The following is a 52228-nucleotide window of genomic DNA, read 5'->3' as shown; positions in this document are numbered from 1 at the left end:
GTCAAAGGCCTTATGTGGATAACTTTGTAAAATCCGAACCAATAATTAAAAATGCCGCCTAAATATCCTTGCAAAAGAATTGATTTATTGTTTGGAATAACCATAACAATCCGTGCGGTTCTTTTAAATAAGGGTCGCTCTGAATCGTGTTTTGAATATCTTGACGGTTCGCCGCTGCGATTGACCTTTTTAATATCTTTATCAAGCGCTTGCATCGTACTTTGACAGGCTTTTTTTGCCTCGCTAAGGTCTTTTTTGGAAATAAAATCTTTACAATCTGTCAAGGGGGATTGCATCATTTTCCCAACTTTGATGAGCCTATTGCGAGGTGCTGTGAGTCTATCAAGTTTTTGGATGATATCGTGTTTTGGTACCCATAAACGCACCTCATCGCGGCCGCGTCGGCGCTCCGATTTTGTAGGCATAAGTAGCAATTCTTTGGGCATCAACTTTATCGTTCTTGCCCCGAACCATACCCAAGCTGTCTTTGATGTGAATGGGGTGCTCAAGCCGCAGCGGCGGACCGTCAAATCTTTGCCTGTTTTGAATGTAAAAAGTTCAAAAGATGATTGTTGTAAATACCTCGGGGCCGCCCGTGCGGTATGCTCCATGCAGTACAAGCTATTGGTAAAATTCGCATCAGGGCATTGAGTCTTTAATTGTTTGATAAATGTTTCAATCCCTTTTTTATCATTGCTTGATTGAAAATGAAACAGCAATTTGTTAGCGACAACAACGGCAAAATCAAGCGTAGCTTTTGAAATGTCAATACCAATAAAAAATGACCGCGGCGGCGGACCGCAATGTTTCCATAATTTTGAATGAGTTTATTTTTACTCAAGCCAGCAAGCTGTCGCACACTCAATACCTTGCTCATGGCGGGGCCGCCCGTGCGGTCTTGAACCCGAATTTCTATGGCTCGGGCCACCCCGCTGAGTACTGTGTTACAGTAAACCAACAGGGACTTAAATCGATCCATGAGTCTTGCTCAGCCGAAGGCGGTAAGGCAACCCTGTTGGTGCTGACTTACTCTCATTTTGAGAGTGTTCCAAGTTATGATTTTCTTGGAATTTTTACATCGCACAAATCTAAAGGCCGATGCGGAGGCTAAATTAGCCTTTGTCGAATATGACAATACGATTGATTTCTTTGCCAAACCACGTAATAATGCAAAGAAAAAATCGGTCAAAGAAATTCCTTTACAAGCCCAAAAGATGGCTAAAAAAAGACCCATTATTGAAACCGTAATCGGTATTCAAAAAAATGTAATGGAGCTTGAACACACAAGGCATCGAAAAGCTACTAATGCTTTTACGCATTCATTGGCAGCTATCTGTGCCTATTCTTTTTACCAAAGAAAACCCAAAGTTAAGATTACAGCACCATTGGAATTGAGGCAGTACTGCCCCCCAATGGCTGCGTAGGTATTGAAAAGTTCACGTTAAGTTAATTTTTTAAGATTTTTAAGGTAGTTTCTGCTTTTGATAAGCGGATTGGTTCCATCCAACCAAACCCAATCCGGTTTCAGGGATAGGGCAGGGGCAAGTGCCTCATATTCTAAAGTCACAATGGAGATATTGATGTTCGGAATATTGGAAATAAGCTGACATAACATACTGCGCAATAGCGGAATAGATTCAACAACCAATATCGTATTCATTTTTTTCGGTTTTAAGGGTTGTCACACGTTTTAACGTTGAAGTAAGCAGAGCAACAGTATGTTTTTTTGAAGATGGTTGTATACGAAACTTATCAAACGGTAAAAAATCTGAAGACTGTCAAAAACGGCTTTGTCCTTATTTAGAATATTTTTAAGATATTTGTACCCCGATTAGAACAGAAGGTTCCTGATTTTTGTTGAAAATATAGAATTAACCGCACACATAGCGATGAGCAAAGAGGTAGAATTATTAGAAGAAATTACCAACTCTGAATATAAGTACGGCTTCGTAACCGACATTGAGGCCGATGAAGCTGCACCGGGTGTGACCGAGGATACTGTCCGGTGGATTTCGGCAAAGAAAAATGAACCTGAATGGATGACGGAGTGGCGTTTGAAGGCTTTCCGTATGTGGCAGGGGATGACCGAACCAAAATGGCCAAACGTTCATTATCCACCGATTGATTACCAAGGCATTAAATACTATTCTGCTCCTAAACAGAAAATAGAAGTAGGTTCTTTGGATGAAATTGACCCCGAATTGCGCCGTACTTTTGAACGTTTGGGTATCTCATTGAACGAACAAAAAAGATTATCCGGAGTAGCCGTAGATGCTGTTATTGACTCAGTTTCGGTGACTACTACCTTTAAAACAGAACTTAAAAAACAGGGAATCATTTTTTGTGCCATCAGCGAAGCCATTCAGGAACACCCGGAATTGGTGAAAAAATACCTCGGTTCGGTAGTTCCTCCCAAAGACAATTTCTTTTCAGCACTCAATGCTGCCGTATTTTCCGACGGCTCGTTTTGTTATATTCCCAAAGGCGTACGTTGCCCAATGGAACTTTCGACTTATTTTCGTATCAATGCAGCCGGTACAGGGCAATTTGAGCGGACGCTTATTATTGCCGACGAAGGTTCGTACGTAAGTTATCTGGAAGGGTGTACGGCTCCAATGCGTGACGAAAATCAATTGCATGCAGCCGTAGTGGAAATCATAGCCCACGAACGCGCCGAAGTAAAATACAGCACCGTTCAAAACTGGTATCCAGGCGATAAAGACGGAAAAGGCGGGATTTATAACTTCGTTACTAAACGTGGTATCTGCGAAGGAGCCTATTCAAAAATCTCGTGGACACAGGTAGAAACCGGTTCGGCTATTACCTGGAAGTATCCTTCGGTGATTCTGAAAGGCGATCACTCCATCGGGGAATTTTATTCGGTGGCCGTTACCAACAATATGCAACAGGCTGATACAGGTACGAAAATGATTCACATTGGTAAAAACACCAAGAGTCGTATCGTATCAAAAGGTATTTCCGTAGGGAAAAGCCAGAACTCGTACCGTGGATTGGTGCAGGTATTCAAACGTGCCGAAAATGCCCGTAATTTCTCGCAATGCGATTCGCTATTGATTGGTGATACCTGCGGAGCACATACATTTCCTTATATTGAAGTAAACAACACAAGCGCAACGGTAGAACACGAAGCTACGACGTCAAAAATCGGAGAAGATCAATTGTTTTATTGTAATCAGCGCGGTATTCCGACCGAACAGGCGGTGGCATTGATTGTGAATGGCTACGTGAAAGAAGTCTTGAATCAATTGCCTATGGAGTTTGCAGTGGAAGCCCAAAAACTGCTTGAAATAAGCTTGGAAGGGTCGGTAGGGTAAAAAGAGGTTAGAAATAGTAATAACAGAGGGTGGTATGACTTTTTAAGCAAATAGTCGTACCACCTTTTTTTTGTTTAACATAGGATGAAAAAAGAAACTGCCGATACGGAGTTGACTCCCGAAAATTTCACGGGATTAAAAGTCGAAGCTCCTCAAGAAGTAGCTGTTGGACTGTCCGCAGTGATAAGCTCAGCTAAGCATGTGTTTGGGGCAATGAACGTGGGGCGTGGAATGAAAGCTTTGCTGAATCTCAATCAAAAAGATGGATTTGACTGCCCCAGTTGTGCATGGCCCGACCCCGACGATGAGCGTTCTGCCATTGCTGAATACTGCGAAAATGGCGCAAAAGCGGTAGCCGAAGAAGCAACCACCAAACGCCTGACAGCGGAGTTTTTTGCTCAACATTCCATTAAACAGTTGGGTGCTTGGAGTGATTATGAGTTGAGTCAGGAGGGGAGAATTGCCCAGCCCATGTATAAGCCCAAAGAGGCAACACACTATCAGCTAATTGAGTGGGAAGAAGCGTTTGGAAAAATAGCACAACATCTGAATCGACTAAATTCGCCCAATGAGGCGATATTTTATACCTCCGGTCGAACAAGTAATGAAGCGGCTTTTCTGTATCAGCTTTTTGTTCGGGAATACGGGACAAATAATCTTCCCGATTGCTCCAATATGTGCCATGAGTCGAGTGGCGTAGCACTCAATGAAACGCTCGGCATTGGAAAAGGATCGGTTAAATTAGAGGATTTATACATTGCTGACTTGATAATTATTGCAGGACAAAATCCGGGAACTAATCACCCTCGAATGCTGACGGCTTTGGAAAAAGCGAAGAAAAATGGTGCTAAGATTTTGTCAGTCAATCCATTGCATGAGACAGGTTTGGTGGCCTACAGCAATCCTCAAACTGCTTTAGGATTGTTGGGTGGAAAAACATCACTTTCTGATTTATTTCTTCAAGTACGCCTCAACGGGGATGTGCCTCTTTTTAAAGCAATTCTGAAATTGATGTACGATACGGAACAGCAACGGGGAGGAGTGTTTGATTGGGAATTTATTCGGGAAAAAACCGAAGGAGTTGAAGAACTTTTGGAAGATTTAAAAACCTGTGATGTTGCACAGCTTTCAAAAGATTGCGGATTAACCATTGATGAAATGAACGAAGCGGCAGAATTGGTGATTTCCTCTCAAAAAATCATTGTATGCTGGGCAATGGGGTTGACACAGCACAAAAATGCGGTAGACAATATTCGGGAAGTCGTCAATCTTTTGTTACTCAAAGGCTCCATTGGAAAGCCGGGCGCAGGAACTTGTCCCGTACGCGGACACAGCAATGTGCAGGGTGACCGTACGATGGGGATTTGGGAAGAACCGCCCAAAGCTTTTTTGGACAGCCTGAAAAAACAGTTTGGTTTTGAACCGCCCCGCCAACATGGCTACAATACCGTAGATGCTATTAAGGCGATGCATGAAGGGAAAGCAACGGTCTTTTTTGCGATGGGCGGAAATTTTCTGTCGGCTACGCCCGATACCGTTTATACCGCAAAAGCGCTGCGAAATTGCAGTTTGACGGCACATGTTTCTACTAAGCTCAACCGAAGTCATTTGGTGACGGGACAAGAAGCCTTGATTTTGCCTTGTTTGGGACGTACGGATAAAGATATTCAAAACGGGAAAGTACAGTTTGTCAGTGTTGAAAATTCGATGGGGGTGGTTCATCAATCGAAAGGAAAGCTGCAGCCCGTCTCGGACCAACTTTTGAGCGAACCCGACATTGTCAGACGATTGGCAAATGCCACGTTGGGCACAAAATCGAAAGTGAACTGGGATAAGCTACTTCTCAATTACGACCATATTCGCGAAGCGATTGAAAAAACGATCCCCGGGTTTGAACGTTACAACGAACGCGTCCGTATTCTTGGAGGATTTTATTTGCCGAACGGAGCGCGGGATGGAAATTTTAAAACTTCCATTGGAAAAGCGCGATTTAGTGTGAATCACTACGTTCCTTTTAAATTGTCGGATAAGGAATACCTGATGATGACCATACGAAGCCATGACCAATTCAATACCACGATTTATGGTCTCAGTGACCGTTATCGGGGCATCTATAACGAAAGACGTGTCGTATTGATGAATGAAAAAGACATTGAGAAGGCAGGATTAAAAGCAGGGACGGTGGTTGATTTGTACAACTTTTACGGTGGAGTTGAGCGGGAAGCACCGAGATTTATTGTAGTACCATATTCAATTCCAGAACGTTGTATTGCCACTTATTTTCCCGAAACAAATACCTTGGTTCCTATTGACAGTTTTGCCGATAGAAGCATGACTCCTACTTCTAAAACAGTGGTTGTGGAAATCAAAAAGTCGGTAAAAAAAGAGTAATAAGAATTCCGCCTGCCGTTGTAGCAAAAATTGTGCCATTTGATTTTCTTTCTTTAAGTTCGGTGCTTAAGTACGTTTTTAGTATACACTGTTACCGATTAAATCATTATTAACATTCCGATTGGCAACCAAAAAATTTCAAAACGGCTATTTTAAGGCTATTTTAAAACTTTTTGGTTTTTTTGCACGGTTCTTGCTAATTTGAATGTGGAGATACCTCCTCATTCAAAAATATATCCAAATGATTAAACGTGTAGCAAGAATTTTGTGTGTGCTTGCATGGGTTGCTACTGTCAAAACCTATGCGAAAAACAGTCCTGATTTACCCATTGTTGCCTCAACTCATACTGTTGTTTTAGCCGAAGATAATCAACGTTATTTATGTGTGGCATTGCTCAATACTACCGAGGGGGCAGAGCAAGGCCTGGGTGTGATTCGTGAAGCGGCTAAACAGGGTTGTAATGCTGCCATGATAACTGTCAGATGGGATGTTGTGCATGAAAAGACAAGCACTTCAGCCAATTGGCAACAATTTGACAATCAAATTCAACTCTGTAAAGAGTTAGGACTTAAAATCTTTCTTCGGATTCATTTGGCCCGCTGTTGTAATCGTTCGGAAGGGTTTTGGCCCGAAAGCGAAGCGGCAAAAGATCAGCAGGGGCGTACTTTAAAGGATATTTTCAGTATGTCCTATCAGCCTGCGGTCGACAAAGCGCTGGGTTTTGTAAAAGAGGTTTGTGAGCGCTATCAGCCCTATCAGCAGGAAGGTCGTATCTTATGTTTGGCGGCAACAACAACAACAACACAGGAAGCCGGCTATCACTATGAAGGTTACGAACCAGACGGAGGCTTGGGTTTTGGAAATTCTTATGTATCACTTTATGATATTGCTCCTTCCATGTTAACGGGCTTTAGAGATTGGCTTCAAACACGTTATGGTAATCTCAAAACTATTAATGATACGTGGAAATCAGACTACAGTAAAATAAAGGATATTCAGCCTGTCACTACCGATTACCCTCACCCCGAAAACAAAAGATGGTCAGATTGGTATATTTATCGGCATACGATGTTGAAGAATTTTTTGGATGGAGTAAGCCGTACTGCCAAAGGTGTTAATAGTGAATACAAAGTAGTTAACGATTTTGGCTCGGTACACGATGGGTTGAGTTTTCGTCGCGGTACGTTTGCTTTTAAAGATTTAGCCCGTACTACTGACGGCACAAAAATCAATGATTCTCAATTTTATAATCACTTTTTCAGCGCTGATGTATTGAGAGGAAGCATGGGAGCAGATAAGTGGATTATGAACGAAGCTTTTCGTGAACCGGGTATGTCGCAGTATGGAATGGAAGTAATGCTCAATCAACATTTTGAAGGAGGATGCAAATTGGTCAATATTGTGGCTAACAGCACTGGTGACATTGACTGGTTTGCACCGAGTATTAAATCGGTGCTGAATAATTGGCTCAAAAAGCCCATGACACCCGTCGTGACTGTGCAAAAAATGGTGGTAAAGCTCTCAGAATTAGTGCGGACAAGCGGGTATTATCTTCCAGGATATGTGAGTCGATGGGAAGAGAAGAAAGCGTCTGGCCCCGTGGAAATCAAATTGATTGAAGATCTTTTGGGAGAGCCCGAGGTGAACCAACCCCCCATTATCAAAAATCCACTTAAAGATTACAGTGTAACTTCTGGTATTGATGCTTTGTATCCGATTCCCGATAATACGTTTCAGGATCCGGATGGCACCATTGAGTTTTATGAAGTGACAGGGCTTCCTGTCGGATTATTCCTGGATAAAAATACCATCAAAGGAAATACCGCGTTAATAGGAAATTATGTGGTAACGGTGAAAGCAACAGATTTATACGATGCCTCAACGAGTACAACTTTTACGCTCAAGGTAGTTCCTCAAAAGGAAGCAGGGCTTTCATTGTATAAAGCGGGTAATTTTTTGAGCCGAACGCTCATTCGTGCTCTTAAAAATAAGGATACCTTGAATATCGATGCACTTGGCTTCGCCGTTAATTTTTTCGCCACACCCGATGCTTCAGCTAAAGCCGTAGCAATGAAACTTTCAGGAGCAATCACTCAAACAAGAACTGAAACGGATGCTCCCTTTGCTCTATACGGAGATGATGGCGGGACTACTCTCAAGGTGGGTAGTTATGAGTTGGTACTTGAATCGTATAATTCCACTACAATTACCGTCACCAATATGATTGGGCGAACGGTGTTTAATTTTGTAGTTGTTAAACAACGCATCAATCAGGCTCCAGTAGTTGTTAGCCAAATAGCTGACCAACAGACTACAACGAGCAGTTCATATAATTATCAGGTTCCGGCTAATACATTTCAGGATAAAGATGGACAAATCGCACGTTTGGTATTTACGGGACTCCCGGCGGGGATAAAAGCAAATGGTTGGCAAATGAACGGAACTCCTACCCAAGCAGGGGATTTTACAGTTACGGTTGAGGCATTTGATAATGAAAATGCGTCTGTTAAAACACAATTTGTGTTAAAAGTAACGGCTGTAAATCAAAGCCCTGTTGCTACATTGGTTATACCGGACCAAACGATTATTGTGCAACAAGCTTATGAGTACAATATTCCCGTTAGTCTTTTTAAGGACGTTGATGGGTATGTAGTACGTATTGTTGCTCAGAATACACCTTCAGGAATAAGCCTTTTAAATGGAAAACTTACGGGAAAAGCTACCGTAGCAGGAGATTATCGAATTCTCATAAGGGCTGTTGACAATGAAGGTGCTTGGGGAGAAACGCCCTTCCGGTTAGTGGTAAAAGAAACATTGGCAAATTTACCGCCGGTGGTTGATACTGCTATTCCCAATCAATTAGGAAAGGTTGGAGTATCGTTTACGTATACGCTGCCTACAACTATATTTCGTGACCCTGAAGGAAGTGCTGTCCGGACTGAAGTATTAAATTTGCCAACAGGATTAAACATTAACAACGGAGTGATTTTTGGGATACCAACTGTTGCAGGAGAATTTAAAGTGACGGTACGCGGGTATGATGCTGTAGGAGCATTTACAGATACTGCTTTTCTGATAACGATAAGTTTACCCAACAATAACGTTCCACCGGTTGTAGTAAACCCTATTGCAGATCAAAATGCCACTGTGGGTCAACCCTTCAGCTTAGAGATTCCAATCAGTACATTTCGAGATAGGGACGGTTCATTGTATGGAATTTTTGTCAGAAATCTGCCACCCGGACTGGTATTTCAGGGAGGAAAAGTAACGGGTACACCAACTATGGTCGGGAATTATACGGTTACGGTTAGAGCCGTTGATAATCAGGGAGCATCCGTAGAAGATTATTTTGTTATTAAAGTAATAAATCCATCAGCCATAGCTACTGATTTTGCCTTTAGTTTATTCAAGGCAGGTGGGTCGTCTTCCCGTGCTTTTGTACGGACTGTGCGAAATAATGATAAAATACCTGTATCGTCCATTCCAACGTTTATTAACATTTTCGTCGAGGCGAGTCCTGCGGTTAATCGTATTGAATTTACAATGACCGGTCCTACAGTTGCCAATTATACGGATAATGGCTCTCCTTTTGGGTTATTTGATGACAATGGAGGCTTTAGTTCTGTGCCGGGTATCTATACGTTGAAAGTAAAGGGAATTAGAAATAACCAATCGGCGGGAGAAAGTACGATTCAGTTTGAACTGGTGAGTACAAACAGCAACCGGATTGGAGAAATAGAGACGACGGAAACAGGAGTATGGCTGCCGTATCCCAATCCTTTTGCAACTACATTGAAAATTGCAATCCCGAATGAGTATACACCGGCATCTACTACGTTCTCAGTAGTTAACCTTTCGGGGCAGAGTATGGTGGTAAGAGACGTAAATTGGGAAAAGCAGCAGGCGGATTTGAACTTAGAAGCACTTCAATTGTCGAAAGGGATGTATCTGTTACAGGTTCAAAACCCTGATTTCCCAAATAAAGTAATTAAGATTCTGAAGACGGAATAAATAAAATAAGTAGGGTTTACGGTTTAAAGTTTACGATTAGCACTATTAAATAATGCTGAACTGTAAACTTTTAAACGGTAAACCCTAAACTTTTAAACAGTAAACCGCAGGGGCGGCCCCGCCTAAACTTTAAAACGGCAATAAGCTATCTATACTACAATGGTCTTGCCCGGTACAGCTACGGGATAGTAGCCATCTGCGCCCGGTAATAACTTAGGAAGGGCATCCCAAGCTAATTTTTCGGGGAACAGACTGATATTTGAATTAAGAGCTTCTTCCCATTTAATGACTTTACCTGAGTAAGTAGCCATCCGTCCCATGATGGAAGTCAGCGTACTTTTAGCGCCGTTTTCAGCATCAGCAAATTTGTATTCGCCTTTGGCAATGGTTTCAAACAATTCGTCATGCTCTACTTGATAAGGGTTTCTGTCACCTTTTCCTTCGTGAGCGTATAATACCTTGCCGCCTTTATAGGCTTTTAATACTGTATTGTTACCGTTAAAGCTGTCGATACGGCCTTTGGTTCCCAAAAACTTCTCATCTACAATACTGTAGGTTCCTTCGTAGTGGCGGCATTGGCTATTGATGATGGCTCCGTCGCCGTAGGTGAAATCTACAATGTGGTGGTCAAAAATTTCGCCGAACTCTTTTCCGGTACGAACCTGGCGTCCGCCTGTGCCGCGGGCTTCGGTAGGATACCCCTGTTTTACCCAGTTGGCTACGTCGATGTTGTGAATGTGTTGTTCTGTAATATGGTCACCGCACAACCAGTTGAAATAGTACCAGTTACGCATTTGGTATTCCATTTCGGTTTGACCCGGTTTGCGTGGATTATTCCATACGCCACCGGAAACCCAGTATACACTTCCGCCCACAATATCACCGATTTTGCCGTCGTGGATGCGATCCATCGCTTCACGGTAATTGCGCTGATAGTGGCGTTGAAGACCTACTACTACGTTCAATTTTTTGCGTTTGGCTTCTTCGGCAACCTCCAATACTTTACGCACACCCGGTCCATCCGTCGCTACAGGTTTTTCCATGAATATGTGCTTGTTCTGTTTAACGGCTTCTTCAAAATGCCAAGGGCGGAAACCGGGAGGCGTAGCCAAAATAACGACATCGGCCAAAGCAATTGCCTGCTTGTAAGCTTCTAAACCTACAAACATTCTTTCCTTAGGAACGTCAATTTTAGACGCTACATTTACTTCTTCTCCCGCGTCATTTTTGTATTTACGTTTGGTCAGGGCCGTGTAGGCGCCCTCCAGGCGATCCGAAAAAGCATCGGCCATTGCAACGAGCTTTACATTTTGCTTGGTGCTTAATGCCTGAGCAGCAGCACCTGTGCCGCGTCCACCGCAACCAATGAGTGCGATTTTAATAACATCATCGTTGGAGTTGTGATACCCATACGATGAAAAAGGCAGACTGCTCAGCAGTGCTCCGCCCGTAAATAAGCTTGAGGTTTTGAGGAACTCTCGGCGATTGGTTTCCATATTTAGAAAAGGTTTATGTATTGGGAACTGTGGATTATTGGTAAAATTTATAACTATTAATAATCTTCAATTAAAGGTGGATTGTAGTACGCCTCTATCTCTTCTTTGGAAGGGATTTTGAGGGGTCTTACAATTCTGAATCCAACAAAGGAGGCGCTTGTCATCCACCATTCACTTTTGGGACTTTGGGGATCAATAATCTTCCAATCAGCCGCAGAGGGGATGCGAGAGGCACTGCGACACACCAAGGCATCGTCGTCCCATGAACCGCCGCGTACGGAAGTAGGATACAGTTCCGTTACTTTTAAGAAAGCTTCTTTTGCTTCGCCATTGGCTTTTTTTGCGTAATAGTCTTTGGCGTATTGGTCAAGGGTCCATTCCATAACATTGCCGTGCATGTCGTACAGTCCCCAAGGATTAGGCTTCTTTGTGCCGATTTTTTTGTACGCCGCTCCGCTGTTGCTTTTGTACCAGCCGTGCTCGTCCAACTGCTTCGCATCATCTCCAAAGGAATAGGCCGTGGTGGTACCTGCGCGGCAGGCATATTCCCATTCGGCTTCGGTAGGCAGGCGATAAAAAACACCCGTTTTTTGATAAAGCCATTTGCAAAAATAAATGGCCGCGTATTGGGTCATGTTAATGGCCGGGTAGCTCGCACGTCCCATCCCAAATGACATGTCTACATAAGCGGGACTTGGGCGAGTACTGCCGTCGGTCTTAGTAAGGCTGTTCTCGGGGTCCGGATGGCGTTTAGCCATCTCAATTTCGATGTTTTTGGTGGTAAACAGGTCGTACAAATCCCAAGTGATTTCGTACTTGCCCATCCAAAAAGGTTCGACTTTTGTTTTATGTTGGGGGCCTTCATCTTCTTTACGGCCTTTTTCTTTGGCGGGGCTGCCCATCGTAAATTCGCCGCCCTGAATCGCTACTAAATCGTACTTCACATCGCTGCCAGAGATGGACTGCGTATAATTTTCAAGCTTCTGCTGGGCTATTGTCGACCCGCAGATTACACAAAAAAAGAGGACTTTTTTGAAAAACTGCATTGATTTTAATAATGGAAATGATTAGAAAAGTAATTACAGTGCGAAATATACCGTAAACCAACCATTTTCTTGATTGGATAAGGCAAGAATCTGCAATTTGTTTGCCAAAAATAGGACTGTATCCTTTTGGAATGAGGATTTAGAAGGAAATTTTACTGTTTTGAGTTATCAATTGTCATTAAAGGTCAAATTTTTCCCAAGTCAATTTATCGTATCTTTGGTATAACATTCGGGCTAAAAAGAAGGCAAAAACGCAAGCCACCGGTAGGGCATAAGGGATAAAGGTAAGCCCCCAATGCCCGAAGCCACACAGGGGTAACAAAAGAAGAAAAACCAGAATTTGCATACTTTGGCCCGCTTCTTTTTGTTCGGCGGGGCTTTTGGCAAAAGGCAGTTTAAGATGGGAACTGCTGATGATTTCAAAGAAGGTCAGACACCACGACATCAGATAGGCCAAAACCAGATCATCCACGGCTTTTGGCCCCCAAATGAACAGGATAAAACCCGAAATTAAGAGATAAAAAGGCGTATAAAATTTCAATAAAACGGCCTTGATATTGCCCATCACAACATCGCGCGGGGAGTCGTTAGGGGTAGCAAAATAGACCCAGGCAGCTTTAAAATCTTCACTGAAAATAGTTTGACTGTGAAACGTGGCACTGATAATATGACCCATGTAAGCAATCAGTAAAAAGGAATAACCACCCGATAGATTTTGCCACTCAGAAGGGTCGAAGATGTTTTTGCCCAGAATAAATACCATAGGGATAAGCGAACCAAGGCTTGGGTACGTACGCATTTTAAAGCGCCGGTCGCGTGAGGTGACTTTCCAGGATAATTCAAAAGTTGCTTTTTCAAGCGGGGTTGAAGTGACTTTGGAAGCCAACCAACTTACAAATCCGTGCCGCTTTTGATTGACTGTTTTTTCTGCACCACCTCCGTCACCCGTACCCAATTGAGCAATTTTTTCATTGTAACCAGGCGCTAAAAATCGAACCAATACCCACAATGACGCTAACGGCACAAGTACGGCAAGTACGGCAAAGTACCCAAAAGAAAAGTTGTACTTAATGGCCATTTCCATGGCACCGCTCATCCACAATGGAGGTAAAGCATAATGCCAGGCCTGAACGGTCGTTTGTAAATTTTCCAAATCAAGCCAGTCAAAAACTCGCCCAACCAGTTGATAACCCACCGTAACCAGCATCGTAAAGGCGATTTGGAAATAACTGATAATATCCTTGAGGCGTTCTTCACTCGTAAATTTCATCAACAAGATATACAGCAAGGCAGTGAAGAATACCGATAAAATGGCTAACAAAATCACGGAAATGATGCAGGCTAAAAAAGCAATAATGCCGTATTTGAAAAGCGTAAAAACGATAGTGAAAAATGCAATCCCAAAGGACAAAATCAATACATAGGTGGTAATGTGTACCAACCTTGCCAGCAAAATAGTACGGCTATTGACGGGGCGGGGGAGGAGTATTGCGTTATCGGTTGTATCAAGTAATAACGTGGAAAAATCAGTCACCAAGGTCATCATCGACATAATCATGATGTAGGCAAACGGAAGGCTGTAGGCATAGTAGGGGACATCAACCACAAACAGTAAAATCCCCATGAATAGCCCGAAAAAGCTTAAAATTCCAACCATCCACCAAAATGAATTGTTGGGGTCTTGGTTGGCATTGCGAGAATTATAGTTTGAAAAAGCCGCCATAGGACGGCGGTTCTGCATAATAAATTTGAGTTCAACAATGTGTCGAAGAATCTCATAATCAGCCCCCAGCCAGCGGAAAAAGCCTTTAGTAGCGTCCAGAATACGTAAAACTGCTTTAATCATAAAGGAATGACGAATTATCGAATGACGAGTGACGAATGAATTGAATTACGACGGAGGGCGCACGTGCGATGACGAATTTACGGATAACCGTAAACGGATAACGGATACACGGTTAACAGATTACCGCAAGGCTTGTAAAAAGTCGGCGGCGCGGTGGTCGTTTTCGTGGTCGCCTGTGAGTCCTTGGAAAATACTCTCCAAAGAGCCCGTTTGGGCTTGTGCTTTGAGTTCTTCAAAAGTGCCGTTGGCGATAATCGTTCCCTGATTGATAATCACAATTCGGTCGGAGATTTTCTCGACGACGTCCATAATGTGCGAACTGTAAAAAATGGTTTTGCCCGCAGCTTTGAGTTTTGCCAATACTTCTTTGACTAAAATTACGGCGTTGGCATCTAAACCCGAGAGTGGCTCGTCGAGAAAGATGACATCGGGATTGTGAATCAGTCCCGCAATGAGCAATACTTTTTGGCGCATTCCTTTGGAGAAAGTATTCATGCGTACATCGGTATGAGCCTGTAAACCAAATATTTCCAGTAATTCCATAGCTCGGCGTTCGATGAGCGCATCCTCCATTTTGTGCAGACGTCCTATAAAAAGCAGGTACTCCATGGGCGTCAATACTTCGTATAGCATGGCATTTTCGGGAATGTAACCAATCCGTTTTTTGACCTCAAGGGCATCTTCCTTAATATCGTAGCCCAATACCCGAACTTCGCCCACAAAATCGGGAATCATTCCAATCAAAATTTTGATGGTGGTACTTTTTCCTGCGCCGTTGGGGCCGATATAGCCGATGATTTCGCCGGCATAGACGTCCAAATCAATTCCTTTTAAAATAAGGTCGCGGCCATAGTATTTTTTAACGCCCCGTAAACTCACAATTGGTTGTTTTTCCATCGAAATATGATTTTGAATGCAATAAACTTCTATGTCCTTTATTGTAGACTAAAATTTGGATGAATGGTTACGTAATCACTTTTCCATGTGTTTTGCTAATGACAAACCGCAACAAGGGTTTGGCTAAGGAAAAGCTGCTGAGTGCCAATTCGGAGAGCCACTCATCGCCAAACAATCGCTGTACGGTACGTCCAATCCACAGACGAACGGAAAATTCATCTTTCCAGAGTTGTTGGTAAGAATCTTCCAATTGTTGACGATTGATTTTTTGGTGGAGAAAATCGGCAGTTAATTCAGCGGCGATTTTCCCGCCGTGAATAGCAATGGCCATGCCGTTTCCGCACAAAGGCGTAATCAGCCCTGCGGCATCACCCACCATCAGGATATGGTTTTCAACTGTCTTTTTGGGAGAAAATGAAAACTCATTGATGACTTCGGGACGCTCGTACAAAAACTCTGACTTGTTGAAAATACGGTGGAGGTGAGGGTTTTTCCACAAAACATTTTTTTCCATTTCGGAGATGCTGCCGTGTTTTCGGACATTATCGCGCGTGGTAAGGTAGCATAAGCAATATTTATCTTCTTCAATGGCTGAGATGCCGCAGTAGCCATCTTTGAAATTGTGCAGAGCAATTAAATCTTGTGGAAAATCGGTACGAATATGATACTTAACCCCTACATACGGCGATTTTTTATGGGTAAAATCGCGGTCGAGTGCTTTGTCCATTTTGGAATTTTTGCCAAAGGAACCCAAAACGATTTTGGCTGAAAAATCAAGTTTGTTGCTTGTTTTAATTCGACACTCTTCACTTGCGAACTCGACACTTTCTACGGTTTCCCCCAACACAAACTTCACCCCGACTTTTTGGGCTAATTCGTACAGTGCATAATCCAGTTTGTAACGACTTATGCCAAAACCACCCAAATCTAAATCAGTTTCCAAGACACGACCCGAAGGTGAAGTAAAGCAAAAGCGCTGTATTTCTTTGACACCCAACTCGTTGATTTTTAATCCTAAACCTTCCAAATAAGGACGTACTTCATTAGAGACGTACTCTCCGCAAACGCGGTGGAAGGGATAGTGCTTTCGCTCGATTACGATGACTGAAAACCCCCGACGCGCCAGTTCAATGCTGCTGACGAGTCCCGCCAATCCTCCTCCGATAATCACTGCATCTGTCATGTGTATTTGGGTCAAAATTTGGGGTGCAATTTGAACAAATGAGGTGAATTATGGTTCTAAAATGTAAAAAATCAACAAGATTTTCGTTATAGCAGTGGCATACTATTTTTAAGTAAAAGATTTCCTACTTCATTTACTTTCTTCACACATTAAATTTAAGACCCATGAAAACTATCCTTCAGTTTTTGTTTGTGCTTTTGGTCAGTAGTGGAATTGGCGGGATTGTGTCGTGCGGGAACTCATCTTCCGATTCGCCGCCTACGACCACAATCAATCCCAATGCCACTTGGCAGCTTACCCCCGCTTTTTCTAATTTAAGTTTCAATAGCCCTGTCGAACTCAAGCCGGCGGGCGACGGCAGCAACCGATTGTTTGTGTTAGAACAACGCGGCCTCGTAAAAGTTTTCCGTAATGAGGCAGCCGTTACCCAAGCGGAGACATTTCTGGACATTAGCACGCGGGTGTCGGCCGGCGGCGAAACGGGCTTGTTGGGCATTGCTTTTCATCCCAATTTTAGTACAAACGGACAGTTTTTTGTTAACTATACCCGGCAATTTAGTGGTCAATTGCAATCGGTGATTTCTCGTTTTCAATCCAATAAAACCATTGGCTACCCAGCTTCGGAAGAAATTTTGCTGACTTTCAACCAGCCTTATGCTAATCATAACGGGGGTAGTATTTTGTTTGGAAAAGATGGCTTTTTGTACATTGCAACAGGCGACGGTGGCTCCAGTGGCGATCCGCAAAACTACTCCCAAAATTTGGGAAGTTTGTTGGGGAAAATGCTTCGGATTGATGTTAATTCAAAAGCAAATGGCCTTAATTACGCCATTCCCCCCGATAATCCCTTTAAAACAACTGCCAATGCCCGCCCCGAAATTTATGCCTACGGCCTTCGTAATCCTTGGAAAGTGACCGAAGACCGTTCGACGGGCAAGTTTTGGATAGCCGACGTGGGCCAGAATGCGCGGGAAGAAGTAGATATTTTGGAAAAAGGGGGTAATTATGGGTGGCGCGTAGCCGAAGGCAAGGTATGTTATAGCCCCAACAATAACTGTAATCGAACGGGTTTTGTGGAGCCGGTATTTGACTACGGTACTTCGGAAGGGCGTTCGATTACGGGCGGTTATGTGTACAACGGCACCCGCCTTTCGGCTATCAAGGGGCAGTACATTTATGGTGATTACGTCAGCGGCAATGTTTGGGCGCTAAAGTATGACGAAGCCTCGAAGCAGGCCACTAATACATTATTGACGCGTTTGGTGGGTTCTTTGTCATCGTTCGGTGAAGATGAAGCGGGTGAGCTTTACTTGCTCAATTACCAAACGGGAAAAATTCAGCAATTGGAGTTTAAGTAGCATGGAAAAATAGCTTGCTATAATAAATTGCAATGAGTTGATAATGAAGGTGAAATTTCTTTACACACTAACCCGCACAGGCGGCCCCGTTTAACCTTTGCACTTTACTAAGTAGACAACTTTATATCGGAACTTTGGAGGGTAAAATCTGTTTTAAAGAAAACCCTTACGACTTACAATGGTAGAGATTAGTATTGCCGAGGAAGCCCATTTGCCCGAAATCAATCGTATCGCTCACGAAACTTGGCCAATTACTTTTTGGGAAATTCTCTCCGAAAAACAAATCAATTACATGTTGGATTGGATGTACAGCATCCCTTCGTTGACGAGCCAAATTCAGGAAAAAGGACACGTTTTCTTGATTGCTAAAGACGAAAGCGGTTACTTGGGCTACGCTTCTTATGAGCTGAATTACAATGGTTTGCCAAAAACTAAAATTCATAAAATCTATTTGCTTCCTGCCAGTCAGGGAAAGGGAGTAGGAGCGGCACTTATCAATCGGGTGGGTGAAATAGCCGTCGAAAATAGGAATGAGTCACTTTTGCTTAACGTCAACCGTTACAACAAAGCCGTTGGATTTTACGAAAAAGTAGGCTTCAAAGTAGTTGGTAATGAGGATATTGACATCGGTGACGGTTTTCTGATGGAAGATTTTATTATGGAGAAGAAATTGTGATATTCTCATTTTTTACCTATTCGAATGTATTACAGAATTTTAATCTATTTCTGGTCGGCTTCATTGAGTGTTAGTGCCCAACAAAGTTTTCAGTGGAAAGGGCAAATAAAATCAGGTAAAGAGCCTGTCTCTTTTGCAACGGTGGTAGTTTCTCCTACCCTCAAGATTTACAATGCAGATGAAAATGGCGTTATTGAAATTGATTTGAACGAAAGTGATTCCGTCAGTTTTCTTTGTTTGAGTTATCGAAGTGCAAAATTTTCAGCTGCGCAACTTAAAAGTAAATCCGAGGTACAGTTGCAGGCAGTGGCACTTCAATTAGCGGAAGTAAAGGTCAAAAATGCCTTAAAACGCGAATGGTGGGGTGGGCAAAAAGGCAGTAAAATGGGATGGAGTTTTGCGCCCGGGATGCAGGCCGCTTTTCAGATTCAAAACCCTGATAAACAAGTAGGTAAAATTAAAAAAGTGCGTTATTACATTGATAATTTTGTGCTTGGATTTGATGGTGGACATCGCGTCCCTTTTCGAGTGAAATTATATGAAGTAATTGCTTCCGGCGCTCCCGGGCGAGAATTGCTTCCCGAAGTAGTAGTAGTACAATCTGACAAACGCAAGTGGTTTGAGGTAGATGTAAGCCAATATGACTTGCAACTTCCTGAAAATGGTTTCTTTGTTGGATTTCAATTGTTACCTACTGATGTATATGCTTATAAAAAAGAGACTGTTTCAGTAAAATATGCTGATGGAAAAACTAAGAAAGAAACGCACACGATTACGATGAGTATTGGAAGCAATAAAGAATTGGAAGGGTGTTATTCTTGGCAAAGTTTTAAAGATAAATGGGTTCGCTTAGACGAATTTAAAGCAGTTAAACCTGAATTTGAAGACCGGTATAAAAATGTCAATTTTTTGATGGCAGCCGAAATTGAATATTAACTAAGTATCTTACCATTCACCCATTGTTAGCCATGCCCAATCGCCTCATACACGAAACATCACCTTACTTACAGCAACACGCTCATAATCCCGTGGATTGGTATCCGTGGGGGGAAGAGGCTTTGACCAAAGCCCGTACCGAAAACAAGCCTATTTTGGTCAGTATCGGCTATTCGGCGTGCCATTGGTGCCACGTCATGGAGCGTGAAAGCTTTGAAAAAGAGCAAGTTGCGGAGGTGATGAATGCCGATTTTGTGTGCATCAAAGTGGATAGAGAAGAGCGTCCCGACGTGGATGCAATTTATATGGACTCTTTGCAGGCAATGGGTACGCGCGGCGGTTGGCCGCTGAATGTTTTTTTGATGCCCGATGCCAAGCCTTTTTATGGGGTCACCTATTTGCCGGCTCAAAATTGGGTTCAACTGTTGCGTAGTGTCAAAAATGCGTTTGAAAATCATCACGATGATCTTGTAAAATCAGCGGAAGGATTTACGAGCAATATGCTCATCAAAGAATCCGAAAAATACGATTTGTATCCGGGACAGGAGAGAGGAGAAGCCGTTCCTTCGATAGATGATTTGCACGAAATGTTTGAAAAAATGAAACAACATTTCGATACGGAAAAAGGAGGGATGGACCGAGCCCCCAAGTTTCCGATGCCTTCGATTTATAAGTTTTTACTGCGCTATTATGCCCTTACTCAAAACCCCGAAGCGTTACGCCATATCGAACTAAGCTTAAATCGGATTGCATTAGGCGGAATTTACGACCACGTAGGGGGTGGTTGGGCGCGCTATTCGGTAGATGACGAGTGGTTTATTCCTCACTTTGAGAAAATGCTGTACGACAACGGGCAATTGTTGAGTATTTATTCGGAAGCTTACACCCTGACAAAAAACGAACTCTACAAAAGCCGCGTATACGAAACGATTGATTGGCTCGAACGCGAAATGGCAAGTGCCGAAGGAGGCTTTTATTCTGCTTTAGACGCTGACAGTGAGGGCGTAGAAGGGAAATTCTATATTTGGACACAGTCAGAATTGAAGTTAATATTGGGGGACGATTTTGAGTGGTTTTCTAAATTATATAATATCAGAGCCTCCGGAAACTGGGAGCATGGGTATAATCATTTGCATTTGGTAACCCTCTTCCCGCGCGGCATACCGTCCAACCCTTCACCCTCTGAGGGGAAGGGAGTTACTTTGTCCCCCTCCCTTATAGGGTCGGACCGTCGCACGGAGGGTTGGGGAGGGATTCAATATAAAAATGCCCTCCAAAAACTCTTCATCGCCCGCGAAAGCAGAATACGTCCGGGATTGGATGATAAAATACTGGCTTCATGGAATGGATTGATGCTGAAAGGCTTAACGGACGCTTACCGTGCTTTTGGAGAAGAAAAATTCAAAACGCTGGCGTTGAATAATGCCCGTTTTCTGAAAGAGAAAATGACGTCTAACCAACAGCTTTGGCACAATTATAAAAACGGCAAAGCAACGATTGTGGGCTTTTTGGAAGACTATGCGACCGTAGTGGATGCCTACATTGGGTTGTATCAAGCTACTTTTCAAGAAGAATGGCTGGACGAAGCCTTAAAATTGACCGCCTACGTGGTGGAAAATTTTTACGATGCTGAAGATGAACTGTTTTACTTTACAGATAGTAATGCCGAAGACTTGATTGCTCGAAAAAAAGAGGTGTTTGATAATGTGATTCCTGCTTCCAACTCACTTATGGCGCAAAATCTGTATTGGCTGGGCACTATTTTTGACCATGGAGACTACGTAAAACTGGCCGATTGGATGCTTTTGAAGATGAAACGTGCGCTTTTGACTGATGTGCAATGGGTGACCAATTGGGCGGCTTTGTACGCGTTGCGTACGCAGCCGACCGCTGAGATTGCCATCGTGGGCAAAGAAGCTGATGCCCTCCGAAAAGAACTGGAATCCCGTTTTGTCCCTAATAAAATAGTGGTAGGAACTCAGACAAGGTCTGACTTACCTCTGTTGCAGGAACGCACTGCGAAGAATGATTTGACAACAATTTACGTATGTTTTAACAAAACCTGTAATTTGCCGGTTCATACCATAAATGATGTTTGGACGCAATTAAATACCCTCAACGGATAGAAATTAACGTATACAACCCACTTTATGTCTTCTACTGCTACCTTTGAACAGAAAAAACAATTCTTGTTTTTGTTTTTGTGCGGTCTTTTTTTGACCAACGCGCTCATTGCCGAAATCATTGGAGTGAAAATTTTCTCGGTCGAAGCCCTTCTGGGAGTTGCCCCGGCTCAATTGCCTTTATTTGGCACAAAACTGGATTTCAATATGTCGGCGGGGGTGGTCAATTGGCCCATTGTTTTTATTACTTCCGACATCATCAACGAATATTTTGGCAAAAAAGGCGTTCGTCGTATTTCGTACCTGACGGCGGGGTTTATTGCCTACATGTACATCGTGATTTACTCAACCACTTCGCTGCCTCCTGCGCAATTTTGGTTGGAAGTAAACAGCAAAGACAGCCTTGGTAATACCATGAATATAGACGGCGCATTTAATGCCATATTTCGACAAGGTTTGGGTATCATGATTGGCTCCATTGTCGCGTTTTTGATTGGACAGTTATTGGACGTGACTGTTTTTTCCTGGCTGCGCCGTCGTACGGGAAGTAAATACATTTGGTTGCGAGCCACGGGCTCCACGCTGTTTTCGCAATTGGTGGATAGCTTCGTCGTCATTTTTATTGCCTTCTATTTATTCGGCAATTGGTCGGTGACGCAAATCGTGCAAGTCGGTAGCATCAATTACATTTATAAAGGGTGCATCGCTTTATTAACAACTCCGGTTTTGTACATAGCTCATTATTTAATTGACAACTACTTGGGCAAAGAAAATGCCCGTCAGTTGGCCGATGAAGCCGCAGGAATCAGTTTTACGGCGGTGTAGTATAGCATCGGTTACCGTTTAATCAATTAATTGCCTTTCTTTTGAAAATCAGGGGCTTTTGGTCTATTTTTAAAAAATAGACCCCGCCTTACCATGGTTCAAATTTTACCGCCACATCCGGCCTTGCGGCCTTTTGTAAAAGCATATTGGTATTTGTATGTATCTCATTCAAATCCTGTACCACGCTCGAATACACCTACGCCCGAGCAGGCAATTTATTTCTACCCAAAAAGCCCTCCCATTGCCTTATCAAAAGAGGGGACAGTTGTTCAATCCCCGCCTGATAATATTATCATTGGGCAATCGATCAGCCGCATAGATATGATGGTACCTAACAACTATTTGATGTTTAAAATCATCTTTCAGACAGGTGGCTTTTATCGCTTATTCGGCATTCCAATGACCGTATTTGAGAATAGTTGGGTTGAATCTACGTTGGTTTTGGGTAGCCCCATCAAAGAATTAAGAGAGCAGATACTCAACGCCAAAAGTTTTGAGGAAATGGTTAAGTTTTCTGAGCTATTTTTATTGAAGAAAGTCGTTAATTACAGATTTGATAAATTGCCAATTGACTCAGTTATGCAACAAATGGGTAAGCAAATTGGCGGTTTTTCCTTAGATAAGTTAGCAGATGAGGCTTGTTTAAGCGGCAGACAATTTGAACGAAAATTTCTGGAACGCACAGGTGTAACACCAAAATTGTTCAGCAGAATTATTCGTTTCAACCAAATTATGAAAATGAGAAACCAAAATACCAAAGACAGTTGGCTGAAAATTGCCTACGATTGTGGCTATTTTGACCAAAATCACTTGCTTCGAGATTTTAAAATGTTTACAGGGCTCGTTCCGACCCATTTTGATTTTGAAAATGCGATTATTTACTAAATCATGTCGTTTTTTTACTATGCTTCGCCCGTAACTTCTCCTCATTTTTGCAAAAAATAATCGCAAAAATGATAGTAATCTTCAAAACTGTTCAAAAACTATTCCTTTACTTGATTCTGGTACTTGTTGGTTTTTACGCAGGCATGCTTTTCAACCACAAAATTTGCCCTGTCGAAACACAGCTCACACCCATTGAATATGCCAGATATTGGAAAATAGTGGATGGGACTTTTATGCACACTCGAATGGCTATTATGGGTCCTGCCATGATGATACTATTTGCCATAACGATTTTATTGTTCGTGAAAAACTGGAAAAGTTTGACCTTCCTTTTTCTAGTCTTGGCTTTTGCTGCTTTTGCCCTTGACATAAATTTTACGTTTCGCGAACAATTGCCCATCAACGCATTTATCAACGAATTGGATTTGCAGACCATAACCGAACAGTAAACCAAACAACTGGCTGAATTTCAAAAGAAGGCAATTGCAAATTTTGATGAACGATTTATTCATAGCACTATCAGTTTCCTTTCTCTTTGCCTTACACCCTTTTTCTTGACCCGAATCAACAAATCTAAATTATAAACACAAAATGACAAACGAAACAAAAATTCAGTATATGCAGCGAGCAGCGGTCGGCTTCATGGGCATGGGCGTAGGGTTTATATATTTTGGCATTCCTTTTTGGTTTTTAAATGCCGTTGATGAGCCTTTAAAAGGGAAGACGATACTTCCTTTTCTCTATTTGATTGATGATAAACTGCCATTAACTCTAAAATTCTGGGTGCTAACTATTTCCACCATTTTTCTGTTTATTGGGGCTTACTCACTTTGGAAAGTAGGCGAACCAACGGGCTTTGGCACAAAACGAAATTTTCTTTTTGTATCAATGGCAGGTGCAGTATCTTATTTTTTAGGTGGTTGGATGCCCTTGCCATTTGCCCCATTAGGAGCATTTTTGAGTGGATTAGGCATGATACTCGTAGGAATTGCCAGCTTGAAAACCAAAATTTGGAGTGGCTGGAAACGCTATATTCCTTTAATTGCAGGTTGTTTTCCTTTTCTTTTTATGTTTCCGTTAGTTATTCTAACTGGTGCAAGACCTGCTCCTGTCATTGGGCTTTGGGGTATTCCGTGGATAGCATTGGGCATAGCGGTTTGGCAAAGAAGTAAAGAACTTTCTTCAATCCAATTTACTACACAATGATACTACTTATCAACTCCATCCGCCTCGTTGCGCTGTATTTGCTCATTCTTATTTCGGGCATTTACGCAGGGTTACATTTTTCGGGCATGATAAACCCGTTGGTTTTTGGGATTATCAATGCCAAAGGCGATTTGATGAATTCGGTAGATTGGGCCAAATCTTGGCAAATTACCGACGGATTTATGCGAGTGCGCATGGGAGTATTCGGCCCCATTATCTTGTGGGGCTATGTGTTGACCATTTTGTTGTTTATCAAAAAATGGCGAACACCGTCATTTTGGTTAATTTTAGGTGCGTTGGGACTATTTATAGCCGATGTACTCCTGACTGGCAATCAACAGATCCCCATCAATCGCTACATCGAAACCTTAGATTTTCAGCACCTTACCGCCGAGCAAGTGGCAAAAGTCAATGAAATGCACCCGCAAGTAATCAAGAATTTTCAGAGCAGGGAGTGGTTTTCTATTTTGGGTTTTGTGTTGGTAACTTTGGCAGCCTTTGTTCCAAAGTCAATTTCAAAAATTACCGTTTAATCAATTGTTTTTCAAATGATTGATAAATAGCATTTTAGGCTGTACTTTTAAAATCATCAGTCGTTATTTGATGCTATGGTTTTTGAACATATCTTACCTTCGCCTTACTTAAAACCGTTTGTCAAAAGATACCTATTGCTGCATTTTAAAGTGGGGCAGAGTGAGGCTTCGTTTATGAAACCCTACCCGCCATGCCCGGAACAATGCCTGACCTTTAATCCCCGAACTACACTCACGAGTGTGAATCAGCATACGGACGAGATAGTTAACCGTACTGCCTGCTACTTATCGGGGCAGCAAGTATCGCGACTGAATCTACACATTACTAACGATTATATGATGCTCAAAGTGGTATTTCATCCGGGGGCAATGTATCGGATTTTCGGCGTTCCGTTGGCGTTGATTACGGATCAATATGTAGATGCGCAAAGCGTGATCGGCAACGAAATTAAGACTGTCAATGAACAGATGGCTAATGCAGGGGCCTACCAACAGATTATCAACATTGCCGAAGCGTACCTTTGGAAGAAAGTCCAAAAAAGTAAAATAGTCACCAATCCGGTGAGTACAATAGGGCAGTTGTTGGTCGAAAATCCAACCCGTTTTTCATTGGACTGGCTGGCGAGCCAAGCTTGTTGGAGTCCACGGCAATTGGAAAGGCAATTTATGGAAAGAATGGGTGTCAGTCCTAAATTTTTGGCGCGTATCAGTCGTTTTGACAAGGCATTTTCGCTCAAACAAATCAATCCATCGCTTGATTGGCTAAGTATTGCGCTTCAAACAGGGTATAACGATTACCAACATTTGGTCAAAGATTTCAAACAGTTTGCAGGCGTCACGCCCAATGTAATGATGCAGGCGGAGAAAAATTCACCCGAGCGTGTATTGGGAATCGTCACCGACCACATCCCTACTCGATAAATTGGTCGTTTTTTTACCACCAATATCCTCCTAAAAGGCAAGATTTTTGAAGAAAAAATGGCCTTATGGAAAAAACCTACCGCTTTCTGCCTTATTACTTTGCATTTTTACGGTATTGGTTATTTATTGCTTTTACCAAAGCTATTTCGGTGAATTCCCCGACTTTGAGGGCGTTGTTAGCCCAATCGGTAATGTGCCGATTACCATTACGTGGGTTACTCACTTTCATGCTTTAATGATCATGGCATGGTTGCTGATGCTCATTGTGCAGCCGATTTTGATTCTTAAAAAACAACTCAATTGGCACCGCCTGTTGGGCAAAATTTCGTACGGATTGGTGGCCCTGATGATACTGTCCTTTGTATTGATTGTTCGTCAGGAACAACTCAGAGAAAAAAGCCTCCCGGTTTTTGCCTCCAATCTGCTTGACCCTATTGTGTTTGTGGTCATGTATGGTTTAGCAATTTATTATCGCAAAAAGCCCGCTTACCACGCTCGATTTATGGTCATGACGATTATAGGTTTCGTTGGCCCGGCGTTTGCCCGTATTCAGGGCCCGGCCTTAGAAACCATTTTTGCCTTGTTTGCCCTATTCCTTCTCCTCGAATGGCGTACTCGAAAAATCTATACACCTTACCTTATCAGCCTTGGGTATTACGTCACTCATTTGGGCAGCGTTGCGTATTTATTTTTTGGGAATCAAGCGTTGTTAGACAGCATTTGGCATTTTTTCTTTGGGAAAGGGTAATTTCAACGATTTTTAACAACTTCACCAAAAAGTTGCCTTGCGGTGAGAACGCCAATAAGGCCTAAGAAGACCGAAAAGCTTTTTTTGGATATTTTTTTAAGAAAATGTCCTTATTTTAGAAGTAACACCAACTTCATAAGCTGCTGATTGCGAAGAACTTCAAGGTCTATTTTGCCATGCCAGTTGATTTCCTGATAAATATCCAGCAATTCGTTTATGTTTTTGACTGCCTTTCTGTCAGCCGTTCGAATGACATCTTTTTCCTGTAAGCTTGACTTTTTCAGTAATCCATTACCCGTAGAGAGAACAATAATTCCCGTTTCATCGGGCAATCCGTAAGCTGAACGATCGCCCAATCCCTCCACGTTTTTGAGGGTTCCGTCTAAAAAGGAGACCGTTGAGGTTTTTCCGGAAAGGGATTGGGCGTTGAGTAGGGTTGGAATTGGAGGATGCAAAGCCAACTTTTTCAAAGCTGGCTTTTGTACGCCAAACTCATTCATCGGAAAGTTTTTGAAACCGATTATAAAAGCAGGGGAAGTGGAAGCTACAGTGTAATCACCTGTTGAAGTATTGACAAACAAAGGATTACCGATGACGCTATTTTCATCCGTATTGTTTTTGCGGGCCAATGTCAAAGCGGAAGAATCCGGGAACAGATTTTGGTCAATGGCAGGACCCCACTCTTTGATTTGTATCGGGTAATATTTTTTCATGACAATGTTATTCCTGAATTCGTCCCCGCTGTTTTTAAACCAAACGTGCGGGTGAAAGGAATTATTGACCATGATGTTATTCTCTACTTTTCGGTAAAAACCTTCGCGAAGTTTGAGGCCGCCGTTGAGGCAAACGTTGTTGTAGATGTGGTAATTGGAGGAGCCGTCGTCCAAATCAATGTCCCAGCCGTGGTCGCAACGAAAGCGGTTGTTACGGATAATGGTCTGTTTTTGAGCATCTAACAATATTAACTCAGGATGCACAGCGACGAGGCTGTCCATGTAGTGACGATTGGCGTACCAAAATCGGTCGCGCCCCCAGGAGTTGAACGCGCCGTGGTCGCCCGTTTCCAAAACAGTGTTAAATACGTCGTTGAACTCTAAGATATGTCCTCCCCAAGCCCCGTCGCCGATGTTGATACCCGCCCTCGGCGTGTTGTAAATGCTGTTATGACTCACCAAAATCGAAGCCGACAGTTCAATTTGTACCCCCGTAGCCTGTTTTTCCATTTGCCCCACGTCGTGGATTAGGTTATCCGATACCGTGCATTCCTGCGGGAAATTGTTGGTTTGCGGTCCCGGCGTTTTGTCCAGTTTTTCGTAAAGAATCGAAAGTTCATAGCGAAAAGAAGGAGAGCGTACTGCTTTGGAATCTCCCACAAACGCTACCGCACTCGCCCCAATGTGGTGAATGTAGCAACCGCTGATGGTATCATTTTTATTGTAATTGCTTAACACAATGGCATTTCCTCCTAAATTTGAGAATTCACAATCGGTGATTTTGCAGTTTTCGGTACCGTCAAAAAGCACGGCTCCGCCTCGGTAAAACGTCCAATCACTGCGAACCAAGGGTTCTTTGGTGTCCATAAAACTGCGCTCAGTATGGACAAAATGAAGATTTTTTAGATGAACATTGCGCAAAGGTTGTTCGGGCGTTCCGTGCAATTCAATGACATTTTTAAGCGTAGAAACTTCCACCAAAGCCGTTGGAAGATGGAGGTTGGTAGGCGGAAAAAAGTAAAGAGTTCGGCTTGATTTGTCAAAATACCATTCCCCGGGAACGTCCAATTCTTCGAAAATATTTTCTACAAAACGATGCTGTTTGTGCATGGGAGCAGGGCGATTGTTTTGCCAACCGCCTTCCAATTTCAACTCTCCTTTTTCATCTTTCCCCGTAATCAAATAATGAAAGCCGCCCCATTCCCCCGAATGGAGTGCATGTACGTAACCGCCTGTAGGATTTTTCCACGTTTTGACTCTTTCAGGCGAAATGACATCAGCGGCTGTGCCGTGAAATACGCGGGCGTTGGCGTCGTAGTTGGGATAACGCGCTAAGTGCTGTAGTTGACCGTTGATGAATAGCTGTTCAAAGGAAATAGTTGGTGGGACAACTGCCTGATAAATACCTTTTTCAAAAGGCTTCCACGAGAGGTTTAACTTTTGGCCTCCGTCAATGATTGCATTTTCGTTTTGGTAGTTGGTGATTTCCAAAGAAGAAAATAAACCCTCTTTCGCATTTAATACAAGGGTTTTGCTTTCATAATACGTCCCATCTCTCAATTGTATTTTTACGTTTTTTTCTTTGGCCTGTTTGGCCCGAACGAGTGCTTGGGCTATCGTTTTGAAAGGCTTTTGCAGAGTGCCGATGTTGCTATCATTGCCGGTAGGAGAGACGAAAAAGGTTATTTGCCCGGCAGAAGTGAAAGCAATACATACAAAACTGAGTAGGAAAACTATTTTGAATACATTCATGGGCAGTTTTTAAAAGCAGAATAAGGGATAGTGGTAAGTAAAAAAGCATCAATCGTTAATAATTTACCAATGTTAGTATAAATCAGGCAGAAGCGTCAAAAAATGTCCATTTTTTCCCACCAAGGCCTGCGTTTGATTTTGGAATTTTGTCGAACAAACAACCCAAAATCATGCAACGCAGAAGCTTCTTATTTGCAGCTCCGTTAATGCTGCCATTGACTAAGTTTCCATCTTTGTCAATGTTAAACTCAAAACCTTTTGTCGTCAAAGCCGGTGATGCCCGCTTTGGCATTCATACGCCCTATAAAGGTGTCAATCCGAATGATGTTAAAATTTCGGGTAAAGATACGAATGGTCAATTGGCTGTTTTTGAGTATATTGGCAACGAGAAAGTAGGGCCGTCTTTGCACGTACACCACGATCAGGATGAGATTTTTTCTATCATTGAAGGAGATTTTTTGTTTCAGGTAGGCGATGAAAAATTTACCGTGAAGGCAGGAGATACGGTTTTCGCCCCTCGAAAAGTACCTCATACCTGGATACAGCTTTCGGAAAAAAGTAAAATCATTTATTACGTACAGCCTGCCGGCAAAATGGAAGAGTTTTTCCTGAAAATGAACGAATTAAAAGGGCCTCCGACCAAAGAACAAGCCGAAAAAATTCACGAAGTGCACGGTATGACAGTTTTAGGCCCGGGATTATCCTTAAAATAAACTTAAACTGCTCGAACAATGGTAGCCATTTATGATTATCGACTTCCCGGCCCGGCCTTGCGCGAATACGTGAGGTTATTGCAGATTGTCGGTTGTGAGTTTCCGACTTCCATGAAGGTGTTGCCTGTTAAATCCTATTGGCCACGTGCCGAAAACTGCCTGTCGTTTTTTCCAAAAGATTCCGAAAAGGTAGAATACGGGTTTGATGGAAAATTGATAGAAAGTGCACGCTCGCGTTTATATGGACAACATTCGATTGCTACTAACCGTCACGTGGGGCGTGATTTTATGGTTTTTCAGGTGCAATTTCAACCGGGTGCCTTGTTTCGCCTAACCGGCATTCCTGCGCACGAGTTGACTAACCGATTTGTGGATGCGGAAGATGTATTTTCTAACGAAATCAAGTTGGTTAACGAGCGCCTGAGCTACACCCGTCATTATACGGAGATGATTGATGTCGTAGAAAACTTTCTCCTTTATTTAATCCGAAAATCCAAAAAAGAAGAACGCCCCATTGACAAAGTAAGTCGGTTAATTCTGCGAAATCCTTCTTCGGTTTCATTGGATTGGTTAGCCGATCAGGCCTGTTTGTGTCAGCGGCAATTTTATCGCCAATTTGTTGAACGCGAGGGCGTAAGTCCAAAGTTATACACTCGTATTGCGCGTTTTGAAAATGCGATGAAAATCAAAAATGCTCAACCTGACAAAGATTGGTTGAGCGTTGCCATTGATTTGGGTTATTATGATTATCAACACTTGGTGCGAGACTTTAAAGAATTTACCAATCTGACACCCAATGCCTTCTTTTTGAAAGAAAGCCAGTCTCCGGAACGGGCTTTTGGGAAGGTGGAGACGTAATCAGTACTTGCAACCTTCCTATCGCCCACAGCAAACATTCAAATTTCAAATCCCAAGGTAAGGGCGTACCTTTACCGAATGGAAAATAATCAACAACCTTCACAAATTCTTTCAAACCTGGGCATCGAGGCCCTGAATCCGATGCAGGAAGCGGCTCAGAAAGCCATTTCGCACGACACTAATTTGCTTTTATTGGCACCAACGGGGTCCGGCAAGACCTTGGCGTTTCTTTTGCCTGTTTTGCAATTGCTTCAACCCGGGAAAACGTCGGTGCAGTGTTTGATTTTGACCCCTTCGCGCGAATTGGCCATTCAAATCGAACAGGTTTGGAAAAAAATGGGAACGGGTTTTAAAGTAAATGTGTGCTACGGCGGACACGCCATGGGAACCGAAATTCATAATTTGAGCCACCCGCCTGCGGTATTGATAGGTACACCCGGTCGAATTGCCGATCATATTTCCCGAAATTCGTTTGCTTTAGACGGTATCCAAACGTTGATTTTGGATGAGTTTGACAAATCGCTGGAAATGGGCTTTCAGGAGCAAATGTCTTTTATCATCGGGGGTTTAAGTAATCTTACCAAAAGAGTGTTGGTCTCGGCTACTTCAGGCATTGAAATTCCTGGGTTTGTAGGGATGACTTCTCCCAAAATTTTAAATTTTATTCCTGAAAACGAAGAAAAAACCGCCTTAGAAATGAAGGTGGTGATTTCAGAAGAAAAGGATAAAGTGTATACGCTGTTTGACTTGATTTGCTCACTGAATTCGGAATCCGCTTTGATTTTTTGTAATCACCGCGAGGCCGCCGAACGTACCAGCGATTTCTTGAATCACGAAGGTATTTTTGCCACGTTTTACCACGGCGGTATGAATCAGGACGACCGCGAAAAAGCGTTGATTCAGTTTAGGAACGGCAGTGTCAATTACTTGATTACGACCGATTTGGCAGCACGTGGCTTGGATATTCCCGAAATGAAACACGTCATTCATTATCATTTACCTTTGCATGAGCACGAATTTGTGCACAGAAATGGCCGTACTGCCCGAATGCACGCTTCTGGTACTTCCTATTTGATTGTTCATCAGGACGAACCTCGACCCGGCTACTTGGAAGAATCGTTGGAAGTTATCGAACTTCCGAAAAATAACCCCTTACCCAACCCACCCGAATTTGTAACAATTTATATCAGCGGTGGCAAGAAAAACAAGATCAATAAAGTGGATATTGTGGGCTTCTTTTCTCAAAAAGGCGAACTTGAAAAAGGAGACTTAGGGTTGATCGAAGTCAAGGATTTTATCTCTTTTGCCGCCGTCAAACGTTCAAAAATTAAGTCATTGCTGGGGAAAATCAGGGATGAGAAAATGAAAGGGAAGAAGTATAAGATTGAAGTGGCACGGTAAGGTATAACTGTTACGGATTGTAAGAGCGGCCTAACCTTAAATTTTCAAACATTTTCCTTGTTTCTACGTTTATAGTTACGTGAATTTAAAGCAGTTACTTCCAGTTTATCATGTTTTCTGCCAATCGATTCAAACCCAATTTGTCCATGCTTTTTAAATCGGTCAGTAACCATTATTATCTCTGTGTACTTTTTTAGCAGAGGAATTAGTAAGAATTTTGACGACAGTACTTTATATAGCTTTAACCACCCGTAACACAACATGAACCGTAGAGATGCTATCCAGCACGTTGCGCTCCTCTTGGGGGGCATGATTTCAGTTCCTGCCATGGCAGGAGTGAATGGCCAAATACTTAACTTTGGAGAAAGCGTACCCGTTACTGCCGAACAGGAGGCGTTGTTGGCTGATTTAGCCGACGTCATCATTCCAACTACTTCCACTCCCGGAGCAAAAGCCGCTGGGGTTGAGAAGTTTATCGTCCGCGTTATGCGCGATTGTTATCCCAAAGACGATCAGGAAAAATTCTATTCGGGCCTCACTCAACTCAACACAGATAGTCGTTCTTCTTTCGGTAAAAGTTTTGTGGAATTGGATGCCAAACAAAAAAATGACGCTGTAAAAGCCCTGACTGCGAGCAATAAGCCTTTCTTTCTTCGGATGAAAGAATTGACGGTAACCGGCTATTTTACTTCCGAAATCGGAGCCACCAAGGCGTTGGAATACCTGCCTATTCCAGGCCGTTTTGAAGGCTGTGTTCCATTGAAGCCAGGACAAAAAGCGTGGGCACTTTAGCCCCCTGCCCCAATGGGGAGTAATTATTTTTTACCTTACAATCAGCAAAAGAAATGTACCTTAATATAGATGCACAAAAAGAAATGACTTACGATGCCATCGTCATTGGCTCAGGAGTTAGCGGTGGCTGGGCAGCTAAAGAATTGACAGAAAAAGGATTGCGTGTATTGATGCTTGAAAAAGGGCACAAGTTGGAGCACGTAACGGGCTACGAAAACGCCATGAAAGATCCTTGGCAATCCAATTACAACGGTCGGTTGACCACGGACCAAAAAGAATCCCATCCAAAATTGAGCCGTGACTATCCCTACAATGAGATGTCGGAAAAATATTGGATGAATGATTCGGATTCATTGTACAAAGAAGTAAAACGTTTTGACTGGTTTCGTCCCAATATTGTCGGAGGGAAATCCATCATGTGGGGTCGTCAGTCGTATCGGTTGAGTGACATTGATTTTGAAGCCAACCTTAAAGACGGAATTGCTGTTGACTGGCCGATTCGTTACAAAGACATTGCGCCTTGGTACAGCTACGTAGAAAAAATTGCAGGTATCTCGGGCGAAAAATTGGGTTTGCCCCAATTGCCAGACAGCGAATTTTTGCCGCCAATGGACATGTATTGCGTGGAAAAAGAAGTACGTAAACGTATTGAGAAAGAATTTCCGGGTCGTACGATGACGATTGGGCGGGTGGCCAACTTGTCGAAACCTACTCAGGTTCAAATCAATAACGGTCGTGCTGCCTGTCAATACCGTAACAAATGTGCTTTGGGTTGCCCGTTTGGTGCCTATTTCAGTACGCAGTCGTGTACATTGCCACCGGCAGTAAAAACGGGCTTGTTGACATTGCGTCCTGAATCAGTAGTAACCAATTTGATTTATGACGAAAACAAAAAGAAGGCCACGGGCGTACGCATCATTGATGCCGTGACCATGGAAGAAAAAATATACAATGCAGGATTAATCTTTGTGTGCGGTTCGGCATTGGGTTCAACGGCTGTATTGCTTAATTCAACTTCCAATCGCTTCCCTAACGGTTTTGGAAATGACAGTGGTGAGTTAGGACATAACCTAATGGATCACCACTTCCGCATAGGAGCAAGCGGAACATGGGAAGGTGACGATGATAAATACTATTTCGGTCGTCGTGCCAACGGTATCTATGTGCCTCGTTACCGCAACATCGGCAGTGATAAACGCGATTATCTGCGCGGATTTGGTTACCAAGGTGGCGGAAGCCGTGCCAGCTGGCAGCGCAACGTGGCCGAATTAAGTTTCGGGGCAGACTTTAAGGATGAACTCACTAAACCGGGGCCATGGTCCATGGGCTTGGGCGGTTTTGGCGAAACCTTGCCACACCACGACAATAAAATGTATCTCGACCCCAAAGACAAAGACAAATGGGGAATGCCATTGGTCGTATTTGATGCTGAGTTGAGAGAAAACGAGAAGAAAATGCGCGTTGATATGGCCAATGACGCCGTTGAAATGCTCGAAAAAGCAGGTGTGAAGAACGTAAAAGCCAACGATCGCGGTTCTTGGTTAGGTATGGCGATTCACGAAATGGGAACCGCCCGGATGGGTCGTGACCCTAAAACGTCGGTTTTGAACGGTAACAACCAAGTTCATGCCTGTAAAAACGTATTCGTAACAGACGGTGCTTTTATGGTTTCCTCATCCTGCGTGAACCCATCGCTGACGTACATGGCGCTAACGGCACGTGCTGCTGACTTTGCCGTAAAAGAGAAGAAGAAAGGGAATATCTAAGAAAGTAAATAATAGCAAAAGGGTTGACAATCATCTGGTTGTCAGCCCTTTTTTGTCTATTTATTGATTAGTTTCAAACTTTCACAGTCTGCTCAGAACTTCCCTTCCGTGACCACTATTTTTGTGCCATTGGGAGCGATGCAGGTGGCCTTAAAAGTACCGCTGGGTACGGTCTTGCCACCTGCCGTTTTGATGGCCGTTACGGTCACTTCGCCATCTTCGATGCCCGAATAGGTAATGGCTTTACTCGAAAAAATAAACGCATTCCCCGTTCTACCTTTCACTTTGTATGTGCCTGTTTGGGTAACTTTTCCCACAACAATACCCACCGTTTCTTGATTGCTAACCGTAGGATTGACGGCATTTACTACCAAGCTTTCATTGTCAATCATAATTGCAATCACTTGCCCTGTCCAGTTTGCACCATTTACCTTCATCGAAACAGCTCCTAATGTGGGGATTACATCTTCTACTTTTTTGCCACAAGTGGCCGCAATGAAATTCAAGCTGATAAATACAACAAATAGTTTTTTCATTTTTATGGTTTTAAAATTACATTTTGATAAACTCTACTCTTCGGTTGTTGGCCTTACCTTCGGGGGTAGTATTGGGGGTTATAGGCTGAGTTTCTCCCTTTCCGTCGGTTTGGAGGCGGTCGGATTCGATGCCGAATTCACCGGTCAAATTTGCTTTGACAGAAGCGGCACGACGTTTGGAGAGGTCTAAATTTTCGGCTTCTTCTCCTTCAGAATCGGTATGCCCGATAATGCGTACTTTCAGGGTTGGATTTTCCTGCAATACAGCGGCTATCTGTTTGAGTATACCGTAAGACTCCGGTTTGATTTTGTCCGAATTGCTGTCAAACAAAATGCCCGTAGTGATGAACTTCCCTTCGGTCATTAGCTTGTTGCGGGTGTCTGGTGCACCTTCTGCCAAACGTATTTCTGAAAGATAATACGGCCCTTTTCCAAAAGACTGAACCGCAAATACTACTTTTTTGTAAGCAGCTCCTTCTTCAAATGCCCTCGGAATATCCCACAGTTTTTGTTCATCAAAATACACTCGCAAACGCGTTTTCTGGCGCCAAATCGAAATTTTAACAGTCGGTTTTAGCGACAAAGAGAATTTGTCTGTATCGGTAGTGTTTCTAATAACGGGCTTACGACTGGCATCAAAAGTATTGAGAGAAGAATACCCCTTGCTTTTGTTGGGGTAAAGCATTAAAACCACATTGGAGGCACCAAAGCTTGAATTGTTTAGCCTGAAAATTTTAGCAGGGTCGTTCTCAGGTGTAAACACGACATTAAGTTGGTGCAACGTATATTTGTAAGTAGGGTCGGGATTGGCTGCTAAGTTAAATTCCATCGTAAAGTTTTCGGGCAAGTTTTTTATAAAATCAGGGAAAGAGATTGTCGAATCATTGAGCTGCAACCATTTACCTTCTTTTCCTTCGATTTTCACAATTTCGCCACTTCCATTTGAATTCCACTTTACAGGAAAATCGCCGATGGCCGCTTGGGCAAAATCCTCAAAAGCCACTACTTTCTCGCCCGAGATAAAATCAAATTTGCTGTAGGTTTTGAAGTCCTGTGCAAAGCTTAAAGAGGCTACAAAGCTTAATAAAGTAAAAAGAGAATAATATTTCATGAGTTATAGTTTAATTTAAGATTTTGATAAGTTTCACCTCGGCACCAATGTGCCACAACCGCCTATTTGCGCCTCAAAACTGCCCTTTCCTGCTGGCGCGTACATATCAGCTGGAGATAGCCCAGCTTGAAATCCTGGCAAAAACGTAACCGACTGCCCTGCGCGATACAGCACCGTAGCGTTGGTTATTTTGTTGGTGGCTGTGATGGTCGTATTGCTCAGGTAGTGGATTTCGCGCTTCGATTCTTCCGTATTAAGCTCGCTATTGTAGCGGTCTTCGTCATAAGAAGCCAAGGTGAGGGCGTTGGTACAGCGGTCGGGGTTATAAACCCACATCTCTATGCCACGTGACTTGTCGGCGTCTTGGCCCAAGAAGAAGATTTTTTTGCCTACTCGATGAAGCGTTTGCCAAGGGTTGGATTTTCTATTTATTACTCTTACCCAAGCACTACCTATAGCCGTGAGTGCACTGGCTCCCGATGTTGTGAGGGTAGTTTTGTACAAAAAGTAGCTGGAAGTGCTAGTAGGGGCCATTGCCAAATAAAATATAGGGGCAGCCGGGTTGGTATCGTCAATGGCAGGAGAAGGGTTGAGATTATAGAAAGCACCTGTTCCCAGTACGCTGGAAGTATTGTTGCTGAGATTGTATTGAACCAAATTACGGCTACTCGTCCCAACTGCTCCGAGCAAAATGCCATTGGCACCACCAATCAATGTCAAATTGGCAATGCTGGTAAAATGTTCTGTAAAATTGGTGCCATCGGTACTGCTTCTGATATTCCAGTTGCCTGTTGCTATGCTTTTTACAGCTACTACCATCCGATTGCCAACAAGCTTTATTTGTACATCCTCATAACCATAGGTTGCCACTGCAACGGTGCTAATGGTGGTTCCATCTGTTTTTTTCAAGGCACCAAAACCAGACCCGGTAGAGGTCTTTAAATACAAGCTACTCGCAAACTCAGTAAACTCTGAGACAAATACACCGCCTGTGCTGATGGTACTGGCAGCGTTGGTAGTAGGATTATAACGATAAAAACCACCGCCCCCACCACCATTATTTTTAGTATAAAAAAGGCCGCCATTCCACGCATAAGTACCTGTATAGCTGGTATTTTCGGTGTCTATAGTGGAGGTGCCAGCGGCTGTGCCATCGCTGCGCCAGAGCCTTCTGAACGAGCTACCTGGGGCTCTTGGTAAAGACAAGAAATAGAGGGTATTGCCAATGGAAGAACTATTGTCAAGGTCTCTTATATCTGCTGTTGGAGGCGGTGAAATAGAGGAAGCATTAGTGGCTAAGTCCACACTTTGAATACTGGTACCAAATAGCTCCATTCTTGTGGCAAACATACGCGAACCCGCCATTTTGAGTGAAGTGATATCGGGAAATACAAATAGCCTTGAAAAATTTTCTACATTTTGAGTGCCAAGCGTTTTTTGGTTGGATTCATTAAAGTAAACAATCCCATTATTGCGTAAACCTGCCTCTGAGATACTTTCTGCGTTGTAATATAAATAATTGCCATACGACACGCTTTCCATATCGTCCGAGTTGGTAATGCCGAGCGGTTGGGTATTGACTTCTGGTGTTTCGACAGTCGTTGGGGAGGGGGTGCTGGTATAATACCACGGCTCAAAGCCCCTGCTGGCATCGCCCATGGCCGAAAAATAAACCCTACTTCCTACTTGCGTGAGGTTAGCTAATTTGGGCTGGTTGAAAAGGGAGGGCAGGAGAGTATTTGGAAAAGTTCGAATAGTGCTAACAAACCGAATCCAGTAGGTAACTCCAAAAACGAATATTGGGGTATATGATATTTGGCCTAAATAAGTATCGTTATTGTTCAGTTTTTTACCTTTGAATAAGATACCGTTATCAAAAGGAATCATCTCTATGCCATTATAACCATAATAGAAATCTACATTATTACCTGCTGTGAGGTTGGTAGCATTGAGGTTGCCAAACACATGTTCATAGACAGCACTTGCACTTCCTTTTCTACAAAACAATACGCCCCGGGAGTCTGTATAAATCATCTTATCAATCGCAACTATTTCATTTCCAGTTACGGCATCTACTACTTGGTTGACTACGCCTGTGGTGCTTATCCTCACCAATCCCAATTGATGTGTTTCTGCATATAGCTCGTTTTGACCCAAGGCTGTCGAGAAGGCGGGTGTTAGATTCATTACATTGCTGCTGGTGCTACCTGTTACAATATCCAAAAACAGCTCCACGCCAGTACCAGTAGCAGTGGTACGGTACAATTCACGGCCTAAAGCGGGAGTTTCGGCAGAAAAATATAGCCGCCCGTTCCATTTTACAATTTCAGTAATGTTGGCTCCGTTGGGGCTGTTAATGTTGCTGATTTTGGTAGCCGTATAGCCCCCGTAAAATACACGCCATAACTGCTGGTTACCACCTAAGCCATTGTCTGATGCTGTAAAATAAATATAGTTGGTGCCAGAATCATGAATGATATTACCTGCATGGGCATTTGGCGCAACATCAATGGCCCTAAATGTGCTGGTAGATACTTCCAACTCTGTCAGTCCTTGATAAGAGGAAAAATACAAGTAATTTCCTTCCATCATGAGGGCTCCACGAGGGTCGGATGATAAAGGAATGCCCGACAAAGCCGACGACATGGTAGGAGTGAGCGTTGTTGGATTGGTGATAATATAAAACTGACGATCGGCATAAACTAACACCCTGCTTCCTGCCAACCAAATTTGGGTCACATTGCCAATAGCAATCGTCGATGGGAGTGGGATTGTTTCGTGTGTATTGGTGAGTACGTTATGTCGCCGCACTTGAAAGCCATCACTGGGCGTAAAGGCACGGTAATAAACGTAGTTCCCCGTTTGAACGAAGCCATCGGGGTAAGAGCTCGAAGGCGCATCTTCTATTTCTCTGGTGATGATAGGCGACTCGCGCACGTAGCTTTCATCAAACCCTGCCCTCACGATGGTATCACCACTCGTTAGCCGCTCATTGAGCACATAGCCATTGGTAAACTGAAAAGAGGCTGTCAGCAAGGCAGTTGCGCCACTGATGATACAAGAGCCGCTGCTGCCCGTGTTGCAGCTGCCGAGTACGGCACCTGTAGCCGAGCGGGCTGTTACGGCTACATTGGGTAAGTTGCGATTGGGAGTACTGAAGTAATAGGCTTGGCAAGTAATGTTGGTTTGAGAGAGGGTCAAATGTGAAATTAGTAAGCCCGAAAAGAAAAGTATAAATTTTTTCATGGATTGAATTGTCAATTTTGTTTGATTGGTTTAAGCCGCAACCCTTAAATGTGCTTTCACGAACCGTATTCGCCGTCGTGATACTTTAAGCATTTCTCCATTCAATAACTTGATATTGAGCGTTCTACTGCCAAATTGTTCCCAGTAGTCAATTGATTTAGTAGTAATTAGCCTGTTTTTGTTGACCCGTAAAAAAGTGTCATCAGGCAATATCCTATTAAAAAGTTGTAGCGTTTTTGAGGATAATATTTTATTGCCATCTTCCAAATACACCATCGTATAGTTTCCCATCCCTTCGAGCCAAAGAATCTCTCCGATGTAGATGGGCTGTTGTAACTGCAATCGTGGACATAGTTCAATGCGTGTCTTCATGACTTTATAAAATGAAGGCAAAAAGTGTTTTTTTTCATTAAAGGGGAATGATTAGAGTTTTTTTGTGCTAAAGCCACTGAATGTACTCTATTTTTGGACTGGACTACTTTCAAAAAATGGGCAGCCTTTTAGGTTGGTACGAAATGTAGCACCCGTCTGGGCCTGAAAACCGGGCAATAATGTAATACTCCTGCTGGCATCATACACCACAGAGGTGCCCGTAACCACTGTGCCGATTGATGTGATATGGCCGTCTCCGATGGCCGTTGTTGCCTGTTCGGCACTTACCCTTGGAGTATCGGGAGGTTCAGGCAAACCAACTGTGATGCTTCCCTGAATCCCTGCATAGTAAGTCCCGGCTTCGTTAGGTACATCAGCTATGTATCGGTTGTCCGGACAGGCTTCTTTGGGTTGAAATTCATAAGCCCCTATGTCAAAAAATGTGTAGCGACTATTACTTAGAATATCAAAAGAGGGGGCAGAAGAGTAAGTCCCTGCATTCACAGCGGGGCTGGTTCGTTGCAGTCGGAAGCCATCATCGGCAGTACCGCCTATGCCATCTGGCCCAAGAAGATTAGGTTCACTGACAAATAAGGGATTGACCGCAAATAGGTTATTGGCAGCTGTTGACCCAATGCTATTTGAACTTGAATTATTAGTAAGGTATTGCGAAGATGCAAACTGTAAGATATTGTTTCTAAAATCTCGGGCATTGCCACCAGTAATATAAAAATCAGCGGAAGTTGAAGCAGTGGTAGTTCCAATGGCATTTTTATAAAAAATGTTATTATAGACTTTACAGAGCTCAATAGGAGCCCCTGCTATCTGGGGGTCGTAGGTATGGAGCGCTCCACCAGACCCTTGTGCCGCGTTATTATAAAAAGTATTATTATAAAACTGCGCAAAACCCAGGTCATTCCATACAGCTCCTCCTCCGCCCGTAGTAGCTCTGTTACCCATAAAAACGTTGTTTTTAACTACCAAACCACCATCTTGTGAAAAATAAATAGCACCACCATCATTCGTGGCCAGATTTCGGTCAAAAAGGTTGTTACTTAAAACCAAGGAAGAGGTTGTTAAACAATAAATAGCACCTCCTTGATTTGCGGTGTTATGTTTGAAAGTACAATCAGAAAATTCAAATTCTGAATTTAAGTAATTTGAACTTCTGAACCCACCACTTCTGCCTCCTTTAATGGCAAAACCCTTGATTACGACTTGATATACTCCAGCATTAGCCATCAAAACATGATTGGCGTTTTCAGTATTATTACTAATGGCTAAAGTACCACCGCTACCTGTTACTACATCATCGCCCGCAAAATCGCCCGAAAGAACGGTTTCGTTTTGTCGGGCTTTTTGGGATGAATAATCAGAAGGTGTTTCTGTTCCCAAAAATCCACCATAAATATTCAACCCACCTTTAATTGAAAAAGTGTAGTTACGGCTGGTATAGCTGCCCGAAAACCCAAACGGTAACCTATGCGGCTTATACGTTCCTTTGGCCACTAAAATGGTATTATTGTCGCAATTGTTGGCATAGTGTAAAGCAGTACCAAAAGCAGTAGCTCCTCTGAAAGCATTTTCCCAACTGCTGCCATCGTTTAGCCCTGTCGAAAGACTCCCGTTTACGTATAAAATTTGATTGGAAGGTCTCGTATTTTGGTATTCGTAAGCTCCGATATCCAATGAAATACTTGGAATAGTGTTGGGTACAAAAGGAATATCTATTTCTCTGGTTTGATTGGGCATATCAATCCCTTCCGTAGAACCATTCACCCCTTTATCAATGCCGGGGCTGCAAGCCGTAATTCGCAGACCGTCGTCGCGACTACCCCATTTTCCGTCAATCCCCTCCGGAAAATCTACATTGATAAACAGAGGGTTTGCACTGAAACAATTGCTGCAGGGAAGAGTAGGCGAGCCATACCCATCCTGTAAGTTGCATGAAGACCCTGTAACTCTACTTCCGTTGTTGGCAATGCCCGGTAAACTGGCACTTGTATTATCCCAAATAATGACATTGGTGAGATACGGATTGGAATTATAATTGTACATAGCGCCTCCCGCCACACTTGCCGTGTTTTGTATAATGGTGCAATTCCTGATGTCGGCTGCCGAACCTTCGTGGTTATAAATACCTCCACCACCTGCAAATGCGATATTGAGGGCGATAACAGAGATGGTGATAAAAGGGTTACAAGCTGTATTGAGAATACCCCCACCATCATTAGCCCTATTTTCGACAATAGCACAAAGGGCTATTCTGATAGGTGAATAAACGCAAAGTATGCCCCCGCCCCAACTCCGAAAATAAGTGCGTCCAGCTACTGTAATACTTGTCGCACCGTTGGCATTGCCATTCTTTATTGTAAAACGCTCTAAGGTAGTAATGTTAGAGCAGTCTATGGCGGTTACTACGTGGTAAGCATTGTCGAACGCATCGTTCAGCACGCCAAAGTCCCCGCTCAGAATGGTTTCGTTGAGGTGTGAGTTTCGGAGTATGCGGGCGGTTTCTGTTCCTGCAAAACCGCCGTAAATCTTAACTCCTGATTTTAACTGAAAAGTGTTATTACGATTGCTGGCGCTGGCCGTGCCGCAAGTTGTACAGCCACTTGGAAAAGCACTTGGGTAATACGTACCTGCCGCCACCCAAATCTCATCAGATGGAACACTCGTGTTTATCATGGCTTGCAAATTGCTCGAAGCATTGGCCCAAGAGCTACCATCACCTGTGCCGGTGGGGAGGGGTTTTACATAGCGTATCAGGGCATAAGAAGGCCAACAGTAAGGATGAAATGAACTTTTTCATTGGGGGATTTTCAAAATTATGAACTTTTTAAGCCTCAAGAACAACTCTATTTCGTTTCGAAATTGTTTAACGGATTGCTTAATAATCAATACATTAAAAGTAATGCCAAGCGACATGGCAGTTCCCTCTTCGATATAGCATTGCGCGGTAGTCTTAAAAGTTGTTTACTTCTCCAGCAGAATCTGAGCACGGGTATTGGCGGCGGGAAGTTGGGGAACGTACTTCGCGTCATTGATAAGGAAAATGTCACCAAAGCTGATTTCTTCAAATGTGACCCCGGTGGCAGTAAAGTTTACGATGCCGAAGGCGGGAATATCAGTCGTTTCGGTACCACCTGCCGTATTGGTAGTGACGATTGTCGCACCATCTAGAATCGTTACATAATTGATACCTTCTTTTTTGTAAAGTGCGATTACAGCAGTAATATTTTTGGAAGCGATGGTGATATTATTTCCAAAAAATAGTTTCAAATCAGCCTCTACCAACGGTTGAACCTCGTCAATGGGCAACAGTTTATAGGTAGAATTGCTTTTAAACCGCAGGTACTCGGTGAGATTGGTCGTGTTCTTATAGTTGGCAAAAGGTTGGGTTTGGCTTACCGTATATTTTGTGTCGGTAAACTCAATGGTCGCGTTTGCCTTGGCTGTCAATGTCGTAGCAGATAGGTTTTTTGCCGATTTAATCGTCCACTTTCCCACTAAAGAAGGCTTGATGGGAACCACCTCGTCTGATTTTTTTGCACAACTAAAAGTAAATAACAACAGAAGTGTCCAATGCAGTATTTTTTTCATTATTCGCAATGTTTTTAGAGTGTTCGTGAGAGAATTTGAAAGACAGAAAATACTAAACAGTAAAGCTGATGGTTTAGCAAAGGTCTGAAATTCAATGATGTCAAAAATCACATCATTGGGTGAAAGGGATTCTACTTGCTCAGGCAGGTAGAACTACTCAGTAGAGTTTTTTACGTGAAATCGGAGGAAATGAGCGGCTTTTTGAGTCGAAGGCGGCAAGGAGAAACAGAATTTTAAAGGCGTTGATAAGAAACGCTTTATAGGATTTTTAACGATTATTTTTCGTTGAAAGAATTTGCTTAGGAATAAGGCACAATAAGAAAAGGCGAGACTTTATTTGGCATAAATTGTAAACTGCTCACATGATTGGGGTAGACTACACAATTCGGTCACGAACGGCTTTGACTACGGCTTCGGTATTTGACTTGACATGGAGTTTGTCGTAAATATTTTTAAGGTGCGTTCTGACGGTGTCAATACTCAATTTGAGCTCTACTGCAATCAGTTTATAACTGAGTCCTTCCACCAGCCAACGTAGTACTTCGAGTTCTTTGGGCGTGAGATTATAATCGGCTGGCGCTGTTTTGGAAAAGAACTGTACTACTTTTCGGGCAATTAACGGAGACATGGGAGCCCCTCCGTCCATCACTTCTTGAATCGCTTCCAGGACTTTTTGTGGTGGTGTTTTTTTTAACAAATACCCAATTGCTCCTGCCTGCATGGCTTTAAATACCCGGTCTTCGTCTTCAAAAACCGTCAACATCAGGATATGTAAACGTTTAAAATGGGCCTTCAGGAGTTTTACCGCTTCGATACCCGTAATACGAGGCATGTCTATGTCCATCAGAATAACATCGGGCTGTGTGCGTGTAATGTTTTCAACGATATCGATTGGATTGGCAAAGCACCCCACTACTTCAAAACCCGTGCTGAAATTCAGGAAATGGAATAGACCTTCGCGAAAATCGTCGTTGTCGTCAACGATTACTACGCGGATGTTATACGACTGAGACATGTGTCGGTTGTTTGCTTGTAAGTTAAGAAGTAAAGGTAGGGGTTTGATTTCTGCTTTATATCACATGATTGAGTAAGAAAGCTCACCCAATCATGTGAATATAAATGTCAGTTCCTCTGTTTTGTTGACTGTCTATTCGGATGGTGCCGCTCAATTCTTTTGCACGTTGCCGCATATTTTCCAGACCATTACGCATCGTAGGTTTAAGCGGGTCAAACCCTTGACCATTGTCCCGAACTACCAAATTCAGGGCCCGTTTTTCTATTCTTAATTCTATTTTCAATTCCGTACCCCCCGAATGTTTGACGGTGTTATTGATACTTTCCTTTAAAATTAGATAAAGATTCCGTCGGGTTTTCATCGGGATTTTGAGCTTTCGGAAGTTAGGGCCGATGTCAAAACGAAGTTGAATGCCTTTGGTTTCGGTTATGGTATAGGCATACTCCTTGGTGCGCAAAACGATACTTTCGAGGGTATCGTCTTTGGGGTTGATAGCCCAAACAATGTCATCCATGCTCTCCAAGACCTTTTGTGCATTTTTGGTTATGCTTTCCATGAACTTTCGACTTTGGGCTTCGTCAATGTTTAGGGATTTTTGAGCCGATTCACTGAGCATTGTAATACTGCTCAAGGTCGACCCTACTTCGTCGTGCAAGTCTCGGGAAATTGAATTACGTAAATGATGAAGTTCTAGAATGTGTTTTAGGCGATAGCGATACAGACCGTAGAAAAAGGCTGTAATACCCGCAAAAAGCAACCCAAAAAACCACCAACTTCGGTAATAGGGGGTAGTGACAAAAATTTGGAACTCCGCAATGTAAGAAGCAATAGCACCGTCGGTACTGAGTGCCTGTACTTTGAAGGTGTAATAGCCACCGGTGAGATTTGTATAGCTGACTTCACGGTGGGTGTTGCCGTTTTTCCAAACTTGGTCAAAACCTTCCAATTGATAGCGAAATGTTATTTTTTCGGGATGTTCAAACTCGACGACTGAATAATGGAATGTAATGATGTTTTGGTCGTAATTGACCTTAAATGGTTTCTTTATTGCGCTAAAATCAATGTTTTGTCTCTTTTCTGAAAGCTCAAAATCTGTCAAAATCGGCTCGTACATTTTAGGGGTATTTCGAGTTTGGAGAGGGTCAAAATAATTGACTCCTTCTTCCTGATTAAGGTAAAGATTCCCGTTGTTTTCATACATAAAACCGTAGAAATAATTGCTGAGCAGACCATCATTTTCCGTAAATAATTGAAAATTTTCGGTAACAGGGTCAAAATTAAGCAGGCCATCGCTGATACTCATCCATAATTTGCCGGCTTTATCAACGGTCAATCCGTTCTTGAACCGCAGTTTTTTATTGTTCCCATAGCTTTTCCAACTATTAATAACCTGATGATTGCTGATTTTTAAAAATTCATCGCTGTACGCCACCCATATAGTTTCAGCGGAATCAATATCCATAGCGAATACATTCCGGCGTGGTCCGATTTTTTCAACAACTTTTTGGGCTTCAACGTCAAAAATATCCAATCCATTTGGAGTAACTAAGGCGATTTTTTGCTTGTTCAGCAGTTTTACATCATATACATACGTGTGACTGATGGATTGTGGGTTGGTAGTATCGGATATGTATGCCGTTATTTTTTCAGTCGGAAAATCAACTTTTAACAATCCGATTTCTGAACCGATCCAGGCATTGTCAAATCGGTCAAACAAAATTTTCCAACAAAGCAATTCCGGTTTTAAATGCTTTGTCGGCAGGGTTCGTATGCGTAAATCAGGCTCAATAATTAACAATGATTTGATCGACAATACCCAAAGCCTTTTATAGCGATCATATTTGATTTGAGTGATTCCTGTCCCCGGCATTTCAAAAGATTTAATGACTTTTTGTTGCACTTTATCGTACAAAAACAAACCGAACTCCGAATTGGCTACCCACTCAAGGTGTGGTTCGGAAGCATGTTGAACAATTTGCCGAACCCTGCTGATGTTGTATTTTCTAAAAAAAGGAAACAGTTCTTTATGAATCCGAAATTTTGTAGGGTTGGCTCGGTAAAGACCTTGGTCGGTACTTAACCAAATGTTGTGTTTGCTGTCCTGAAAAATATGAAAGATTCTACGGTAATGAAAACCGTTGATTTCGTTGCAACGGGCATTGAAATCCCGGTAGGCATTTTTGTTTTCAGGGTTCAGTAGGGCCAATCCGCCCGTGACCAATCCGCACCACAACACCTTTGGGCCGGTTTGGTCGGGCAGAGTTGTAATGCTTCTGATTACCTTACGTTCGGGATTGATTTCGGTGAGCCGGGGACGTGAAAATTGCCCGTTTCGAAAGTTAACTTCCCATATTCTTCGTTCGGTATCACAGTAAATCCATTGGTTGGGCTTAGTAGAGTAGATGATCCATTCGGTGGAGGGTTTAGGCGCTCGAAACCATTTCTGGGTATAGATATCATAACTTATCCATTCTTCATTGGTCGCAATGATAAGGGTAGTGGGATTGACCTTGATTATTTTAAAGGGTGTACTGAATGAACGGATGGCGGTGGTATCCAAATGTTCAGTATTCAAATCGTACCGGTAGAGCCCGGTTTCGCGGGCTATCCAAAAACATCGGTTAGGGATGTCATTTAGCAACGTAAATTTTTGTTTTACCTTTTTATTAAGACCGTTGAATTCGTTACTTTTCATATTTGATTTTAATAAAAATCGGTCTTGGATGGGATCATATTTAAATAGATTGGCGTTACGGGTAGCCCAAATTTCGCCTCTGTCATCTATAAATACTTCGGAGGAAGGCTGGGCATCGGTTTTTGTACTGTCTGTTAAACTATAGTGTCGTACATCGACCCCGTCTAAGCGATCAACTCCCTGAAACGTAGCTGCCCAAATAAAATGCTGGCGGTCTTCCACCACGTTAAAAATGTAATTGTCAGAAAGTCCGTCGCGGGTAGAGTACCGTTGGAAGATGAGGTCATTGGGCAATTGCGCTGCCGCAACGCACCACCACAACAAAAAAATCAGAAGGGTAAAGGTTCTTGTCGGTAACATTTTGCACTCGTAAAGTAGGCAATTTGGTTAAAAAACTTTAAAAACTATTCACGAATCCACTATTTGAATTCGTTCTTGAAATAATTACCTATTTTTGCAACGGTTCATGGTCGAGTTTATAAATGAAGGTAATTGACTTTCTCACTTAAACCCCGTCTACACTTTATACTTACTTTATGCCTCTTAAAAAGAAAAAAGTTGGTAGCTATCCCAACGCCATGATTATTGCCAGTCTTACGGCTGCTTTGTTTTTAATTGGTTTCTGCGGATTGATGGTTATGCAGTCCAAAAAATTGATTTCAATCATCAAGCAAAACATCGAAGTGCGGGTGATGCTTGATAAAGAATTAGATTCTACCCAAGTTGCTGATGTACAAAAAAAGATTGCAGTAAAACCCTTTGTACTAAATATTGAGGGAAAGCCTCAGGTACTGTTTTTCTCCAAAGACGAAGCGGCCAAAGAATTTATTACGGATACGAAAGAAGATTTTACGGCATTTTTGGGAGAAAATCCCCTTCATGACAGCTACCGTGTACGACTGCAGGAAGACTTTTTTGAAGATACCAAACTCAAACTAATCAAAACGGAGTTAGAAAAGATAGAAGGCGTTTTTGAGGTAGTTTATCAGGAAAACTTAGCCGACCAAATCAATAAAAACCTCACTAAGATTTACCTTATTTTGGCCACTTTTGCGGTTATAATGCTCATAATCATTGTGTTGTTGATGAACAATACCATTCGTTTGGCTTTGTATTCTCAACGATTCTTGATTCGGAGTATGCAGTTGGTAGGAGCTACGGATGGATTCATTCAAAAGCCTTTTCTTAAAAACGGAGCCGTTCAGGGCTTGATCAGCGGGGTCATTGCCGCGGGCCTGATTGTCGCACTCCAACAGATTGCACTGCGCCAAATCGAAGGATTACACATTTTGCAGGAGTATGAAAAACTTGGATTCTTATTATTGGCCGTCATTGTTTTGGGGGCTTTAATTGGAATTGCCAGTACATTTCAGGCTTTGGCGAGGTATTTGCGAATGGCTTTGGATGATTTATATTAATCGGAAACGATTACCAAACAGGGAATAAAAACGAAAAACAGATAAAATTTTTAAAATGAAAAAGAACGCACTTCCTTTTAGTAAAAGTAATTTCACCTTTATGATTATCGGCATTGTGCTGATTTTAGGTGGTTTTGTCATTATGAGTATGGATTCAGCCGAGTTTGGTTTCGGTGTTTTAGGCTTGACCGTTGGTCCTTTAGTCGTCATGTCGGGTTTTGTTGTAGAGTTTTTTGCCATCCTTCGTAAACCTGCTTCAACAGAGAAGTAGCAAACTGTCTATCTGTTATTCGCAGGGTGGATTCGCAGGCACTTTTGCTGGTCAGTTCTTACTGCTTGAATAACATAACTTATATTCAATGAATTTTCTCCAAGCACTCATTCTTGCCGTAATCGAAGGCATTACGGAGTATCTTCCTATTTCTTCCACGGGTCACATGATTTTGGCATCCTCTTTTATGGGAATTGCTTCCGACCGTTTTGTTAAATTCTTTACAGTTGCCATTCAGTTAGGGGCTATTTTGTCGGTGGTAGTGCTGTATTTCAAACGCTTTTTTCGCAGCTTAGACTTTTATTTCAAACTCGTCGTGGCCTTTATTCCAAGTGCTGTTTTTGGAGTATTGTTCAGCGATGCCATTGATGCCCTGCTCGAAAGTCCTTTGGGAGTAGCTATTTCGCTGTTGGTGGGAGGGATTATTCTGTTGTTTGTAGATAAATGGTTTACCAAAACCTTCATTGAAGATTCAGACGAAATAGATTACCTGACTGCCTTTAAAATTGGCTTTTTTCAATGCCTTGCCATGGTACCGGGCGTATCGCGTTCGGGAGCAACCATCGTGGGAGGTATGTCACAACGACTTTCACGGAAAGCAGCTGCCGAATTTTCTTTTTTTCTGGCCGTACCTACTATGTTTGCAGCAACGGCTAAGAAAGCCTACGATTTGTACAAAGACGGTTTCGTTTTGACGGACGAACAGATTAAAATTTTGGCAATTGGAAATGTGGTTGCCTTTGTGGTAGCAATGTTGGCTATCAAGTTTTTTATTGATTTCCTGACCAAATACGGCTTCCGTGTTTTTGGTTGGTACCGTATCATCGTTGGCGGAGCTATTTTAGTGTTATTGCTGATGGGATATAAATTGCAGGTAGTTTAAACCTTGATAAATGACTGAAACTACTTCAAATACGCCCGAAGAAGGGGAGGTAATTTTGTTGAATAAACCTCTCATCTGGACCTCTTTCGACGCCGTAAATAAGATAAAAAAGGCCTGTAAGATTAAAAAAATCGGACACGCAGGAACTTTGGATCCTTTGGCTACTGGTTTGCTGATACTTTGTACGGGCAAGAAAACCAAAGAAATAGATGCCTATCAAGGGGCCGAAAAAGAATATACCGGGAAATTAGTGTTGGGAAAAACTACGCCTTCCGTTGACCTCGAAACCACTTTTAACGCTGAATATCCTGTCGACCACATCACACATGAATTACTAAACGCAGCAGTTCAGCAATTGACAGGTACGATTGAACAATATCCTCCGATTTATTCTGCCGTAAAAATGGGCGGAGAACGCCTTTACAAGAAAGCTCGAAGGGGCGAAGCTGTGGAGATAAAACCGCGCACGGTAACTGTCTCGGTTTTTGAAATTGACGATACGAATTTTCCCGAAGTTAGTTTCCGAATCGTCTGTTCTAAAGGTACCTACATTCGCAGTTTAGTGCGCGATGTAGGAATGCTGGTACAATCAGGGGCCTATATGAGAGAACTCTGCCGAACTCGAATCGGTGATTTTTGGTTAAAAGATGCCGATGAAATAGATGATTTTGTGAAAAGAAAGAGGGAAGAATTAGGAATAAATTAAAAGTTGAAAATTCCCATTTCGGGACGGTCCCGCAGCGGCGTACCGTGCCGCTGCGGTTAGGGGCTAATGCTAATGAATGTTTATTACGATATAGTTGATTTTCAGCCGCTTCAAAATGCTATTGTTACCAGCGGTACCTTTGACGGAGTGCATTTGGGGCATCAAAAAATACTGAATCGCCTACGCGAAGCAGCTGAAATACACGGGGGTGAAACGGTCGTTCTGACGTTTTGGCCTCATCCTCGTATGGTGGTTTCCAAAGACAGTCAAAACCTGAAACTGCTTTCTACGTTAGCTGAAAAGATTGAATCATTGCGCCAAAACGGAGTGCAACATTTAGTCGTCATTCCCTTTACCCGCGAATTCAGCGAACTGTCGTCGGAGGAGTTTATTCAACAGATAGTAGTGGAAAGAATCGGTACCAAACGATTAGTGATTGGATATGACCATCATTTTGGTCGCAATCGCGAAGGAAGTTTTGAATACCTTCAACAAAATGCTCCGCGTTACGGATTTGAAATTGAAGAAATTCCCCGTCAGGAAATTGACCATTTAACCGTAAGTTCCACCAAAATACGTCACTCTTTAATGGAAGGAGAAACCAACGTTGCCAACGAACTTTTGGGTCGTAACTATTCCTTTTCAGGATTGGTGGTAAAAGGTCGGCAACTGGGTCGCACGATTGGTTATCCGACGGCCAACGTCCAAATTTCAGAATCGTACAAATTGATACCTGTCGATGGCATCTACGCCGTTTGGGTGAAGGTGCGGGAACAACTGTTTAAGGGAGTAATGAGTATCGGTTTTCGCCCGACCGTTAGTGGCATTGGACGAACGCAGGAAGTGTATATATTTAACTTTAAGGAAGATATTTACGGTGAAAAAATAACCGTTGAACTTGTAAAATACATTCGTCCTGAGCTCAAATTTGATGGACTGGATGCCCTCAAAAAAGCGATAGACCAAGACTGTGTGGACGCGTTGGCCGTTTTACAATAAATTGATTCGTTCCATCAATTCCGGCTTATTGGAATTACTTTCTCCTCAATGACCAGATTTGACTCCTCAATATCCACTATTTTGGAGAGATTAATAATAAAACTTCGGTGTACGCGGAAGAAGATAGAAACGGGTAATTTTTCTTCTAAGGTTTTCATGGTTGTGTAGATGACGTGACTGCCCCGATTTGTTCGGATTTTGGCGTAGTCTCCAACGTTTTCAATGTATAAAATATCCTGATAAGCCAAACGAATATAACGACCTTCTTCTTTGACAAAGATGTCATTCGAATCAATTTTTGGAGAAGTATCTGTTTTTGCGGCAACGGAATTTTTTTGCTCCAGAATTTTATCAATAGCCTGCATGAATCGAGGCAGGGTGATGGGCTTTTTTAAATAATCATTTACCTGATACTGAAAAGCATCGAACGCATATTCGGTTTTGGAGGTTGTCATGATGACCAAGGGCATATACGGAAGTTGGTCAAGCAATTGTAATCCGTTTAGACCGAGCAATTCAACATCCAAAAAAAGGAGATCAATCTCTTGACTTTTCAGAACTTTAAGGGCTTCTTCTGCATCCTCACAAATGGCTGCTACCTCCAATTCATTCCGTTTGTCACACAATCTTTCGAGCGCTTTTCGGGCCATTAATTCGTCATCAACAATCAGGCATTTCAGGGTCATGATTCGGTTAATTTTTGATATTGCCGTATTACAGAAGGAAGTTTCTGTTTGAAATCAGTTAAGAAATGAGTTAAAGCGTTAGAAATCTTCTCAAAAGAGTGTTGATTGTCACAATCTAACTCTATTTGTTGAAGTTGTTCGAATAAGCCTGTCAGGCCTAGGGCAATTGCATGAAGTGGTAAGTTAGCCCGACCTTTGGGAAATGAATGTAGCTGAATTTTTCTTTGAGTTGGACGACCCTCGCCGGGACGGAAGCTGTTATCACGTCCTATCGG

43 protein-coding genes and 1 pseudogene are annotated in these 52228 nt (G+C 42.7%); 26 read left to right on the top strand and 18 right to left on the bottom strand.

The features are described from left to right. Window positions 1-719: pseudogene (locus tag Q0081_RS30270) on the bottom strand (hypothetical protein); the annotation flags it as partial. Window positions 720-781: 62 nt separating this feature from the next. Here Q0081_RS30270 and Q0081_RS30265 point away from each other — a divergent pair. Together Q0081_RS30265 and Q0081_RS30260 are read left to right on the top strand one after the other, a co-directional pair. Continuing rightward, window positions 782-1111: a hypothetical protein gene (locus Q0081_RS30265; protein ID WP_298362452.1), complete on the top strand. Its 330-nt coding sequence runs from the start codon at window positions 782-784 to the stop codon at window positions 1109-1111. Beyond that, entirely contained in the window at window positions 1065-1424 is a 360-nt protein-coding gene (locus tag Q0081_RS30260; RefSeq protein WP_298362449.1) for a transposase, read from the top strand. The genes Q0081_RS30265 and Q0081_RS30260 overlap by 47 nt, the downstream gene beginning before the upstream one ends. Before the next feature lie 17 nt (window positions 1425-1441). On the opposite strand, the gene Q0081_RS30255 is transcribed toward Q0081_RS30260, so the two are convergent. Continuing rightward, entirely contained in the window at window positions 1442-1660 is a 219-nt protein-coding gene (locus Q0081_RS30255) for a hypothetical protein (RefSeq protein ID WP_298362445.1), read from the bottom strand. A gap of 229 nt (window positions 1661-1889) precedes the next feature. On the opposite strand from Q0081_RS30255, the gene sufB reads away from it, so the two are divergent. The 3 genes from sufB (at window position 1890) to Q0081_RS30240 (ending at window position 9738) form a co-directional block, all read left to right on the top strand. After that, entirely contained in the window at window positions 1890-3335 is a 1446-nt protein-coding gene (gene sufB, locus Q0081_RS30250) for a Fe-S cluster assembly protein SufB (RefSeq protein WP_298362442.1), read from the top strand. Window positions 3336-3419: 84 nt separating this feature from the next. Next, window positions 3420-5726 carry an FdhF/YdeP family oxidoreductase gene (locus Q0081_RS30245; protein ID WP_298362439.1) on the top strand — a complete coding sequence of 769 codons (2307 nt, stop codon included), beginning with the start codon at window positions 3420-3422 and terminating at the stop codon, window positions 5724-5726. A gap of 241 nt (window positions 5727-5967) precedes the next feature. Beyond that, window positions 5968-9738 (top strand): putative Ig domain-containing protein, encoded by a 3771-nt coding sequence (locus Q0081_RS30240; RefSeq protein WP_298362436.1) that lies wholly within the window; start codon window positions 5968-5970, stop codon window positions 9736-9738. Between the two features lie 149 nt (window positions 9739-9887). Here Q0081_RS30240 and Q0081_RS30235 read toward each other — a convergent pair whose 3' ends face one another. From Q0081_RS30235 to Q0081_RS30215, 5 genes are all read right to left on the bottom strand, one after another. Next, window positions 9888-11234 (bottom strand): Gfo/Idh/MocA family protein, encoded by a 1347-nt coding sequence (locus Q0081_RS30235; RefSeq protein WP_298362433.1) that lies wholly within the window; start codon window positions 11232-11234, stop codon window positions 9888-9890. 56 nt (window positions 11235-11290) lie between these two features. Continuing rightward, window positions 11291-12280 carry a formylglycine-generating enzyme family protein gene (locus Q0081_RS30230; protein WP_298362430.1) on the bottom strand — a complete coding sequence of 330 codons (990 nt, stop codon included), beginning with the start codon at window positions 12278-12280 and terminating at the stop codon, window positions 11291-11293. 178 nt (window positions 12281-12458) lie between these two features. Further along, window positions 12459-14126, bottom strand: a complete 1668-nt coding sequence (locus Q0081_RS30225; RefSeq protein ID WP_298362427.1) for a hypothetical protein — start codon at window positions 14124-14126, stop codon at window positions 12459-12461. A 120-nt stretch (window positions 14127-14246) separates the two neighbouring features. Then, on the bottom strand, window positions 14247-15023 hold the full coding sequence (locus tag Q0081_RS30220) for an ABC transporter ATP-binding protein (RefSeq protein ID WP_298362425.1): 777 nt from the start codon (window positions 15021-15023) through the stop codon (window positions 14247-14249). A 67-nt stretch (window positions 15024-15090) separates the two neighbouring features. Then, entirely contained in the window at window positions 15091-16221 is a 1131-nt protein-coding gene (locus tag Q0081_RS30215) for an NAD(P)/FAD-dependent oxidoreductase (protein ID WP_310586547.1), read from the bottom strand. Between the two features lie 149 nt (window positions 16222-16370). Here Q0081_RS30215 and Q0081_RS30210 point away from each other — a divergent pair, with 149 nt between their 5' ends. The 11 genes from Q0081_RS30210 (at window position 16371) to Q0081_RS30160 (ending at window position 26417) form a co-directional block, all read left to right on the top strand. Next, window positions 16371-17564 (top strand): sorbosone dehydrogenase family protein, encoded by a 1194-nt coding sequence (locus tag Q0081_RS30210; protein ID WP_298362423.1) that lies wholly within the window; start codon window positions 16371-16373, stop codon window positions 17562-17564. Window positions 17565-17742: 178 nt separating this feature from the next. After that, the gene (locus tag Q0081_RS30205; protein ID WP_298362421.1) at window positions 17743-18240 is read left to right on the top strand and encodes a GNAT family N-acetyltransferase; all 498 of its coding nucleotides are present in this window, start codon (window positions 17743-17745) and stop codon (window positions 18238-18240) included. Window positions 18241-18264: 24 nt separating this feature from the next. Further along, the gene (locus Q0081_RS30200) at window positions 18265-19176 is read left to right on the top strand and encodes a hypothetical protein (protein ID WP_298362419.1); all 912 of its coding nucleotides are present in this window, start codon (window positions 18265-18267) and stop codon (window positions 19174-19176) included. A gap of 32 nt (window positions 19177-19208) precedes the next feature. Continuing rightward, the gene (locus tag Q0081_RS30195) at window positions 19209-21302 is read left to right on the top strand and encodes a thioredoxin domain-containing protein (RefSeq protein WP_298362417.1); all 2094 of its coding nucleotides are present in this window, start codon (window positions 19209-19211) and stop codon (window positions 21300-21302) included. A gap of 24 nt (window positions 21303-21326) precedes the next feature. Beyond that, window positions 21327-22124 carry a queuosine precursor transporter gene (locus tag Q0081_RS30190; RefSeq protein WP_298362414.1) on the top strand — a complete coding sequence of 266 codons (798 nt, stop codon included), beginning with the start codon at window positions 21327-21329 and terminating at the stop codon, window positions 22122-22124. A gap of 93 nt (window positions 22125-22217) precedes the next feature. After that, the gene (locus tag Q0081_RS30185; RefSeq protein WP_298362411.1) at window positions 22218-23009 is read left to right on the top strand and encodes a helix-turn-helix domain-containing protein; all 792 of its coding nucleotides are present in this window, start codon (window positions 22218-22220) and stop codon (window positions 23007-23009) included. Between the two features lie 68 nt (window positions 23010-23077). Then, complete coding sequence (locus Q0081_RS30180) at window positions 23078-23458, top strand: hypothetical protein (protein ID WP_298362408.1); 381 nt, start codon at window positions 23078-23080, stop codon at window positions 23456-23458. A 142-nt stretch (window positions 23459-23600) separates the two neighbouring features. Then, window positions 23601-24215, top strand: coding sequence for a hypothetical protein (locus tag Q0081_RS30175; protein WP_298362405.1), 615 nt, complete (start codon window positions 23601-23603; stop codon window positions 24213-24215). After that, window positions 24212-24748, top strand: coding sequence for a hypothetical protein (locus Q0081_RS30170; protein WP_298362402.1), 537 nt, complete (start codon window positions 24212-24214; stop codon window positions 24746-24748). The genes Q0081_RS30175 and Q0081_RS30170 overlap by 4 nt, the downstream gene beginning before the upstream one ends. 75 nt (window positions 24749-24823) lie before the next feature. Then, entirely contained in the window at window positions 24824-25669 is an 846-nt protein-coding gene (locus Q0081_RS30165; RefSeq protein ID WP_298362399.1) for a helix-turn-helix domain-containing protein, read from the top strand. Window positions 25670-25715: 46 nt separating this feature from the next. Continuing rightward, window positions 25716-26417, top strand: coding sequence for a hypothetical protein (locus Q0081_RS30160; protein ID WP_298362396.1), 702 nt, complete (start codon window positions 25716-25718; stop codon window positions 26415-26417). A gap of 110 nt (window positions 26418-26527) precedes the next feature. Here the strand turns inward: Q0081_RS30160 and Q0081_RS30155 are convergent, their stop codons facing one another. After that, entirely contained in the window at window positions 26528-28882 is a 2355-nt protein-coding gene (locus Q0081_RS30155) for a right-handed parallel beta-helix repeat-containing protein (RefSeq protein ID WP_298362393.1), read from the bottom strand. Window positions 28883-29052: 170 nt separating this feature from the next. Here Q0081_RS30155 and Q0081_RS30150 point away from each other — a divergent pair, with 170 nt between their 5' ends. From Q0081_RS30150 to Q0081_RS30130, 5 genes are all read left to right on the top strand, one after another. After that, window positions 29053-29595 (top strand): cupin domain-containing protein, encoded by a 543-nt coding sequence (locus tag Q0081_RS30150; protein ID WP_298362390.1) that lies wholly within the window; start codon window positions 29053-29055, stop codon window positions 29593-29595. A gap of 18 nt (window positions 29596-29613) precedes the next feature. Next, window positions 29614-30453 carry an AraC family transcriptional regulator gene (locus tag Q0081_RS30145; RefSeq protein ID WP_298362387.1) on the top strand — a complete coding sequence of 280 codons (840 nt, stop codon included), beginning with the start codon at window positions 29614-29616 and terminating at the stop codon, window positions 30451-30453. 78 nt (window positions 30454-30531) lie between these two features. Beyond that, window positions 30532-31854, top strand: coding sequence for a DEAD/DEAH box helicase (locus Q0081_RS30140; RefSeq protein WP_298362384.1), 1323 nt, complete (start codon window positions 30532-30534; stop codon window positions 31852-31854). Window positions 31855-32115: 261 nt separating this feature from the next. Beyond that, the gene (locus Q0081_RS30135) at window positions 32116-32646 is read left to right on the top strand and encodes a gluconate 2-dehydrogenase subunit 3 family protein (protein WP_298362381.1); all 531 of its coding nucleotides are present in this window, start codon (window positions 32116-32118) and stop codon (window positions 32644-32646) included. 53 nt (window positions 32647-32699) lie between these two features. Beyond that, on the top strand, window positions 32700-34412 hold the full coding sequence (locus Q0081_RS30130; protein WP_298362378.1) for a GMC oxidoreductase: 1713 nt from the start codon (window positions 32700-32702) through the stop codon (window positions 34410-34412). Between the two features lie 92 nt (window positions 34413-34504). Here the strand turns inward: Q0081_RS30130 and Q0081_RS30125 are convergent, their stop codons facing one another. The 8 genes from Q0081_RS30125 to Q0081_RS30090 form a co-directional block, all read right to left on the bottom strand. Then, complete coding sequence (locus tag Q0081_RS30125; RefSeq protein WP_298362375.1) at window positions 34505-34948, bottom strand: DUF6252 family protein; 444 nt, start codon at window positions 34946-34948, stop codon at window positions 34505-34507. A 16-nt stretch (window positions 34949-34964) separates the two neighbouring features. Next, on the bottom strand, window positions 34965-36059 hold the full coding sequence (locus Q0081_RS30120; protein ID WP_298362372.1) for an OmpA family protein: 1095 nt from the start codon (window positions 36057-36059) through the stop codon (window positions 34965-34967). Window positions 36060-36092: 33 nt separating this feature from the next. Further along, window positions 36093-39305 carry a 3-coathanger stack domain-containing protein gene (locus Q0081_RS30115; protein ID WP_298362370.1) on the bottom strand — a complete coding sequence of 1071 codons (3213 nt, stop codon included), beginning with the start codon at window positions 39303-39305 and terminating at the stop codon, window positions 36093-36095. Window positions 39306-39335: 30 nt separating this feature from the next. Next, window positions 39336-39677: a LytTR family DNA-binding domain-containing protein gene (locus Q0081_RS30110; RefSeq protein ID WP_298362367.1), complete on the bottom strand. Its 342-nt coding sequence runs from the start codon at window positions 39675-39677 to the stop codon at window positions 39336-39338. Between the two features lie 87 nt (window positions 39678-39764). Continuing rightward, on the bottom strand, window positions 39765-42365 hold the full coding sequence (locus Q0081_RS30105) for a 3-coathanger stack domain-containing protein (RefSeq protein ID WP_298362364.1): 2601 nt from the start codon (window positions 42363-42365) through the stop codon (window positions 39765-39767). Between the two features lie 288 nt (window positions 42366-42653). After that, window positions 42654-43280, bottom strand: coding sequence for a hypothetical protein (locus Q0081_RS30100; RefSeq protein WP_298362361.1), 627 nt, complete (start codon window positions 43278-43280; stop codon window positions 42654-42656). Window positions 43281-43656: 376 nt separating this feature from the next. After that, window positions 43657-44295, bottom strand: a complete 639-nt coding sequence (locus tag Q0081_RS30095) for a response regulator transcription factor (protein WP_298362358.1) — start codon at window positions 44293-44295, stop codon at window positions 43657-43659. 82 nt (window positions 44296-44377) lie between these two features. Further along, window positions 44378-47350 carry a sensor histidine kinase gene (locus tag Q0081_RS30090; RefSeq protein WP_298362356.1) on the bottom strand — a complete coding sequence of 991 codons (2973 nt, stop codon included), beginning with the start codon at window positions 47348-47350 and terminating at the stop codon, window positions 44378-44380. A 176-nt stretch (window positions 47351-47526) separates the two neighbouring features. On the opposite strand from Q0081_RS30090, the gene Q0081_RS30085 reads away from it, so the two are divergent. The 5 genes from Q0081_RS30085 (at window position 47527) to Q0081_RS30065 (ending at window position 51267) form a co-directional block, all read left to right on the top strand. Continuing rightward, window positions 47527-48408, top strand: a complete 882-nt coding sequence (locus tag Q0081_RS30085; protein WP_298362353.1) for an ABC transporter permease — start codon at window positions 47527-47529, stop codon at window positions 48406-48408. Between the two features lie 55 nt (window positions 48409-48463). Continuing rightward, on the top strand, window positions 48464-48679 hold the full coding sequence (locus tag Q0081_RS30080) for a DUF3098 domain-containing protein (RefSeq protein WP_298362350.1): 216 nt from the start codon (window positions 48464-48466) through the stop codon (window positions 48677-48679). Between the two features lie 88 nt (window positions 48680-48767). After that, on the top strand, window positions 48768-49562 hold the full coding sequence (locus Q0081_RS30075; protein ID WP_298362347.1) for an undecaprenyl-diphosphate phosphatase: 795 nt from the start codon (window positions 48768-48770) through the stop codon (window positions 49560-49562). A 10-nt stretch (window positions 49563-49572) separates the two neighbouring features. Continuing rightward, complete coding sequence (gene truB / locus Q0081_RS30070; protein WP_298362343.1) at window positions 49573-50268, top strand: tRNA pseudouridine(55) synthase TruB; 696 nt, start codon at window positions 49573-49575, stop codon at window positions 50266-50268. Window positions 50269-50340: 72 nt separating this feature from the next. Continuing rightward, window positions 50341-51267, top strand: a complete 927-nt coding sequence (locus tag Q0081_RS30065; protein WP_298362340.1) for a bifunctional riboflavin kinase/FAD synthetase — start codon at window positions 50341-50343, stop codon at window positions 51265-51267. Between the two features lie 14 nt (window positions 51268-51281). Here the strand turns inward: Q0081_RS30065 and Q0081_RS30060 are convergent, their stop codons facing one another. Together Q0081_RS30060 and Q0081_RS30055 are read right to left on the bottom strand one after the other, a co-directional pair. Beyond that, window positions 51282-51953 carry a LytTR family DNA-binding domain-containing protein gene (locus Q0081_RS30060; RefSeq protein ID WP_298362337.1) on the bottom strand — a complete coding sequence of 224 codons (672 nt, stop codon included), beginning with the start codon at window positions 51951-51953 and terminating at the stop codon, window positions 51282-51284. After that, a partial coding sequence (locus Q0081_RS30055) for a hypothetical protein (protein ID WP_298362334.1) occupies window positions 51950-52228 on the bottom strand: 279 nt, incomplete at its 5' end. The genes Q0081_RS30055 and Q0081_RS30060, both read right to left, overlap by 4 nt.

The sequence above is a fragment of the Runella sp. genome, assembly GCF_027484545.1.
Taxonomy (GTDB): domain Bacteria; phylum Bacteroidota; class Bacteroidia; order Cytophagales; family Spirosomataceae; genus Runella.
Note: the sequence above shows the minus strand (reverse complement) of the source record. Positions and strands in the feature narration are given on the sequence as shown.

What these genes read in the sequence shown, in the direction of transcription:
- Q0081_RS30155 (WP_298362393.1), bottom strand. Translation starts at nt 28,882, where the DNA reads ATGAATGTATTCAAAATAGTTTTCCTACTCAGTTTTGTATGTATTGCT.
- Q0081_RS30065 (WP_298362340.1), top strand. Translation starts at nt 50,341, where the DNA reads ATGAATGTTTATTACGATATAGTTGATTTTCAGCCGCTTCAAAATGCT.
- Q0081_RS30165 (WP_298362399.1), top strand. Translation starts at nt 24,824, where the DNA reads ATGGTTTTTGAACATATCTTACCTTCGCCTTACTTAAAACCGTTTGTC.
- Q0081_RS30180 (WP_298362408.1), top strand. Translation starts at nt 23,078, where the DNA reads ATGATAGTAATCTTCAAAACTGTTCAAAAACTATTCCTTTACTTGATT.
- Q0081_RS30210 (WP_298362423.1), top strand. Translation starts at nt 16,371, where the DNA reads ATGAAAACTATCCTTCAGTTTTTGTTTGTGCTTTTGGTCAGTAGTGGA.
- Q0081_RS30110 (WP_298362367.1), bottom strand. Translation starts at nt 39,677, where the DNA reads ATGAAGACACGCATTGAACTATGTCCACGATTGCAGTTACAACAGCCC.
- Q0081_RS30115 (WP_298362370.1), bottom strand. Translation starts at nt 39,305, where the DNA reads ATGAAAAAATTTATACTTTTCTTTTCGGGCTTACTAATTTCACATTTG.
- Q0081_RS30085 (WP_298362353.1), top strand. Translation starts at nt 47,527, where the DNA reads ATGCCTCTTAAAAAGAAAAAAGTTGGTAGCTATCCCAACGCCATGATT.
- Q0081_RS30235 (WP_298362433.1), bottom strand. Translation starts at nt 11,234, where the DNA reads ATGGAAACCAATCGCCGAGAGTTCCTCAAAACCTCAAGCTTATTTACG.
- Q0081_RS30255 (WP_298362445.1), bottom strand. Translation starts at nt 1,660, where the DNA reads ATGAATACGATATTGGTTGTTGAATCTATTCCGCTATTGCGCAGTATG.
- Q0081_RS30105 (WP_298362364.1), bottom strand. Translation starts at nt 42,365, where the DNA reads ATGATAAACACGAGTGTTCCATCTGATGAGATTTGGGTGGCGGCAGGT.
- Q0081_RS30120 (WP_298362372.1), bottom strand. Translation starts at nt 36,059, where the DNA reads ATGAAATATTATTCTCTTTTTACTTTATTAAGCTTTGTAGCCTCTTTA.
- Q0081_RS30195 (WP_298362417.1), top strand. Translation starts at nt 19,209, where the DNA reads ATGCCCAATCGCCTCATACACGAAACATCACCTTACTTACAGCAACAC.
- Q0081_RS30220 (WP_298362425.1), bottom strand. Translation starts at nt 15,023, where the DNA reads ATGGAAAAACAACCAATTGTGAGTTTACGGGGCGTTAAAAAATACTAT.
- Q0081_RS30170 (WP_298362402.1), top strand. Translation starts at nt 24,212, where the DNA reads ATGATACTACTTATCAACTCCATCCGCCTCGTTGCGCTGTATTTGCTC.
- Q0081_RS30205 (WP_298362421.1), top strand. Translation starts at nt 17,743, where the DNA reads ATGGTAGAGATTAGTATTGCCGAGGAAGCCCATTTGCCCGAAATCAAT.
- sufB (WP_298362442.1), top strand. Translation starts at nt 1,890, where the DNA reads ATGAGCAAAGAGGTAGAATTATTAGAAGAAATTACCAACTCTGAATAT.
- Q0081_RS30225 (WP_298362427.1), bottom strand. Translation starts at nt 14,126, where the DNA reads ATGATTAAAGCAGTTTTACGTATTCTGGACGCTACTAAAGGCTTTTTC.
- Q0081_RS30190 (WP_298362414.1), top strand. Translation starts at nt 21,327, where the DNA reads ATGTCTTCTACTGCTACCTTTGAACAGAAAAAACAATTCTTGTTTTTG.
- truB (WP_298362343.1), top strand. Translation starts at nt 49,573, where the DNA reads ATGACTGAAACTACTTCAAATACGCCCGAAGAAGGGGAGGTAATTTTG.
- Q0081_RS30185 (WP_298362411.1), top strand. Translation starts at nt 22,218, where the DNA reads ATGGTTCAAATTTTACCGCCACATCCGGCCTTGCGGCCTTTTGTAAAA.
- Q0081_RS30230 (WP_298362430.1), bottom strand. Translation starts at nt 12,280, where the DNA reads ATGCAGTTTTTCAAAAAAGTCCTCTTTTTTTGTGTAATCTGCGGGTCG.
- Q0081_RS30140 (WP_298362384.1), top strand. Translation starts at nt 30,532, where the DNA reads ATGGAAAATAATCAACAACCTTCACAAATTCTTTCAAACCTGGGCATC.
- Q0081_RS30265 (WP_298362452.1), top strand. Translation starts at nt 782, where the DNA reads ATGACCGCGGCGGCGGACCGCAATGTTTCCATAATTTTGAATGAGTTT.
- Q0081_RS30130 (WP_298362378.1), top strand. Translation starts at nt 32,700, where the DNA reads ATGTACCTTAATATAGATGCACAAAAAGAAATGACTTACGATGCCATC.
- Q0081_RS30095 (WP_298362358.1), bottom strand. Translation starts at nt 44,295, where the DNA reads ATGTCTCAGTCGTATAACATCCGCGTAGTAATCGTTGACGACAACGAC.
- Q0081_RS30100 (WP_298362361.1), bottom strand. Translation starts at nt 43,280, where the DNA reads ATGAAAAAAATACTGCATTGGACACTTCTGTTGTTATTTACTTTTAGT.
- Q0081_RS30060 (WP_298362337.1), bottom strand. Translation starts at nt 51,953, where the DNA reads ATGACCCTGAAATGCCTGATTGTTGATGACGAATTAATGGCCCGAAAA.
- Q0081_RS30075 (WP_298362347.1), top strand. Translation starts at nt 48,768, where the DNA reads ATGAATTTTCTCCAAGCACTCATTCTTGCCGTAATCGAAGGCATTACG.
- Q0081_RS30125 (WP_298362375.1), bottom strand. Translation starts at nt 34,948, where the DNA reads ATGAAAAAACTATTTGTTGTATTTATCAGCTTGAATTTCATTGCGGCC.
- Q0081_RS30080 (WP_298362350.1), top strand. Translation starts at nt 48,464, where the DNA reads ATGAAAAAGAACGCACTTCCTTTTAGTAAAAGTAATTTCACCTTTATG.
- Q0081_RS30135 (WP_298362381.1), top strand. Translation starts at nt 32,116, where the DNA reads ATGAACCGTAGAGATGCTATCCAGCACGTTGCGCTCCTCTTGGGGGGC.
- Q0081_RS30200 (WP_298362419.1), top strand. Translation starts at nt 18,265, where the DNA reads ATGTATTACAGAATTTTAATCTATTTCTGGTCGGCTTCATTGAGTGTT.
- Q0081_RS30150 (WP_298362390.1), top strand. Translation starts at nt 29,053, where the DNA reads ATGCAACGCAGAAGCTTCTTATTTGCAGCTCCGTTAATGCTGCCATTG.
- Q0081_RS30145 (WP_298362387.1), top strand. Translation starts at nt 29,614, where the DNA reads ATGGTAGCCATTTATGATTATCGACTTCCCGGCCCGGCCTTGCGCGAA.
- Q0081_RS30090 (WP_298362356.1), bottom strand. Translation starts at nt 47,350, where the DNA reads ATGTTACCGACAAGAACCTTTACCCTTCTGATTTTTTTGTTGTGGTGG.
- Q0081_RS30240 (WP_298362436.1), top strand. Translation starts at nt 5,968, where the DNA reads ATGATTAAACGTGTAGCAAGAATTTTGTGTGTGCTTGCATGGGTTGCT.
- Q0081_RS30245 (WP_298362439.1), top strand. Translation starts at nt 3,420, where the DNA reads ATGAAAAAAGAAACTGCCGATACGGAGTTGACTCCCGAAAATTTCACG.
- Q0081_RS30175 (WP_298362405.1), top strand. Translation starts at nt 23,601, where the DNA reads ATGACAAACGAAACAAAAATTCAGTATATGCAGCGAGCAGCGGTCGGC.